Source organism: Aquabacterium sp. (assembly GCF_041915145.1).
Lineage (GTDB): Bacteria > Pseudomonadota > Gammaproteobacteria > Burkholderiales > Burkholderiaceae_C > Aquabacterium.
This window is the reverse complement of sequence record NZ_JAYSBZ010000012.1, coordinates 1-54,669: the sequence shown is the minus strand read 5'-3', so window position 1 is coordinate 54,669 and position 54,669 is coordinate 1. Positions and strand designations below refer to the sequence as shown.

The 54,669-nt window shown below is 68.2% G+C and carries 58 protein-coding genes; 24 read left to right on the top strand and 34 right to left on the bottom strand.

The window, feature by feature from the left end:
• The 6 genes from ACE3SS_RS04035 to ACE3SS_RS04010 all read left to right on the top strand — a co-directional run.
• The coding region (locus tag ACE3SS_RS04035; RefSeq protein WP_374591597.1) for an acyl-CoA dehydrogenase family protein at positions 1–301 on the top strand (301 nt) is incomplete at its 5' end.
• 45 nt (positions 302–346) lie between these two features.
• Positions 347–1,552: an acetyl-CoA C-acetyltransferase gene (locus tag ACE3SS_RS04030; protein WP_374591595.1), complete on the top strand. Its 1,206-nt coding sequence runs from the start codon at positions 347–349 to the stop codon at positions 1,550–1,552.
• A 29-nt stretch (positions 1,553–1,581) separates the two neighbouring features.
• Complete coding sequence (locus ACE3SS_RS04025) at positions 1,582–3,714, top strand: 3-hydroxyacyl-CoA dehydrogenase NAD-binding domain-containing protein (RefSeq protein ID WP_374591605.1); 2,133 nt, start codon at positions 1,582–1,584, stop codon at positions 3,712–3,714.
• Positions 3,715–3,845: 131 nt separating this feature from the next.
• A complete protein-coding gene (locus ACE3SS_RS04020) occupies positions 3,846–5,012 on the top strand; it encodes an acyl-CoA dehydrogenase family protein (RefSeq protein ID WP_374591593.1) in 1,167 nt (388 codons plus the stop codon).
• Positions 5,013–5,044: 32 nt separating this feature from the next.
• Complete coding sequence (locus ACE3SS_RS04015) at positions 5,045–6,052, top strand: CaiB/BaiF CoA transferase family protein (protein ID WP_374591591.1); 1,008 nt, start codon at positions 5,045–5,047, stop codon at positions 6,050–6,052.
• A 27-nt stretch (positions 6,053–6,079) separates the two neighbouring features.
• Positions 6,080–7,564, top strand: coding sequence for an aldehyde dehydrogenase family protein (locus tag ACE3SS_RS04010; protein ID WP_374591589.1), 1,485 nt, complete (start codon positions 6,080–6,082; stop codon positions 7,562–7,564).
• Between the two features lie 21 nt (positions 7,565–7,585).
• Here the strand turns inward: ACE3SS_RS04010 and ACE3SS_RS04005 are convergent, their stop codons facing one another.
• From ACE3SS_RS04005 to purN, 4 genes are all read right to left on the bottom strand, one after another.
• Positions 7,586–8,380 (bottom strand): BPSS1780 family membrane protein, encoded by a 795-nt coding sequence (locus ACE3SS_RS04005; RefSeq protein WP_374591587.1) that lies wholly within the window; start codon positions 8,378–8,380, stop codon positions 7,586–7,588.
• 134 nt (positions 8,381–8,514) lie between these two features.
• Positions 8,515–9,750, bottom strand: coding sequence for an acyl-CoA desaturase (locus tag ACE3SS_RS04000; protein WP_374591585.1), 1,236 nt, complete (start codon positions 9,748–9,750; stop codon positions 8,515–8,517).
• A 188-nt stretch (positions 9,751–9,938) separates the two neighbouring features.
• Complete coding sequence (locus tag ACE3SS_RS03995; RefSeq protein ID WP_374591583.1) at positions 9,939–11,195, bottom strand: RsmB/NOP family class I SAM-dependent RNA methyltransferase; 1,257 nt, start codon at positions 11,193–11,195, stop codon at positions 9,939–9,941.
• Between the two features lie 43 nt (positions 11,196–11,238).
• Positions 11,239–11,874, bottom strand: a complete 636-nt coding sequence (gene purN / locus ACE3SS_RS03990; protein ID WP_374591581.1) for a phosphoribosylglycinamide formyltransferase — start codon at positions 11,872–11,874, stop codon at positions 11,239–11,241.
• Positions 11,875–11,959: 85 nt separating this feature from the next.
• On the opposite strand from purN, the gene ACE3SS_RS03985 reads away from it, so the two are divergent.
• Both ACE3SS_RS03985 and ACE3SS_RS03980 read left to right on the top strand, forming a co-directional pair.
• Positions 11,960–13,288 carry a tryptophan--tRNA ligase gene (locus tag ACE3SS_RS03985; RefSeq protein WP_374591579.1) on the top strand — a complete coding sequence of 443 codons (1,329 nt, stop codon included), beginning with the start codon at positions 11,960–11,962 and terminating at the stop codon, positions 13,286–13,288.
• A 28-nt stretch (positions 13,289–13,316) separates the two neighbouring features.
• On the top strand, positions 13,317–13,784 hold the full coding sequence (locus ACE3SS_RS03980) for a DUF3717 domain-containing protein (RefSeq protein ID WP_374591603.1): 468 nt from the start codon (positions 13,317–13,319) through the stop codon (positions 13,782–13,784).
• Here ACE3SS_RS03980 and ACE3SS_RS03975 read toward each other — a convergent pair.
• The 15 genes from ACE3SS_RS03975 to ACE3SS_RS03905 are packed head-to-tail and all read right to left on the bottom strand — an operon-like array spanning position 13,781 to position 26,526.
• Positions 13,781–14,542, bottom strand: coding sequence for a glycosyltransferase family 2 protein (locus tag ACE3SS_RS03975; protein ID WP_374591577.1), 762 nt, complete (start codon positions 14,540–14,542; stop codon positions 13,781–13,783). The genes ACE3SS_RS03980 and ACE3SS_RS03975 overlap by 4 nt on opposite strands.
• Entirely contained in the window at positions 14,539–15,291 is a 753-nt protein-coding gene (locus ACE3SS_RS03970) for a lysophospholipid acyltransferase family protein (protein ID WP_374591575.1), read from the bottom strand. Before ACE3SS_RS03970 ends, ACE3SS_RS03975 begins: the two co-directional genes overlap by 4 nt.
• Positions 15,292–15,300: 9 nt before the next feature.
• Positions 15,301–16,026: a 3-oxoacyl-ACP reductase FabG gene (fabG, locus tag ACE3SS_RS03965; protein WP_374591573.1), complete on the bottom strand. Its 726-nt coding sequence runs from the start codon at positions 16,024–16,026 to the stop codon at positions 15,301–15,303.
• A gap of 16 nt (positions 16,027–16,042) precedes the next feature.
• Positions 16,043–16,483, bottom strand: coding sequence for a hydroxymyristoyl-ACP dehydratase (locus ACE3SS_RS03960; RefSeq protein WP_374591571.1), 441 nt, complete (start codon positions 16,481–16,483; stop codon positions 16,043–16,045).
• Positions 16,480–17,274 (bottom strand): beta-ketoacyl synthase chain length factor, encoded by a 795-nt coding sequence (locus ACE3SS_RS03955; RefSeq protein ID WP_374591569.1) that lies wholly within the window; start codon positions 17,272–17,274, stop codon positions 16,480–16,482. Before ACE3SS_RS03955 ends, ACE3SS_RS03960 begins: the two co-directional genes overlap by 4 nt.
• A complete protein-coding gene (locus ACE3SS_RS03950) occupies positions 17,271–18,470 on the bottom strand; it encodes a beta-ketoacyl-[acyl-carrier-protein] synthase family protein (protein WP_374591601.1) in 1,200 nt (399 codons plus the stop codon). Before ACE3SS_RS03950 ends, ACE3SS_RS03955 begins: the two co-directional genes overlap by 4 nt.
• Positions 18,471–18,526: 56 nt before the next feature.
• The gene (locus ACE3SS_RS03945) at positions 18,527–19,246 is read right to left on the bottom strand and encodes a methyltransferase domain-containing protein (protein WP_374591567.1); all 720 of its coding nucleotides are present in this window, start codon (positions 19,244–19,246) and stop codon (positions 18,527–18,529) included.
• Positions 19,231–20,043 (bottom strand): polysaccharide deacetylase family protein, encoded by an 813-nt coding sequence (locus ACE3SS_RS03940; protein ID WP_374591565.1) that lies wholly within the window; start codon positions 20,041–20,043, stop codon positions 19,231–19,233. The genes ACE3SS_RS03945 and ACE3SS_RS03940 overlap by 16 nt, the downstream gene beginning before the upstream one ends.
• Entirely contained in the window at positions 20,040–22,388 is a 2,349-nt protein-coding gene (locus tag ACE3SS_RS03935) for an MMPL family transporter (RefSeq protein WP_374591563.1), read from the bottom strand. The genes ACE3SS_RS03940 and ACE3SS_RS03935 overlap by 4 nt, the downstream gene beginning before the upstream one ends.
• Positions 22,385–22,981, bottom strand: coding sequence for an outer membrane lipoprotein carrier protein LolA (locus ACE3SS_RS03930; RefSeq protein ID WP_374591561.1), 597 nt, complete (start codon positions 22,979–22,981; stop codon positions 22,385–22,387). Before ACE3SS_RS03930 ends, ACE3SS_RS03935 begins: the two co-directional genes overlap by 4 nt.
• On the bottom strand, positions 22,968–23,894 hold the full coding sequence (locus ACE3SS_RS03925) for an acyl-CoA synthetase (protein WP_374591559.1): 927 nt from the start codon (positions 23,892–23,894) through the stop codon (positions 22,968–22,970). Before ACE3SS_RS03925 ends, ACE3SS_RS03930 begins: the two co-directional genes overlap by 14 nt.
• Positions 23,891–24,187, bottom strand: a complete 297-nt coding sequence (locus tag ACE3SS_RS03920) for a 3-hydroxyacyl-ACP dehydratase FabZ family protein (protein ID WP_374591557.1) — start codon at positions 24,185–24,187, stop codon at positions 23,891–23,893. Before ACE3SS_RS03920 ends, ACE3SS_RS03925 begins: the two co-directional genes overlap by 4 nt.
• Position 24,188: 1 nt before the next feature.
• Entirely contained in the window at positions 24,189–25,544 is a 1,356-nt protein-coding gene (locus ACE3SS_RS03915; RefSeq protein ID WP_374591555.1) for an AMP-binding protein, read from the bottom strand.
• A gap of 53 nt (positions 25,545–25,597) precedes the next feature.
• Positions 25,598–26,236, bottom strand: a complete 639-nt coding sequence (locus ACE3SS_RS03910; protein WP_374591553.1) for a hypothetical protein — start codon at positions 26,234–26,236, stop codon at positions 25,598–25,600.
• 8 nt (positions 26,237–26,244) lie between these two features.
• On the bottom strand, positions 26,245–26,526 hold the full coding sequence (locus ACE3SS_RS03905) for a phosphopantetheine-binding protein (protein WP_374591551.1): 282 nt from the start codon (positions 26,524–26,526) through the stop codon (positions 26,245–26,247).
• Positions 26,527–26,798: 272 nt separating this feature from the next.
• Here ACE3SS_RS03905 and ACE3SS_RS03900 point away from each other — a divergent pair, with 272 nt between their 5' ends.
• The 8 genes from ACE3SS_RS03900 to ACE3SS_RS03865 all read left to right on the top strand — a co-directional run bounded on the left by ACE3SS_RS03900 (position 26,799) and on the right by ACE3SS_RS03865 (position 34,010).
• Entirely contained in the window at positions 26,799–27,089 is a 291-nt protein-coding gene (locus ACE3SS_RS03900) for an acyl carrier protein (RefSeq protein ID WP_374591549.1), read from the top strand.
• Positions 27,089–28,351: a beta-ketoacyl synthase gene (locus ACE3SS_RS03895; protein ID WP_374591547.1), complete on the top strand. Its 1,263-nt coding sequence runs from the start codon at positions 27,089–27,091 to the stop codon at positions 28,349–28,351. Before ACE3SS_RS03900 ends, ACE3SS_RS03895 begins: the two co-directional genes overlap by 1 nt.
• Positions 28,348–28,986 carry a phosphatase PAP2 family protein gene (locus ACE3SS_RS03890; RefSeq protein WP_374591545.1) on the top strand — a complete coding sequence of 213 codons (639 nt, stop codon included), beginning with the start codon at positions 28,348–28,350 and terminating at the stop codon, positions 28,984–28,986. Before ACE3SS_RS03895 ends, ACE3SS_RS03890 begins: the two co-directional genes overlap by 4 nt.
• A gap of 62 nt (positions 28,987–29,048) precedes the next feature.
• The gene (locus ACE3SS_RS03885) at positions 29,049–29,579 is read left to right on the top strand and encodes a 3-hydroxyacyl-ACP dehydratase FabZ family protein (RefSeq protein ID WP_374591543.1); all 531 of its coding nucleotides are present in this window, start codon (positions 29,049–29,051) and stop codon (positions 29,577–29,579) included.
• Complete coding sequence (locus ACE3SS_RS03880) at positions 29,576–30,442, top strand: MipA/OmpV family protein (protein ID WP_374591541.1); 867 nt, start codon at positions 29,576–29,578, stop codon at positions 30,440–30,442. Before ACE3SS_RS03885 ends, ACE3SS_RS03880 begins: the two co-directional genes overlap by 4 nt.
• Before the next feature lie 16 nt (positions 30,443–30,458).
• Positions 30,459–31,349 (top strand): methyltransferase domain-containing protein, encoded by an 891-nt coding sequence (locus ACE3SS_RS03875; protein WP_374591539.1) that lies wholly within the window; start codon positions 30,459–30,461, stop codon positions 31,347–31,349.
• Between the two features lie 48 nt (positions 31,350–31,397).
• Positions 31,398–33,188: a glutamine--tRNA ligase/YqeY domain fusion protein gene (locus ACE3SS_RS03870; RefSeq protein WP_374591537.1), complete on the top strand. Its 1,791-nt coding sequence runs from the start codon at positions 31,398–31,400 to the stop codon at positions 33,186–33,188.
• Positions 33,189–33,221: 33 nt separating this feature from the next.
• Positions 33,222–34,010 (top strand): alpha/beta fold hydrolase, encoded by a 789-nt coding sequence (locus ACE3SS_RS03865; protein WP_374591535.1) that lies wholly within the window; start codon positions 33,222–33,224, stop codon positions 34,008–34,010.
• A gap of 7 nt (positions 34,011–34,017) precedes the next feature.
• Here ACE3SS_RS03865 and ACE3SS_RS03860 read toward each other — a convergent pair whose 3' ends face one another.
• From ACE3SS_RS03860 to ACE3SS_RS03850, 3 genes are read right to left on the bottom strand one after another with little or no spacing between them, the layout of a single operon-like run.
• The gene (locus ACE3SS_RS03860) at positions 34,018–35,208 is read right to left on the bottom strand and encodes an NYN domain-containing protein (protein WP_374591533.1); all 1,191 of its coding nucleotides are present in this window, start codon (positions 35,206–35,208) and stop codon (positions 34,018–34,020) included.
• A 52-nt stretch (positions 35,209–35,260) separates the two neighbouring features.
• On the bottom strand, positions 35,261–36,256 hold the full coding sequence (locus ACE3SS_RS03855; RefSeq protein ID WP_374591531.1) for a TerC family protein: 996 nt from the start codon (positions 36,254–36,256) through the stop codon (positions 35,261–35,263).
• Positions 36,257–36,284: 28 nt separating this feature from the next.
• Positions 36,285–37,010 (bottom strand): Bax inhibitor-1/YccA family protein, encoded by a 726-nt coding sequence (locus ACE3SS_RS03850; protein ID WP_374591529.1) that lies wholly within the window; start codon positions 37,008–37,010, stop codon positions 36,285–36,287.
• A gap of 153 nt (positions 37,011–37,163) precedes the next feature.
• Here ACE3SS_RS03850 and ACE3SS_RS03845 point away from each other — a divergent pair, with 153 nt between their 5' ends.
• Complete coding sequence (locus tag ACE3SS_RS03845) at positions 37,164–38,048, top strand: LysR family transcriptional regulator (protein ID WP_374591527.1); 885 nt, start codon at positions 37,164–37,166, stop codon at positions 38,046–38,048.
• Between the two features lie 16 nt (positions 38,049–38,064).
• On the opposite strand, the gene ogt is transcribed toward ACE3SS_RS03845, so the two are convergent.
• The gene (ogt, locus tag ACE3SS_RS03840; RefSeq protein WP_374591525.1) at positions 38,065–38,598 is read right to left on the bottom strand and encodes a methylated-DNA--[protein]-cysteine S-methyltransferase; all 534 of its coding nucleotides are present in this window, start codon (positions 38,596–38,598) and stop codon (positions 38,065–38,067) included.
• Between the two features lie 31 nt (positions 38,599–38,629).
• A complete protein-coding gene (ylqF, locus tag ACE3SS_RS03835) occupies positions 38,630–39,577 on the bottom strand; it encodes a ribosome biogenesis GTPase YlqF (RefSeq protein WP_374591523.1) in 948 nt (315 codons plus the stop codon).
• A gap of 154 nt (positions 39,578–39,731) precedes the next feature.
• Here ylqF and ACE3SS_RS03830 point away from each other — a divergent pair, with 154 nt between their 5' ends.
• Positions 39,732–40,145: a polyhydroxyalkanoate granule-associated phasin gene (locus ACE3SS_RS03830; RefSeq protein WP_374591521.1), complete on the top strand. Its 414-nt coding sequence runs from the start codon at positions 39,732–39,734 to the stop codon at positions 40,143–40,145.
• Between the two features lie 17 nt (positions 40,146–40,162).
• Here the strand turns inward: ACE3SS_RS03830 and ACE3SS_RS03825 are convergent, their stop codons facing one another.
• On the bottom strand, positions 40,163–40,672 hold the full coding sequence (locus ACE3SS_RS03825; RefSeq protein WP_374591519.1) for a M48 family metallopeptidase: 510 nt from the start codon (positions 40,670–40,672) through the stop codon (positions 40,163–40,165).
• A gap of 35 nt (positions 40,673–40,707) precedes the next feature.
• Here ACE3SS_RS03825 and ACE3SS_RS03820 point away from each other — a divergent pair, with 35 nt between their 5' ends.
• The gene (locus ACE3SS_RS03820; RefSeq protein WP_374591517.1) at positions 40,708–40,935 is read left to right on the top strand and encodes an RNA-binding S4 domain-containing protein; all 228 of its coding nucleotides are present in this window, start codon (positions 40,708–40,710) and stop codon (positions 40,933–40,935) included.
• Here the strand turns inward: ACE3SS_RS03820 and ACE3SS_RS03815 are convergent.
• Positions 40,916–42,220: an NTP/NDP exchange transporter gene (locus ACE3SS_RS03815; RefSeq protein WP_374591515.1), complete on the bottom strand. Its 1,305-nt coding sequence runs from the start codon at positions 42,218–42,220 to the stop codon at positions 40,916–40,918. The genes ACE3SS_RS03820 and ACE3SS_RS03815 overlap by 20 nt on opposite strands.
• Before the next feature lie 23 nt (positions 42,221–42,243).
• Positions 42,244–43,068, bottom strand: a complete 825-nt coding sequence (locus ACE3SS_RS03810) for a ParA family protein (protein WP_374591513.1) — start codon at positions 43,066–43,068, stop codon at positions 42,244–42,246.
• 204 nt (positions 43,069–43,272) lie between these two features.
• Here ACE3SS_RS03810 and ACE3SS_RS03805 point away from each other — a divergent pair, with 204 nt between their 5' ends.
• From ACE3SS_RS03805 to ACE3SS_RS03795, 3 genes are all read left to right on the top strand, one after another.
• Positions 43,273–44,457 (top strand): hypothetical protein, encoded by a 1,185-nt coding sequence (locus ACE3SS_RS03805; protein ID WP_374591511.1) that lies wholly within the window; start codon positions 43,273–43,275, stop codon positions 44,455–44,457.
• A gap of 105 nt (positions 44,458–44,562) precedes the next feature.
• Positions 44,563–45,156: a lysophospholipid acyltransferase family protein gene (locus ACE3SS_RS03800; RefSeq protein ID WP_374591509.1), complete on the top strand. Its 594-nt coding sequence runs from the start codon at positions 44,563–44,565 to the stop codon at positions 45,154–45,156.
• Positions 45,157–45,186: 30 nt separating this feature from the next.
• A complete protein-coding gene (locus ACE3SS_RS03795; protein ID WP_374591507.1) occupies positions 45,187–45,459 on the top strand; it encodes a hypothetical protein in 273 nt (90 codons plus the stop codon).
• Between the two features lie 56 nt (positions 45,460–45,515).
• Here ACE3SS_RS03795 and ACE3SS_RS03790 read toward each other — a convergent pair whose 3' ends face one another.
• The 4 genes from ACE3SS_RS03790 to minC form a co-directional block, all read right to left on the bottom strand.
• A complete protein-coding gene (locus tag ACE3SS_RS03790; RefSeq protein ID WP_374591599.1) occupies positions 45,516–47,813 on the bottom strand; it encodes a YgiQ family radical SAM protein in 2,298 nt (765 codons plus the stop codon).
• A gap of 226 nt (positions 47,814–48,039) precedes the next feature.
• A complete protein-coding gene (minE, locus tag ACE3SS_RS03785; RefSeq protein WP_374591505.1) occupies positions 48,040–48,303 on the bottom strand; it encodes a cell division topological specificity factor MinE in 264 nt (87 codons plus the stop codon).
• Positions 48,304–48,306: 3 nt separating this feature from the next.
• Positions 48,307–49,119 (bottom strand): septum site-determining protein MinD, encoded by an 813-nt coding sequence (gene minD / locus ACE3SS_RS03780; RefSeq protein WP_374591503.1) that lies wholly within the window; start codon positions 49,117–49,119, stop codon positions 48,307–48,309.
• Positions 49,120–49,143: 24 nt separating this feature from the next.
• Positions 49,144–49,908, bottom strand: a complete 765-nt coding sequence (gene minC, locus ACE3SS_RS03775; RefSeq protein ID WP_374591501.1) for a septum site-determining protein MinC — start codon at positions 49,906–49,908, stop codon at positions 49,144–49,146.
• 122 nt (positions 49,909–50,030) lie between these two features.
• Here minC and ACE3SS_RS03770 point away from each other — a divergent pair, with 122 nt between their 5' ends.
• Positions 50,031–50,789 (top strand): MASE3 domain-containing protein, encoded by a 759-nt coding sequence (locus tag ACE3SS_RS03770; protein WP_374591499.1) that lies wholly within the window; start codon positions 50,031–50,033, stop codon positions 50,787–50,789.
• Here the strand turns inward: ACE3SS_RS03770 and ACE3SS_RS03765 are convergent.
• The gene (locus ACE3SS_RS03765) at positions 50,780–52,621 is read right to left on the bottom strand and encodes an ABC transporter ATP-binding protein (protein ID WP_374591497.1); all 1,842 of its coding nucleotides are present in this window, start codon (positions 52,619–52,621) and stop codon (positions 50,780–50,782) included. The genes ACE3SS_RS03770 and ACE3SS_RS03765 overlap by 10 nt on opposite strands.
• Positions 52,622–52,759: 138 nt before the next feature.
• Here ACE3SS_RS03765 and ACE3SS_RS03760 point away from each other — a divergent pair, with 138 nt between their 5' ends.
• Entirely contained in the window at positions 52,760–53,602 is an 843-nt protein-coding gene (locus ACE3SS_RS03760; protein WP_374591495.1) for a 23S rRNA (adenine(2030)-N(6))-methyltransferase RlmJ, read from the top strand.
• Between the two features lie 24 nt (positions 53,603–53,626).
• On the opposite strand, the gene ACE3SS_RS03755 is transcribed toward ACE3SS_RS03760, so the two are convergent.
• Positions 53,627–53,890, bottom strand: coding sequence for a hypothetical protein (locus tag ACE3SS_RS03755; protein WP_374591493.1), 264 nt, complete (start codon positions 53,888–53,890; stop codon positions 53,627–53,629).
• 106 nt (positions 53,891–53,996) lie between these two features.
• The coding region (locus ACE3SS_RS03750) for an HD-GYP domain-containing protein (protein ID WP_374591491.1) at positions 53,997–54,669 on the bottom strand (673 nt) is incomplete at its 5' end.

Genomic DNA, 54,669 nt, shown 5'->3' with positions numbered 1-54,669 from the left:
CCAGAACACGCGCTTCAAGCTCGCCGAATGCCAGGCGCTGCTGATGGCCTCGCGCGCGCTGGTTGACGCCGCGATGGTGTCGCACCTGCAAGGCAAGCTGGGCGTGGATCGCGCCGCGCTCATCAAGTACTGGATCACCGACAACCAGTGCAAGCTGATCGACGAATGCCTGCAGCTCTTTGGCGGCTACGGCTACATGAAGGAATACCCGATCGCTCGCCTGTGGGCCGACTCGCGCGTGCAGCGCATCTACGGCGGCACCAACGAGATCATGAAGGAACTCGCTTCGCGTTTCCTGTGATCAGCGGCTTCGCATCCAAACCAACCATCTTCTGAGGAGCTTCACATGATCGAAGCCTACATTTTCGACGCCGTGCGTACGCCGCGCGGCAAGGGCAAGAAAGACGGCAGCCTGCACCAGGCCACGCCGGTGTGGCTGCTGCGCACGCTGCTGCAAGCCATGCAGCAACGCAATCGCCTCGACACCAGTCTGGTCGACGATGTGGTGCTGGGCTGCGTGACGCCGGTGGGCGAGCAGGGCGCCGACATCGCGCGCACGGCGGTGCTCGACGCCGGTTGGGCGCAAACCGTGGCGGGCGTGACGCTGTCGCGCTTTTGCGCCTCGGGCCTCGAGGCCGTGAATCTGGCCGCGGCCAAGATCATGTCGGGCATGGAAAGCATGGTCGTGGCGGGCGGCGTCGAGTCGATGAGCCGCTGGGCCATGGGCAGCGACGGCGGCGCCTGGGTGATGGACCCGCGCGTCAACAGCGGCACCGCCTTCGTGCCGCAGGGCATCAGCGCCGATCTGATCGCCACGCTCGAGGGATACAGCCGTGCTGATCTCGATGCCTTTGCCTCCGAATCGCACCGCCGCGCCGCCGCCGCGCAGGCCGCGGGCCACTTCGACAAATCGGTCGTGCCGGTGAAAGACCTCAACGGCCTGACCCTGCTGGCCAAGGATGAAACCGTTCGCCCGGGCACGTCGGTCGAGTCGCTCGCCAAGCTGAATCCGTCGTTCGAGATGATGGGCGTGATGGGCTTTGATGCCACCGCGCTCGACAAATACACCACCATCGAGAAGATCAACCACGTGCACCATGCCGGCAATTCGTCGGGCATCGTCGATGGCGCCGCGCTGGTGCTGCTGGGCAGCAAGGAAGCCGGCATCAAGGCCGGGCTCAAGCCGCGCGCCAAGGTGCGTATGGCCTCGGTGATCGGCTCCGAGCCCACCATCATGCTCACCGGCCCCACGCCGGCTTGCCAAAAGGCGCTGGGCAAGTTGGGCATGACACCCGCCGACATCGATCTGTGGGAGATCAACGAAGCCTTCGCCACCGTGCCGATGAAGACGGCGCGCGACCTCGGCGTGTCGCTCGACCGCGTGAACGTCAACGGCGGCGCCATCGCGATGGGTCACCCCCTGGGTGCCACGGGCGCGATCATCCTGGGCACGGCGCTCGACGAACTGGAGCGCACCGGCAAGGCCACCGCATTGGCCTCGCTGTGCATCGGTGCCGGCATGGGCATCGCCACCATCATCGAACGCGTCTGATAGGGAGTGCCGTCATGACTCAACACAACATCGTGAACATCGAGATCGATGCCAACGGCATCGCGCTGGCCACCCTCGACATGCCCGATCGGGCAATGAACGTGCTCAACCCCACGCTGGTCCAGCCCTTTGCGGCGCTGGTCGAGCGCCTCGAAACCGATGCGTCGATCAAGGGCCTGGTGATCACCTCGGCCAAGTCGACCTTCATCGTCGGCGCCGACATCGATCAGCTCTCGAAAATCACCTCGGCCGAAGAAGCCTACACGCTGTGCGAAGAACTCAAGGCCATGATGCGCCGCATGGAAAAGTGCGGCAAGCCGGTGGTGGCCGCGCTCAATGGCACGGCACTCGGCGGCGGGCTCGAACTCGCGCTGGCTTGCCACGCACGCATCGCGCTCAACGACCCCAAGCTCAAGCTCGGTCTGCCTGAAGTCAAGCTGGGCCTGCTGCCCGGTGGCGGCGGCACGCAGCGCCTGCCGCGCCTGATCGGCATCCAGAAGAGCTTCGAGCTCATCACCCAAGGCAAGGAGCTGACCGCAGCCAAGGCCAAGGAGATGGGCATCGTCGCCGAGCTGGCCGAGACGCGCGACGAACTGATCGCCAAGGCCAAGGCCTGGTGCGCAGCCAACCCGAAGGCCGCCGCGCCGTGGGACACCAAGGGCTTCCGCATTCCGGGTGGCGACAGCAAGAGCCCGGCCGTGGTGCAGGTGCTGGCGATCGCCCCGTCGATGGCCAACGCCAAGGCGCACGGCAACTACCCGGCCATCACGCACATCATGAGCTGCCTGTTCGAAGGCTGCCTGCTCGACTTCGATGCCGGCTCGCAAGTCGAGTCGCGCTACTTCGCGGCCTGCGTGGCTTCGCAAGTGTCGAAGAACATGATCGGCACGCTGTGGTATCAGCTCAACGCCATCAAGAAGGGGCAGTCGCGCCCGCAAGGCTTTGCCGAGGGCAAGGTCCGACGAGTCGGCATCCTGGGTGCCGGCATGATGGGCGCGGGCATTGCCTACGTGTCGGCCAAGGCTGGCATCGACGTCGTGCTGCTCGACACCAGCATCGACAACGCCAACAAGGGCAAGGCCTATTCGCAAGGCATTCTGGACAAGGCCATCTCGCGCGGACGCAGCACCGCTGAAAAGCGCGATGCATTGCTGGCTCGCATCCAGACGACCACCAGCTACGACGACCTCAAGGGCTGCGATCTGGTGATCGAGGCGGTGTTCGAGGACCGCGGCATCAAGGCCGAGTGCACCAAGAAGACCGAAGCCGTCATCGCCGCTGACGCGGTGTTCGCGTCCAACACGTCCACGCTGCCGATCACCGGCCTGGCCGCAGCCAGCTCGCGCCCGGCCAACTTCATCGGCCTGCACTTCTTCTCGCCGGTCGACAAGATGCCGCTGGTCGAGATCATCGTGGGCGAGAAGACGTCCGACGAAACCCTGGCGCGCGGCTTCGACTACGTGCTGCAGATCGGCAAGACGCCCATCGTCGTCAACGACAGCCGCGGCTTCTACACCTCGCGCGTGTTCGCCACCTACGTGATGGAAGGCCTGGCCATGTTGGGCGAAGGCGTGCACCCGCGCTCCATCGAAGTGGCGGGCCTCAAGGCCGGCATGCCGATGCCGCCGCTGGCGCTGCAAGACGAAGTCTCGCTGAGCCTGTCGCTGCATATCTCGGACCAGACGCGTCGCGACCTCGAAGCCGAAGGCAAGAGCTACCCGATGCACCCGGGCGAGGCGGTGCTGCGCGTGGTGGCCGAAAAGCACGGCCGCATCGGCAAGAAGAGCGGCAAGGGGCTGTACGACTACAACGGCAAGGAGAAGTCTTTGTGGCCCGAGCTGACCACCGTCTTCCCGACGCAGGCGCAGCAGCCCGCTCAGCAGGAGCTGGTCGATCGCCTGATGTTCATCCAGGCCAACGAGGCCGCGCGCTGCTACCAAGAAAAGGTGGTGCGCTCGGTGGCCGACACCAACATCGGCTCGATCTTCGGCTGGGGCTTCGCACCGCATCAAGGCGGCGCGCTGCAGTTCATCAACGCGATGGGCGCGAAGCAGTTTGTCGAGCGTTCGCGCGAGCTGGCCAAGCGCCACGGCGCCCGTTTCGAGCCGGCCGAGATCGTGGTGAAGCAAGCTGCTGAAGGCGGGCGTTTCGAGGACGCCTGAGTCTGGCTTGATTTGATTGGCTATTCCACTTTGGGCCGAGATGCCGAACCTGGCGTCTCGGCCCTTTTTTGATACCGCAGAACGCCGACTCGTTTTGCGAGGGGCGACAACCAGAGAACCCTGGAGACATCATGAGCAACACCCAACCCGCATCCAGCTACGTCGACTATTTCAATGAAACCCACAACATGGCGCGCCAGACGGCCAAGCGCTTCGTCGATCAGGCCGTGCTGCCGCATGTCGCCGAGTGGGAAGAGGCCGGCACCTTCCCGCGCGAGCTGTACAAGCAGGCAGCCGATCTGGGCTTGCTGGGCATCGGCCACCCTGAAGAGGTGGGCGGAGCGGGCGACAAGGACGTCTTTCTCAAGGTGGCCGCCAGCGAAGAATTCATGCGCTGCACATCCGGCGGCCTCGTGGCCAGCCTGGGCTCGCTCGACATCGGTCTGCCGCCCGTGTGGCGCGTGGGCTCCGAGGCCATCAAGAACAAGGTGATCCCCGGCGTGCTGGCCGGCGAGAAGATCATGGCGCTGGCCATCACCGAGCCCAGCGGCGGCTCCGACGTGGCCAACCTCAAGACGCGTGCCGTGCGCGATGGCGATCATTACGTGGTCAACGGCGCCAAGACCTTCATCACCTCGGGCACGCGGGCCGACTACTACACCGTGGCCGTGCGTACCGGCGAGCCCGGCTACATGGGTGTGTCGCTGCTGCTCGTCGAGCGTGGCACGCCGGGCTTCAGCGTCGGGCGCAATCTCAAGAAGATGGGCTGGTGGGCCAGCGACACCGCCGAGCTGTTCTTTGAAGGCTGCCGCGTGCCGGCGGCCAACCTGCTGGGCCCCGAGAATTCGGGCTTCTTCACCATCATGATGAACTTCCAGGCCGAGCGGCTCAGCCTGGCGATCATGGCTTACATGACCGCGCAGATCGCGCTCGAGCAGTGCCTCGATTACGTGAAGGTGCGCGAGACCTTCGGCAAGCCGCTGTCCAAGCACCAGGTGATCCGCCACAAGCTCGCCGAGATGGCCACGCGGGTGGATGTGGCGCGCGAGTACGCCTACCGCTGCGCGGCGCGCATGGCGGCGGGCAAGGAGTCGATCCGCGAGGTGTCGATGGCCAAGAACATGGCGACCAGCGCCTGCGATTACGTGACGCACGAGGCGGTGCAGATCTTCGGCGGCATGGGCTACATGCGCGAGTCGGTGGTCGAGCGCCTCTATCGCGACAGCCGCATCCTCTCGATCGGCGGCGGCACGCACGAGATCATGAACGAGATCATCGCCAAGCAGATTGGCCTGTGACGGTGAAGGCGACGGCAGTGACTGCGATACCGATGCTTCAAGGTCTGCGCGTGCTCGACCTCACCCGCAACCTGCCCGGCCCCTTTGCCACGCGCATGCTGGCCGACCTGGGCGCCGAGATCGTCAAGGTCGAGCCGCCGGAGGGCGACCCGGCGCGCGCGCTGGGCTCGCTGTTCGAGGCGCTCAACCGCGGCAAGGACTGCCGCAAGGTCGATTTCAAGACCGAAGACGGCCGCGCCACGCTGCGCGAATGGGCGCGCGAGGCCGACGTGGTGGTGGACAGCTTCCGCCCCGGCGTGCTCGACGCCATGGGCCTGGGCCACGCCGCGCTCAGTGCCGTGCAACCCAGGATCGTGCTGTGCTCGATCACCGGCTACGGCCAGACCGGCGAGTGGGCGCAGCGCGCGGGGCACGATCTGAACTTCATGGCCATGTCGGGGGCGCTCGACCAGATGCGCGCCCGCAATGGCGACGTGGCGATGTCCAACATCCAGTGGGGCGACCTGGCCGGCGGCAGCTCGATGGCCTGCATCGCCATCTTGGCGGCGGTGTTCGAGGCCCAGCGCACGGGGCGCGGCCGCTTTCTGGACGTGAGCATGGCGCATGGCCTGTTCGCCCACCAGGTGATGCCGCAGGCCACCGGCGCCCTGCTGGAGCCGATGCTGGGCCGCAAGCCGCGTGTTGGCGAGGACATGCTCAACGGCGCCTTGCCCTGCTACGGCCTGTATCGCACGCAGGACGATCGCTGGCTGGCCGTGGGCGCGCTGGAGCACAAGTTCTGGCGTGTGGCGTGCGAGGTGTTCGAGCGGCCGCAATGGGCCGCCCAGCACTGGCAGCGTGGGCTCATGCCCAACTCGCCCGAGTCGAATGCTTTGCGTGAGGCCGTTGACGCGCTGGTCGCCAGCCGGCCGCTGGCTGACTGGGCCGCGCGGTTTGGTGCCGCCGATGCCTGTGTCACACCCGTATTGACGCTCGACGAGGCGACGCGGCATCCTCTGTTTGCCGCACCGGCCCGCTTGCCGTGGGCCGCGGTCGAATAACCTCCAGCCGTTTTGAAGGACCCAGCCATGAGCCGACCGATGATGCATGTGGTGCCCGACGGCACCGCCCAGCAAGCCCCCGCCGCGCCAGCCGAGAGCGATGTGCACGAGATGCAGCGCGTGTTCGAGGCGCAAGGTGTGGTGGCGCTGCAGTGGCGTCGCTCGACGGCGAGCGAACGCATCGCCCGCATCCGGCGCCTGCGCGAGTCGATGCTGGCGCATCGCGAAGCCTTGTACGACGCCTTCGCGCAAGATTTTCGCAAGCCCCGCCTCGAGGTGGACGCCACCGAGATCATCCCGACGCTCGACGAAATGCGCCACACCATGGCGCACCTCAAGCGCTGGATGAAACCCACGAGGGTGCGCGCGACGATGCTCACGCTGGGCAACAGCGCCCGCGTCGAATATCAGCCGCGCGGCCGCTGCCTCATCATCGCGCCCTGGAACTACCCGCTCTATCTGCTGTTCGGGCCGCTGGTGTCGGCGCTGGCGGCGGGCAACCCGATCATCCTCAAGCCGTCCGAGCTGGCGCCGTCGGTGGCGGCGGTCATGTGCCGCATCATCCGGCAGGCCTTCGAGCCCGAGCACGTCGCCATCTTCGAGGGCGCGCTGCAGACCTCGCAGGAGCTGCTGGCCAAGCCCTTCGATCACATCTTCTTCACCGGCTCGCCCGCCGTGGGCAAGGTGGTGATGGCGGCGGCGGCCAAGAGCCTGGCCAGCGTCACGCTGGAGCTGGGCGGCAAGTCACCCACCATCGTCGACGCCTCGGCCGACCTGCGCAAGGCGGCCGAGACGATCATGTGGGGCAAGTTCCTCAACTGCGGCCAGACCTGCGTGGCGCCCGATCACGTGTACGTGCACGAGTCGGTGCGCAACGCCTTCGTGGCCATGTGCCGGCAGGTGGTGGCGCAACGATATGGCGCCACGCCCGAGGCGCAGCAGGCCAGCGCCGACCTCACGCACGTGATCAACGCCCGCCACACGCACCGCATCAGCACGCTGCTGTCCGACGCCGTCTCGCGCGGCGCCCAGGTGCTGATGGGCGGACAGGTGGACGCCTCGCGCAACTACATCGCGCCGACGCTGATCACCAACGTGCCGGCCGACGCGGCCATCATGAGCGAAGAGATCTTCGGCCCGGTGCTGCCGCTGATCGGCTTCACCGACATCGGTCAGGTCATCGCCGAGATCAACGCGCAGCCCAAGCCGCTGGCGTTGTACATGTGGAGCCGGCACCCCGGCGCCATTCGCCGCGTGCTCGATGAAACCAGCTCAGGCGGCGTGTGCGTGAACCACTGCATGGTGCACGTGGCGCACGGCAACCTGCCCTTTGGCGGCGTCAACAACTCGGGCATCGGCAACGCCCACGGCGTCTTCGGCTTCAAGGCCTTCTCGCACGAGCGGGGCGTGCTGCAGGCGGGCATGCTGAACACCATCAAGATGTTCTTCCCGCCCTACACGCCGCAGCGCGTGCGTCTGGTGGGTTGGCTGGCGAACTGGCTGGGGCGTTAACCCCGGCCAGCGGAGGGGGCGTCAGTCGAAATAGATTTCGCTGTAGGCCACGAACACCGTCAGGAAGAGCACCGGAAACAACACCAGCCAGCCGAGGAACAGCGGGATGCTGGCCACGATGGCCAGCACGATGTAGACCAGCAGCCCGACCAGAAAGGCCGGCACGTTCTTGAACGCGCCCTTCATGCTGGCCGCCATGGCTTGCGGGGCCGACAGCTGGGTTTCCTGAATGATGTAGGGCGCGAAGGTGATGGTGCTGCCAACGACCATGATCACCACGAAATACACCAGGAAGAACAAGCCGCCCATCGCGCCCATCGTGGCTGCCGCGGCGCCCTGGCCGCGCAGGCCGCCGGTGAACATCGAGAACATGCCCGTCGCACCGAACGCCACGGCCATCACGCCGATGCCCACCACCATGGCCAGCAGATACAGCAGCCCCGCCAGCAGCTGGGTGCCCAGCCGGGTGCGAAAGCCATCGAACACCTGCCCGAGCTCGAACCGGCCGGTTCGTTGCACGCTGCGCGCGCAGACGCCGAACCCGGCCACCACGGCTGGCGTGGCGACCATCGTCAGCAGGTTGACCAGCGGAATCATCGACACCACGGCGATCGCGATGAACATCACCACCAGCGCCACCCAGAACATCAAAGGCTGAGCCTTGAAGATCTGCCAGGCGGACTTGAACCAGGCCCAGCCTTGACCGGCTGGCACGCTGCGGCCTTCGGGGTTGAAGCGAAGGTTGTCGGCTGCCTCGGGGCGGCTGGGCGTGCCCACGGCGGCGCTGGGCGGAGAGTAGGGGTTGTGTCCATCCATGATTGAATCTTTCTGCTAGCTGGGTTGATGGGCGCAAGCCGGCCGACCGCCGACGCGCTCAGCCGCGAGGATACGGGCTTCGCGCGCCAAGCGGGTTCACACGGATTAGGGGGAGGGCGGGGCGCCCGTCCGGATCAGGCGTGTGCCGCGCGCAGCTTGCGCGAGAACTCCTGCAGCGAGGCAATGCCGCTTTCTTCGGCGCGCTTGCACCATGCTTGCAGGTCGGCCACCAACTGCTCGGCCGACACGTTGCGCCGCGTCCAGAGTTGGCGCAGCTCTTCGCGCATGGCCACCAGCATCTCGAGCATGGGGCTGGCGGCGCGCGCGGCGGCCACATGGGTCTTCATCTCTTGCGGGATGTGGTCATCGTCACGATGCAGCCAGCGCTTGGCCAGGCGCAGCTCTTTCCACTTGGCGGCGGACTGCTGCCCCTCGGCCGCCAGCCGCGACAGCTCGGCCGCGCAAGCCGTCTTCAGTCCGCGGGCGTAACCGGCCATGAGCTCGTAGCGGTTGTTGATGATGGCTTCGAGCGTCTGCTCGTCGGCCACCGGCTTGACCGAGCCCAGCTCCAGGCGCGGCGGGGTCTTGCGAACCTGAGCCAGGCCCAGCTTGGCCATGATGCTGATGTAGACCCAGCCGATGTCGAACTCGTACGGCTTGACCGACAGCCTGGCCGAGGTCGGGTAGGTGTGGTGGTTGTTGTGCAGCTCTTCGCCGCCGATGATGATGCCCCACGGGAAGACGTTGGTGCTGGCGTCGGCCGCCTCGAAGTTGCGATAGCCCCAGTAGTGGCCCACGCCGTTGATGATGGCGGTGGCGGTGACCGGGATCCAGGCCATCTGCACGGCCCACACGGTGAGGCCGATGGCGCCGAACAGCAGCAGGTCGAGGATCAGCATCAGGCCCACGCCTTGCCACGTGAAGCGGCTGTAGACGTTGCGCTCGACCCAGTCGTCGGGCGTGCCGTGGCCGTAGCGCGAGATGGTGTCGAGGTTCTTCGCCTCGGCGCGATACAGCTCGGCGCCTTGCGTGACGAGCTTTTTCAGGCCATAGATCTGCGGGCTGTGCGGGTCATCGACCGTGTCGCACTTGGCGTGGTGCTTGCGGTGGATGGCCACCCATTCCTTGACGACCATGCCCGTGGCGACCCAGCACCAGAAGCGAAAGAAATGCATCACGGCGGGGTGCAGGTCGAGCGCGCGGTGGGCCTGGCTGCGGTGCAGGAAGACGGTGACGGTGACGATGGTGATGTGCGTCGCGACCAGCGTGTAGATCACGATCTGCCACCAGGCGGCGTCGGTCAGGCCATGAGCCAACCACGAAACCAGGCCATCGTGCAGGTGGAGCCACAAGGGCGAAAGACCAGACATTCAAATACCTTTCGAGGCGTGAAGCAGACGAAGCCGGGCGGCACTCGGCATGCTTGCCCATCGGTTGGGCGACGCAGTCGATAGTATGCATCGACTTGATCTCGATCAAGTCGTGGAGGGCGTAATTCGGCTTGAACCGGCGGCCTTCGTGGTGCGCCGAGCGGGCGGGGCGGCCCCTTGATCGAGCCCTATTTGCGCGTCCAGACGGCAGCGAAGAAGCCGTCGGTGGCATGCCGATGCGGCCACAGGCGCAGCGTGTTGCCTTGCACCAGGTCGTCGGCGCGGGCCACGCCGGCGTGCTGCAGCACGTCCAGCGCCGGCAGGGGCACGAAATCAGGGTGCGACGCGCTGAAGGCGTCGGCAATGGCTTCGTTTTCGTCGCGCAACAGGCTGCAGGTGGCGTAGACCAGCCGTCCGCCCGACTTCACGAGCCGCGCGGCGCTGTTGAGGATGGCGGTCTGCTTGTCTTGCAACTCGGCGACGGCCTTGGGCGTCTGGCGCCATTTGAGGTCGGGGTTGCGGCGCAGCGTGCCCAGGCCCGAGCAGGGGGCATCGACCAGCACGCGGTCGATCTTGCCGGTCAGGCGCTTGACGCGGTCGTCGCGCTCGTGGGCGATCTGCGTGGGGTAGTAGTTCGACAGGCCGCTGCGCGCCATGCGCGGCTTGAGGGCGTCGAGCCGGTGGCCGGACACGTCGAAGGCGTAGAGCCGCCCGGTGTTGCGCATCATCGCGCCCAGGGCCAGCGTCTTGCCGCCCGCGCCGGCGCAAAAGTCCACCACCATCTCGCCGCGCTTGGCTTCGGTCAGCAGGGCCAGCAACTGGCTGCCCTCGTCTTGCACCTCCACGTCGCCGCGGGTGAACACGTCGAGCTTGTTGACGGCCGGCTTGCCCACCAGGCGCAGGCCCCAGGGCGAGTAGGGCGTGGGGGCCGACTCGATGCCGGCGGCTTGCAAGGCGGCTTGCACCGCTTCGCGGTTGGTCTTGAGCGTGTTGACGCGCAGGTCGAGCGGGGCGCTCTGGTTCAGGCTGCCCGCCAGCGCCCAGAACTCGTCGCCCAGGGTGGCTTGCAGCGGTTGTGCCAGCCACTCGGGCAGGTTGTGGCGCTGGGCCTCGGGCAGCGAGTGGCGGTCGATCGCCTGCGTGCTGTCGAGCCACGCTTGTTCAGCCTCGCTGAGTGCGCCGCGCAAGAAACCGGCGTTGCCGCCCCAGGCCAGGATGGCCAGACGGCGCTCCAGCGGGCCGGAGCCGCTCTGCGCGAGGTTTTGCAGCAGGGTGCGCTCACGCAGCACCGCGTAGGCGGTTTCAGCCAGCGTGGCGCGCTCGCGCGGGCCGAGGGCTTTGTTTTTGCGGAAGAAGCTCGACACCACCATGTCGGCGGGCGTATCGAGCTTGAGCACCTCGCGCAGCAGCGTGGCGGCGAGGTCGAGAAGGGCCTTGGGATGCATGGGCCGGATTATCCCAGCCCGGGCCAAATGGCGGCGCGCGAGCTTAATCGGCGGCGTACGCCAATTGGCTTTCGCCCTCGGTTTGCGTGACGATGCCGCGCTCCACATGCAGGGTGCCTTCGACCAGCCAGCGCACGGCGCGGGGGTAGATCTGGTGCTCTTGCCTGAGCACGCGCGCGGCCAGCTCGCCCTCGCTGTCGCCGGGGCGCACCGGCACGGCGGCTTGCAGGATGATGGGGCCGTGGTCGAGCTCGGGCGTGACGAAGTGCACCGTGGCGCCCGCCAGCTTGCAGCCGGCGTCGATGGCGCGCTGGTGGGTGTGCAGACCCGGGAAGGCCGGCAGCAGCGACGGGTGGATGTTGACGAGCCGCCCCGCGTAGTGCTGCACGAAGCCGGCGGTGAGGATGCGCATGAAGCCGGCCAGCACCACCACGTCGGGCGCGAAGCCGTCGATCACGCGGGCCAGCTCGGCGTCGAACGCCTCGCGGGTGGCGAACTGCTTGTGCTCCACCGTGGCCGTGGCGATGCCGTGCTCGGCGGCAAAGGCCAGGCCCGAGGCATCGGGCTTGTTGCTGATCACGGCGGCAATGCGGGCCGGCCAGCCTTGCGCGGCGCAGGCCCGCACGATGGCTTCCATGTTGGAGCCGCGCCCCGAGATCAGGATGACGATGTTCTTCATGGGGCGCAAAGTGTAGCGGCGGCGATAATTCGGGCCCTTGATCCAGCAGCGCCCCTCTTCGTTTTCGTCCGACTCCGAGCCCACCATGACCGAACGCGTCCTCACCGGCATCACCACCACCGGCACGCCCCATCTGGGCAACTACGTCGGCGCCATCCGGCCCGCCATTGCCGCCAGCCGCGAGCCGGGGGTCGAGAGCTTTTTCTTCCTGGCCGACTACCACGCGCTCATCAAGTGCGACGACCCGGCGCGCATCGCTCGCTCGCGTCTGGAGATCGCCGCCACCTGGCTGGCCGCCGGGCTCGACACCGAGCGCGTCACCTTCTACCGCCAGAGCGACATTCCCGAGACCACCGAGCTCAATTGGCTGCTCACCTGCGTCACCGCCAAGGGCCAGATGAACCGCGCGCATGCCTACAAGGCCTCGGTGGACGTGAACGTGGCCGCGGGCGAAGACCCCGACGCCGGCGTGACGATGGGGCTCTACTGCTACCCCATCCTGATGGCGGCCGATATTTTGCTGTTCAACGCCCACCGCGTGCCCGTGGGCCGCGACCAAGTGCAGCACATCGAGATGGCGCGCGACGTGGCGCAGCGCTTCAACCACCTCTACGGCCAGGGCCGCGAGCTGTTCGTGCTGCCCAATGCCGAGATCGAAGAAAGCGTGGCGACGCTGCCGGGGCTCGACGGCCGCAAGATGAGCAAGAGCTACGACAACACCGTGCCGCTGTTCGAGGGGGGCGCCAAGGCGCTCAAGGAGGCCATCGCCCGCATCGTGACCGACTCCAAGCTGCCCGGCGAGCCGAAAGACCCCGACAGCGCGCACCTCGTCACCATCCACGATGCCTTTGCCAATGAGGCGCAGCGCGCGGCCTTCCGCGCCGACCTGATCGCCGGCCTGGGCTGGGGCGAGGCCAAGCAGCGCGTGGTGGACTTGATCGAAGCCCACGTCGGCCCGATGCGCGAGCGCTACGCCCAGCTGATGGCGCACCCCGAGCAGATCGAGGCCGTGCTGCAAGAGGGCGCCCGCAAGGCCCGCGCCATCGCCACGCCGCTGCTGGCCGAGCTGCGTCAGGCCGTGGGCTTGCGCACGATGGTGGCGGTGCAGCCGGCGCAGTCGGCCAAGGCGGCGCACAAGTCGGAGGCGCCGCTGTTCAAGCAATATCGCGAGGCCGATGGGCAGTTCTACTTCAAGCTCACGGCGGCAGACGGCAGCCTGCTGCTGCAAAGCGCGGCGTTTGCCGAGGGGCGCGAGGCGGGCAACTGGGTGAAGCGTTTCAAGACCGAAGGCGCGGCTGCCTTGGCTGGTGCGCCAGTGATGCTCGAAGCCGAGTCGGCCCAGGTCGAAGCGGCGTTGATGGCCCTGGTGGCGCACGAAGCCGAGCTCGCCGCCGCGAAGGCCGCCAAGGCTTGAGCCCGGCTTGAGCGCAGTCCACACCGCCGTGGCCGGCATCCACATCACCGATATCGAAGCCGCCATCAACTGGTGGCGCAACCAGCAGCCGTCGCCCGACGGCATCAGCGCCTGCCCGCCGGTGCGCGCGCTGGCCGAGGTGTACGCCTTGATGGTCTATGGCCGCGAATCGCTGTGCGACGAGGCCACCATGCCCGAGAGGGCCAAGCAGGCGTGGCTCGACTGGTATGCATCCACCCCCGACACGCCCTGCATCGCGATCTGCTCGACCAGTCAGGGCGACGACGTGTGCAAGGGCTGCGGTCGCACCTTCGACGAGGTGCAGCTCTGGCCCGAGATGACGCCCGGCGAGAAGCGCGCCACGTGGCGCCGCATCATCATGGAAGACAGCGCCTGGCGCTTCAACCGCTATGCCGAGCGGGCGCTGGGTGACGAGATCGGCGCCGGGCCCGATGCCGAGGCACAGCGCAGCGATCAGCCGCCCCGGGCGCGTTAACCCCGCCGCGTCAGGCGTTGCAGCAGCAGGCCGGGCAGACGCAGCCCGAAGCCCACCATCAGGCGAACGTGCATCCAGGTGAGCAGGCGGTTGTCGCGGAAGTAGTTGAAGTGCGACACGCCCCCCTCGGCCTGACTCAGATACTTCACCGGGGCGGGCACGTTCACCGGTCGCACGCCGGCCCAGGCGAGGCGCACGACGGCCTCGGGGTCGAAGTCGAAGCGGCGCATCCAGCGCTGGCGGCGCATGATGGCGCGCAGCGGCTCGATGGGGTAGACGCGAAAACCGTAGAGCGAGTCGCCAATGCCCACCCACAGCGTTTCGAGGTTGGCCCACCAGTTCGAGATCTTGCGACCCTTGACGCGCAGCGCGGGCGCCGAGGCATCGAACACCGGCACGCCCAGCACCATGGCGTCGGGGCGGGCCCGCGAGGTGGTCATGAAGCGCTCGATCAAGTCAGCCGGGTGCTGGCCGTCGGAGTCCATGCACAGCGCGTGCGTGAAGCCGGCACGCCGGGCCTCGGTGATGCCGAGCAGCACGGCCGCGCCCTTGCCCTGATTGGGCGTCTGGACGATCACGCGCAGTTGCGCATCCTGCTCGGCCAGGGCTTGCAGGCCCTCGGCGGTGCCGTCGGTGCTGCCGTCAACCACCACCCACACGGGCGCCCAGCGCGCGCGGGCGGCACGCACGGTCTCGTAAACCTGGGTGCCGGGGTTGTAGCTGGGGATGAGTACGAGGTGGGTCGTCGAAGGCGTCATGAATCGTGCGGGTGGCGAAGCGCGTAGGGGCCGTCGGGCAATTCGCTCAGCCACACCTGTTGCAAATCCTGCATCGTGCGTTGCACCGATCCGCCGGGCGGGAGGCGGGTGCTCAGGCGAGCGCGGTAGACCATCGGGAACTCAGGCGGACGCCAGATCGGCCAGCCCTTGCACAGATAGCGCGAGTTGGTTTCAAGCACGATCACCTGCAGCGGGGCGTGAGCACGCTGCGCGATCAGGGCCGCGCCCGACTTGAGCTCGTTGAGCGGCGGGGTGACGGTGCGCGTGCCCTCGGGGAAGATCACCAGCGCCTGCCCTCGCGCCACCGCGTCGGCGGCCTCGCGCACCAGCAACTCGGGTTGCCGGTTGGGGATGTAGCCCGCGAGGTGGGCGCCCGCCGCCAGAAAAACGTTGTTGCTCAGGCTGGACTTCATCAGGCAGACCGCCCCGCGCAAGCGCGACACCACCAGAAAGACGTCGATCATGCTCGGGTGGTTGGCCACCATCACCAGGCCGCGTTCGCCCGACAGCGCGTCGAGCGCGCCGAGGTCGAGCCGCATGATGCCGCCCAGCGCGCAGCCGTTCAGGAACAAGCGGAAGGTGCCGCTGATCATGCGCTGCAAGAAGGGCTGGCGCCACGCGCGCGGGGCCAGCACCAGCGGCAGGCACAGCACATTGCCCACCAGCAGCATCAGCCCCAGCCACAGCAGCACGCCGTAGAACACCAGCAGCAAGACAAGGCGCCGCATCGTTCGTGCTCAGATCATGCCGCCGTTGACCGAGATCACCTGACCCGTGATGTAGCTGGCCGCTTCGGAGGCCAGAAACGCCACCAGGGCGGCCACTTCGGCGGGCTGCCCGGCGCGCTTCATGGGCACCAGGCGGGCGATGGTGTCGGCGTCGAAGGCCTCGACGCTCATGTCGGACGCGATCACGCCCGGCGCGACGGCGTTGACGGTGATGCCGCGGCTGCACAGTTCGAGCGACAGACTCTTGGTGGCGGCATGCAGCGCGCCCTTGGCGGCGGCGTAGTTCACTTGCCCGCGGTTGCCCACCAGCCCCGCCACGGACGAGACCGTGATGATGCGGCCCCAGCGCGCGCGCACCATCGGCATCGTCACGGGCTGGGTGACATGAAAGAAGCCGTTGAGCGAGACGTCGATCACGCGGTGCCATTGCTCGGCCGACATGCCCGGGAAGACCGCGTCGTCATGCACGCCGGCGTTGTTCACGAGCACCTGGATCGGGCCGGTTTCAAGCAGGGCGGCCAGCGCGGCGGCGGTGGCGTCGGCATCGGTCACGTCGAACTGCACGGCTTGCGCGAGCCAGCCCTCGGCGGTCAGCGCGTCGGCCAGCGCCCGGGCCTTGGCCAGGCCCTGGTTGGCGTGGATGATGACGTGAAAGCCATCTTGGGCAAGCTGGCGGCTGATGGCGGCACCGATGGCGCCGCTGCCGCCGGTGATGAGTGCGCGTCGGGCAGACATGGGCTTACTGCTGAAATCAGAAGGCGTGATTGTCGGCGTTGAGGATGACGGTTGTGCGTCCGGTCATCAGGACCCGCTCGCCGGCGTGCAGGCTGAAGGCGTAGAGCACGGTGTTGTCGTCGCCCGATTGCCGCTGCGCCCGCACGGTGAGCGGCCCGGCGATGTCGTGCAGATGCGGCACCTGCCAGGCCACGTCGCGCGCGCTGGTGAGGTAGCCGCTGCGCCCCGGCGCGTTGGGGTGGAGCGAGGCGCCGTGCGCGGCCATGGCCTGCGCCGCGTATTCGATGCCGTTGGTGATTCCGAGGGTGCCGGCGCGCCGCAAGGGGTTGGCCGGATCGCGGTGGCTGGTGGCGGTGCAGACGATGTGGTCGGCATCGCAGGCCAGCACGCCGTCGAGCAGGCACATCGAGCCCTGGTGCGGAATGCGCGCGGCGATCCAGTTGCGGTCGTGGATCATGGCTGCACGGCCACCGCGAGTTGCAGATCACCCAGGTGGTCGATCACCAGCTGGCGGGCTTCGCGCCGTGCCAGCGCCTGCAGCAGCGGCAGGCTGCGCACCGCCGGCACGCCGACCCGCAGCGCTTCGAGGGCCGCGTCGTCGAGCGGCGTGGCGGGGGCGCGGCTCCAGCGCAGGTCGAGCGTGGCGAGCGTGCGCTCGGTGCGCTCGGGCGTGATCACGAGGCCCACGCCGAGCGCATGGGCAATCGGGCGCAGGGCATACAGCGGCTCGGGGTAGGACGTGTCGAACGCCACCAGCAAGGTCGCTCGCCGCGCGCAGCGCGCCTGCGTGGCCGCCTCGATCAGGCCGGCGGCGAAGGTGGCGTCAAAGGCGCACAAGCTGGTGGACGCGGCCATGCAGCCCGTGGCGATGCTCCAGTAGCCGGCGGGCATGTTGTGCACCGAGTTGTGAAACCGGGTGGGCGACACCGCGCGGTCGTCGCTGGCCAGCGTGGTGAGGATCTGGTGGCAGTTGTCGCAGTCGCTGCCGGTTGACGAGAACACCGTGGGCAGGCTGGCCGGGTCGCGCTGGGCATGGCGCACGGCGTCGAAGCCGGTGGCCAAGGCGAGCTTGAGCGCCAGGCCCACGCGGCGGCGTTCGGCAGGCGGCAAGGCTTCGGGTGCGGGCAGCGCGAGGGCGGCGAGCTCGAAGGGCTGCTCGCCGCGTAGCCGGGGCGCGGCGTCGTCCCAGCCCTGCAGGCCGGGCCCGTACAGGCCCACGCCCTCGATGTGCACGCGCACGGCGCTCATGCGGCCCCCTGTTTCGACAGCACGAGGCTGCAGTTGTTGCCACCGAAGCCGAAGGCGTTGCTCAGCACGTGGCGCAACGGGCGGTCGAGGGTTTCGATCAGGTAGTGGCAGGGCAGGGCCGGGTCGACCTCGCGGGTGCCGGCGCCGGCCGGGGCCAGGTCGTGCCGCAAGGCCAGCGCGGCCACCACCGCGTTGATGGCGCCCGCCGCGCCCAGCGTGTGTCCGGTGTGGCCCTTGATCGAGCTGCAGGGCACGTGCTGGCCGAAGAGTGCCTCAACCGCCTGCGACTCGGCCGCGTCGTTGCTGGGTGTCGAGGTGCCGTGCAAGGCGATGTAGCCGATGTCGGCCGGTTGCAGGCCCGCCATGTTCAGCGCGGCCTGCATGGCCAGCCGCGCGCCCAGGCCTTGCGGGTGCGGCGCCGACATGTGATGGGCATCGCTCGACTCGCCCACGCCGGTGAGCAGGATGTCGCCCGCCTGCGCTTGCGGGGCGGGTTCGAGCAAGGCGAACGCGCCCGCCTCGCCGATGTTGATGCCCTGCCGGTTCACGTCGAAGGGCATGCAGGGCTGGGGCGACAGCAGCTGCAGCGATTGAAAGCCATACAGCGTGGTCAGGCACAAGGAGTCGACCCCACCGACGATGGCGGCGTCCACCAGGCCGCAGGCCACCATGCGCTGCGCCATGCCGAACACCTTGGCGCTCGACGAGCAGGCGGTCGAGATCACGCAGGCCGTGCCGCTCAGGCCGAAGCGGTGGCGCACGTAGTCGGCCAGCGAATAGCTGTTGTGCGTGTGGCGGTAGTCGAGCGAGGTGGGCAGCGCGCCGGTTGCGGGGTCGCGGTGCCGGTAGGCCTGCTCGGAGGTGTGGATGCCCGAGGTGCTGGTGCCCACGAACACCCCCACGCGGTCGGCGCCGACGCGGGCGATCACGTCGCGCACGGCTGCGTCGAAGCCGTCTTGCCGCAGCGCCAGTTCGGCCAGGCGGTTGTTGCGGCAGTCGAAGTGCGCCAGCTCGGCGGGCAGTTCAACGGCGTCGATGCCATCGACTTCGCCGATGCAGGTGTCGAGATCGGTGACGGTTTCCCAGTGGCGGCGCTGCACCCCGCTGCGGCGGGTGCGCAAGGCTTGCAGCGTCGGGGCCAGGCCGGCGCCGAGGGCGCTGGTGAGAGTCATGGCGCGCAAGCGCAGCGGCGGCAGCGAGGACAGGCTCGGCGCCTGATCGAAGGCGTCAGGGTGGGTCATGGCACCAGGTGTCATGGCACTCGCGCAACCAGCATCACATTGGCAAGCGGCGGGCCTTCGGTCATGGGCGTGGCTTGCACGATGAAGCCCCGGGCTTCCAGGGCCTCGACCCACTGGGCCAGGGGGCGGCACCACATGCGAGCGAGCCGGTGCCCCTGGATGAACGAGATGCAGCGATCGACGACTTGGCTGTAGCGGAATCGCTGCCCTGCATGTGCATCACCCACTCGTGTGATGAAAACCCCACCGCTTTCAAGCGATGCGCGGATGCGATCGAGCAGCCGATCTTGGTCTGCAAAGGGCACGTAGTGTAACACGTCGAGCATCGCCACCACCTGGGCTGGAGGCAGCGACGCCTCGCGCATGTCGCCCCCCGACAGCTGCACCCGGCTGCCGAAACGGGCCTGCAGCGCGCGGTTGCCGCAGTCGGCCTCGCGGGCCATCAGCTCGACGCCGGCAAAGCGGGTGCGCAGCGGTGGCGGCACGGGGGCCGACCACCGGTTGCTCGCCGCCAGCTGCTCGGCCGCGAGCACCCAGGCCGCCAGCAGGCCTCGGCCGCAGCCGATGTCCATCACCTGGGCGTCGTCGGGGATCAATCCGCGGTCGAGGATGGTCGCGAAGATCGGGTCGTAGCGCAGCTTGCCGCGTGCCCATTGGAGGTCGATGAAGCCGGTGGCGCGGTAGGGCGCGGTGGCTTCGGCGAGCAGTTGGCGTTTCAGTTCGGCGCGCATGCGTGAGACAGGGTGACGGGGCGCAGGCCCCGGGCGTGGAGTTCGTCGATCAGGCGCGGCAGCACGGCCACGATCACCGGTCGGCCGTCAGGTGCGCGGGCCGCGTGGCCGTCGTGCAGCAAGAGCACGTCGCCCGCCGCCGCGTTGCGCAGCAGCCGTTTCAGCACCGTGTCGGGGGCGCCGGTGCGGGTGTCGAAGCCGCGTCGCGTCCAGCTCGCCAGGCGCAGGCCGAGCTGGTGCAGCACGGGGTCGAGGAACGGGTTGCGCAGCCCGGCCACCGCGCGGTAGAAGGTGGGGCGGCGCCCGGTGATCGCGGCCAGCGTGCGGGCCCCGTCTTCGATTTCGCGTCGCCAGCCGACGGGCCCCATCAGCGCGGCCAGCGTGGGGTGGCGCTGGCCGTGGTTTTGCAGATCGTGCCCGGCCGACACGATGGCGCGGCACACGTCGGGGTGCGCCTGCGCCTGCTGGCCGATGCAGAAGAAGGTGGCATGCACGCCTTTGGCCGCCAGCACGGCCAGCACCGCCGGGGTGACGTCGGGGTGCGGACCATCGTCGATCGTGATGGCCACCTCGTGGCGCGCCACGGCCGCGGCGGGCAGGCGCACGAGGTTCGGGCCGAGCCCGGTGCTGCGCGGCCACAGGCCCACCACCATCAGCAACAGGTGGTCGAGCAGCACGATGGTCAGCGCGCCGGGCCACCAGGCGGGGTGCCACGCCACGGCCGGCAGGGTGAGCGCGTGCACGGCCAGGCTCAGGGCGAGCAAGGGCGTGGGGCGCCAGCGGCGTGGCCCGCTCATGCCCGGGCCTTGCCCGGCGTGCCCGCTAGCGCCGCCGACAGGATCAGCGCCAGGAAGGTGCCCAGCGCCACGGTGGAGCCCAGCGCCGACAGCACCGGGATGCTCGACAGCCCCAGCAGCCCGTAGGTGCCGACGGTGGCGAGGTTGGCCAGCAGCAGCGAGGCGTGGGTCTGGTGGCGTTCGACATCGGTGAGCGCGTCGAGGCTGCCGTCGAAGAACAGGGCGTAGTTCGAGCCCACCGCCACCACCAGCAGCAGGCCCACCAGATGCAGGATGGTGAGCGGGTGCCCCAGCGCCACCAGCGTGGCCGCGACGCAGCACACGGTGCATGCCAGCGGCAGCACGACGCGCAGGGTGCGCCGCCACGAGCGCAGGCTCGCGAGCAGCAGCACGACGATGACCAGGCTGCCGGCCATCGACATCGTCAGCGTCTCATTCAGGTAGTTGCTGAAGATGCCGCTGGTCTCGGCGAGGATGTCGATCACCGTGGCTTGCGGCAGGCCGGCCGCGCGCAGGCGCCGGGACAGCGCCTCGGTGTCGATCTCGGCGGGGTGCGGCCCGTGATCGGACGCTTGCAGCGGCAGCAGCACCAGCACGTCGTGCGCGCGTTGCACCAGCAGCGAGTCGACCAGCATGGCGGCCGAGCTGCCCGCCAGGTCGCGTCGGGTCAGCAAGGCGCCGCGCCGCGCCGCGGCCAGGTCGTCGATGAACGGCTGCAGCCGTTCGGCGCGCACCGGCAGGCCCGCCATGGCCTGGTCGAGCCGGCGGCGGGCTTCGTCGGGCTCGGGCAGGGCGGCTTGGCGCTGGCGTTGCGTGGCCAGGCTGGGCAGCACCATCGTGGGCGACTTGAACCCCGCCAGCTCGCCCGCTTGCACGGCTTGCCGCAGCACCACGCTCGCGCGTTCGGCGGCTTCGAGGGCGGCCTGCTCGTCGGGGGCGGCGAGGCTGGCGATGAAGCGCATGTCGGGCGCGCCGAGGTCGTTGCGCAGCGAGACGTCCAGGTCTTGCGCGGCCTTGGGCACCGGGTTGAGCGCGGTGAGTTGCCGGCTCCAGATCGTGTGCCCGGGCCAGGCCACCACGGCCACAGCCGCCAGCGTGGCGCCGAGCAGCGCGCCGCGCTGGCGGCGCACGGCGGCAAAGGCTCGGTCGAGCCGGGCGCTGAGGGCGCTGAGGTCGCGCAGCGGCAAGTGGGCGGGCATCATGCCCGGCAGGCCGAAGCGGGTGACGAGCGCGGCCGCCACCAGGCCGAACACGGCGTAGACGCCCAGTTGCGCCAGACCCGGAAAGCCCGAGGTGGTGAGCGCCAGAAAGCCGGCCAGCGACGTGAGCACGCCGAGCCGGATCGTGCGCCAGAAGCGGTCGGGCGGCTGCCCCGTGGCGCGCTGCAGGAACAGGTAGATGGCGTAGTCGACCGCCTCGCCGACCAGCGTGGTGCCGAACGCCAGCGTGAGCCCGTGCACCTGACCGAAGATCAGGCCGACCGCGGCCACGCCGACCGCCGCCGCCGACACCACCGGCACCAGGCCCAGCAGCAGCAGGCCGATCGAGCGGTAGACGAGCAGCAGCATGGTCACCACCAGCACGGTGCTCGCGGAGGCCAGCACGGCGACCTCGCGCTCGATGGTGGCGCGCGACGACACCGAGAACACGCCGGTGCCGCTCATCACGAGCCGGGTGCCGCTGGCGCGTTGCGGGATGGCGTTGAACGCGTCGTGGATGCGCGCGATGGCGCGGGCCTGCGCGTCGGTGTCGGAGCCCGCGGCGCGCGTTTGCAGCAGCAGCAGGGCGCGTTGGCCGTCTCGCGAGGTCCAGGCGCCGTTGGAGGCGGGGGGCTGGCTGTCGCCGTTGAACTGCTCGATCAGGCTCAGCGTTTCGCCGGTGGGGTCGCGCAGGAACAGGCGCTTGAGCAGCATGCCGGCGCTGCCGCCGAGGTTGTTCAGCGACGCCTGGATGGCCGCGTGCAGGCCGTCCGCGCTGAAGCGCTGCGCCTGCACGCCGGGGCTCAGCAGGTAGCGGTGCTCGAAGAAGTAGGCGCGGTCCTTGTCGTCGGTGGCGGCGTCGCCGTTCTGCACCGACAGGAATGCGGGATCGCGCCGCAGCGTCTGCCCGAGCGCGAGCGACAGCCGGGCCCGCTCGGCCGGATCGGCGCCCTCGATGCCGACCATGATGAGGCGCGCGATGATGCCGTCGCGAAACTGGTCCATCAGCAGCTGCTGGCGGGCGGTGGGCATCTTGGGCATGAAGGCCGAGAGGTCGGCGACCACCGGTGTGCGCGCGATCACCAGGGCGCAGGCGAGCAGCGACAGCAGCCACGCCGCCACGGTCAACCCGGTGCGCCGGCTCATGGCTCGGCGACGCGCGTGATACGCATCTCGGAGCGGTCGCCGTCGGCCTGGTCGAACGCGATCATCGATACCGTGGCCTGCCGGCCCTCCATGCGGACGCGGGTGATGATCTTGCGCATGCCGTCCTGGCGCGGCGTGAGCGTGAGCCGCCATGCGTTGACCGAGCCTTGCAGATCGAGCGCGTAGTACTGCTCGAGCGCGCGCTGGTCGCCGGCCAGCGTGGCGCGGATGCTCTCGACGAACGCGGCCGCGTCGGGCTGGCGGCGCAGGTCGACCGTGAGGCGACGCTTGCCGGCTTGTTCGACGGTCAGGCGCTCGCCGTCGAGCACGAGCACCTCGGTCTGCGGCTGCAGCGTGCGCTTTTCAAGGTGGTCGGGCGCCACGAAGGCGAGTTCGCCCGATGCCTCGACGGGCTGGTCGATGAAGCCGATGAATTTCTTTTCGGTGAAGCGGGCCTTGGCCGACTTGGTCTGGGCCAGGCTCTGCATGAGCTCGGGCAGCCCCCAGGCTTCGGCCCACGAGACTTGCGAGAGCGCGGCGAGCCACAGCGCGATGCCGGCACGCCGCCAGGCGGCGATGTCAGACAGGATCATGTGGCGCGGGCTCCCAGAAATCGTAGAAATTGAACCAGTTGTAGGGCGCCTGCCGGCATTGGGCTTCGAGGGCGCGGGCGTATTTTTGCATCAAGGCCCGCACGGCCTGTTCGCGGTCGCGCCCCGGGTGCGCGCCGTCGCTGAGTCGCTCGAAATGCAACTCGTAGCGCCCGCTGCCGCGGTAGACGCCGGCCATGAAATACACCGGCTTGCGCATGGCCACGGCGAGCTTGAACGGCCCGCTCGGAAAGCTCGCCATCTGGCCCAGAAAGGGCAGCGACACCATGCGCTCGGCCTGCATGCCGCGATCGGCCAGGATGCCGACCATCGCGCCGCGCTCGATCCGCTCATGGATGTTCAGGATCGAATCGAGCTGCCCGAGCGCGATGATGTCGTGCACGGCGCGGGGGTTGATCGCCGCCAGCGCCTGGTTGATCTGGCGCGCGTTCTCGGGGTACATGGCCACGGCCACCAGGCCTTGCGCGTCGCGGCGGGCGAAGGTGCGCAGCACCTCGAAACTGCCCAGGTGGCCGCCGAACAGGAACGCTCCGGTGGTGGTGTCGGGCGAGGCATCGAGCGGTGGCAGGTCGCCGTGGCGTTGCACGTCGAACAGATCGAAGCGGTCGTTGAGCAGGTAGATGCGGTCGTGGATGGTGCTGGCAAAGGTCAGCACGTGGCGATACAGGTCGAGCCAGCGTGCCGGCTGGCCGAGGCAGCGGGTGAGGTAGTCGCGCGAGGCCCGCCGCGCAGCCGGGGCCGCGAGCACGAAATACAGCGCGATCAGGTGGACGATGGGCCTGGTGGCGCGCCGCCCGGCGAGCAGCGACAGGCGGGTCATGACCCACAGCAGCTTCATGCTGCCGCGCTCCTTGCGCTGCAGCCAGGCGGGCGATGAGGATGCGGTGGAGCTCACGGCTGGGCGCGGACGAGATCGAAGCGGCCCGTGGCCACGGCGTGGTCGCCGGCGTGCACGCTGAACTTCACGCAGCCGGCGCCGGGCTCGAAGCGCAGTTCGAGCGCCTCGCCGGGCGTCACGACGCGCAGGAATTTGGCCTGGGCCAGCCCGCCCAGCGTCTGCCCGGTGGTCAGCTCGATGGCGGCTTGCGCGTGGTCCAGCAGCACCACGCCCGGCACGATCGGGTGGCCCGGAAAGTGGCCCGCGAAAGCGGGGTGGTCGGCCGGTATTGAAAGCGGGCAGGCGGGCATGTCAGGGCTTGGCGGCGAGGTGCTGCGTCATCAGCGCGTCGAGCGCGGCGGCGGGCAGCTTGGCGTTGGCGTCGCGCGGCAGCGCGGGCAGCATGATGATCGGGCGCGGCAGGAAGACGGGGTCGACGTGCGCGCGCAAGCCGGCCGCGATGTCGGGCGGGGTCAGCCCGGGCGCGACCACGAAGGCGGCCAGCCGCGCGACATCGTGATGTGTCGAGCCCGGCGGCACGCAGAACACGCCGTCCACCACGCCCGGAAGGCCTTGCAGCACCTGGTTCAAGAAGCCCAGCGAGCTGCGCTTGCCGACCACGTTGATCAGGTTGCTGCTGCGATCGATCAGGCGAAAGCGGGTGGCGTCAAGCGGCTCGATCAGATCGTGCAGCTGTTGCGGCTGGGCCAGCGCGGGGCCGCTGGCCTCGAAACCGGACTCGGTCGAGCGCAGCGCGAAGCCGTCGAGCAGTTGCCAGTGGCTGTCCTGACTGGCGCGGCGCGTGGCCATCATGCCCAGCTCGGTCGAACCGTAGATTTCGAGCAGCGGGGCCTGAAAGCGCGCCTCGGCTTGCGCGGCCAGGGCGGGCGACAGCGGCGCGGTGGCCGACAGCAGTCCGGCGCAGCGCGGGAAGGCGATGTCGGCCTCGAGCATCTTGCGCAAGTGGTAGGGCGTGGTCACGAGCAGCGCCGGCGCGGGCAGATCGGCCAGCGCCTGCGCCACGTCGGCCGGGAAGAACGGGGTGTCCGGGCTCAGGCTGCCGCCGCCCCACAGCGGCAGCGTCACGGTGGCCTCGAAGCCGAACATGTGCCGAAAGCTCGAGGTGCCGACCACCGGGCAGGGCCCGCCGGTGAGCGCGTGGATGCGCGCCACGGCGGCGTGGTGCCCGGCCAGCAGATGGCCGAGTGTCTTGTCGCAGGCCTTGGGTTCGCCCGTGGAGCCCGAGGTGTAGAAGCGGGCGATCGTCTGCCCGGCGGGCCGCGAGGCGAGGGGCGTCGGGGTGGGCGCGCCGGCCCGGGCCGCTCCGGCTTCGTCCACCCGGACCCAGGGGCTGCACGACAACAGCGGCTCGGCCTGGTCGCCCAGCGCGATGGCTCCGGGGTGGCGCTGGCACAAGTCGGCCAGATGCAGCGGCGCGTTGGAGTTGGGCAGCAGCGTCAGGATGCCGCGCTGGATGCAGGCCAGCAAGCCGACGGCGAACCAGTGGCGGTCGAGGCACAGGTTGATGGCGGCGTCGGTGTCGGGCAGGGTCCGCGCCACGGCCTCGACCTGGCGCACCAGTGCCGCGCGGCTCACGGGGCGGCCGTGGCAGCGGCTCACCGGAGCGTCGTCCGGCAGATCGGGCAACAGGGGCAGCAGACGGCTCATGGCGTGGACTTCGGGAGGCAAGGGGCGGAGGCTTTCAGGGGCGGGTGGCGACGCTAGCGCCGGCCCTGCTTGAAGCGCTGATAGGCCATCACGGTGCCGGCGATGGTCAGGTGCGGGCGGTCGGGCAGCACGCGCACGCGCACCAGATATTCAACGACGAACATGGCGCCGGTGAGCACGGGTGTCAGCACGTTGGCGAACAGCGACCACCAGGTGACCGGCGCCCACGCGAACAAGCCGGCCGACACGAGGGCGCTGCACAGGAAGAACGCCGTCCAGGCCGCGGTGACCTGCCATGTGTAGCGCTGGTGGCGGGCGTCAAGCGGCTCGGGCGACATGAGCGCGGCGATCTGCGAGCACAAGGCCTGCTCGTGCCCGTTGCCCAGCGTGACCCCGAAGGTCAGGCCCAGTGCCAGCATGGCCCCGATGTGCTGCACGAGATAGAGCCAGGCCACGTGCTGACGCAGCAGATCGAGGCTGGCCACGATGCCCGCGCTCAGCGCCAGGCTCACGGCCAGCGCCAGGCCGCGCGGCTGCACGCGCAGCGCCTGCGACAGCATCAGGGCCAGCATCGGCAGCAGCCCGATCAGCACGGCCAATGCCGGCGGTCGCTCGCTGGCGGCCACGAAATAGCTGAATCCGAGGTAAGCGGCACCCACGACGAGTCCGCCGGCCACGGCCAGCCATTTCAAGCCCGGCTTCATTTGCTGCGGTGGGCGGCAATGTGCGCGGTCAGGTTGCGCAGCGAGGCGAAGATTCGCACGTTGTCCTTGCTGTCGGCCTTGATCTGCAGGCCATATTGCTTCGAGAGCACCAGCGCGATTTCGAGGATGTCGATGGAGTCCAGCCCCAGGCCTTCGCCATAAAGGGGCGCCGTCGGCTCAATGTCGGCTGCAGTGATTTCCAGGTTGAGCGTGGAAACGATCAGGTTCGCCACCTCGGCTTCGAGGGCAGCGTCAGGACAGACTTGAGGGGCAGTCATGGGTGGTCAGCGTGTGTGGTGCAGGTCAGGAGTCGTTCGGGCCGGGCGTGCCGGCACGCGGCGTTTGTCTCGCGCAAGACGAGATTGCCGCCAAAAAGCGGTGGCGTATTGTAGGGATGTGTCGTCGCCCCGAGGCACCGTCCAATGGTGGAGCAAGGCTCAGCGCCGGATGTCGCTGGTGATAAAATTTCAAGCTTTGTGCTGCGGGTTGACGTTGCGTAATGAACGACGCTGGAACGACGGCGGCCGAGCATCAGGGCAGGGCTAGGGACATGCTGAATACCCTCATCAAGAACTATCTGATCGACAACGCCAAGGTTGAGGCGAACGTGTTCGATCGACCCGACCTCATGGTTGCCGACTTGGCGCTCGACTCGCTGGGCATGGTCGAAATGCTGTTTGAAATCGAAGACCGCTTCGGCTTCCAGATCGACGAACCCATGCGGTTTCGCGACATGCGTTTCGACGACATGGTCAAGGCCATCGAAGACGAGGTTCGCTCACACCATGGTGGCGAACTGCCCGACCTTGAAGCGTTGGGCGCGTCCGCTGGTCGGCCATGATGCGGAAGGTCCTCGTCACCGGCCTCGGCATGATCTCGCCGCTCGGGGCGGACAAGGACAGCAGTTTCGAGGGCACGCTGGCGGCGCGCAGCGCCGTCGCCCCCGCGCCGGCCGCCATCTGCGCCGGTCTGCCCAACCTGCTGGTCGCGCAGGTGGCGGGCGACCCGGCCGCGCGGCTCGACCGCCAATTCGCCGGTCACGACCGCGCCACGCTGCTGGCGCTGGTGGCCGCGCAAGAGGCCATGCAGCAAGCGGGCCTCCCGCCCCGGCAGCTGCCGCAGGCCGAGCGCTTCGGGGCCTACGTCGGCGTGGGCTTCGCGGGCGCGAACACGCTCGATGCACTCTACGGCCGCTACTTTCAGGCCGTGAGCGCGGGGGCAGGCTCGGGTCGCGCGGCGGTCGTGCACCCGCTCTCGGTGCCGCGCATGATGGCCAATGCCTCCGCAGCGATGCTGTCGATGCATTACGGCCTGCGCGGCGTCACCAACACCTACGCCGTGGCGTGCGCGTCGTCCGCCGTGGCGGTGGGCGAGGCCATGCGCGCCATCGCGCACGGCTACCTGGACGCCGTGCTGGTGGTGGGCGCCGAATCGATGCTGACCGCCGGCTGCATGGTGGCCTGGAACGCGCTGCGCGTGATGGCCAAGCCCGACGCCGACAACCCCGCCGCGAGTTGCAAGCCTTTCTCGGCGCGTCGCAGCGGCTTCGTGCTCGGTGAAGGCGCTGCCGCGCTCGTGCTCGAAAGCGCCGAGCATGCCCAGGCGCGCGGCGCGCGGGCCCTTGCCGAGGTGGCCGGCTATGGCTGCAGCAGCGACGCGCAGCACCTCACCGCCCCGTCGGTCGATGGCCAGGTCGCGGCCATGCGGCAGGCTCTCGCGCAGGCGGGCCTGCAACCGGCCGACATCCACTACCTCAACGCCCACGGCACGGCCACCGACGCAGGCGACGTGATCGAGACGCAATCCATTCATGCCGTGTTCGGCGAGCACGCGGCGCGGTTGCCCGTCAGCTCGACCAAGGCCGTGCATGGTCACCTGATCGGCGCGGGCGGCGCGGCCGAGCTGGTGATCAGCATCCTGGCCATGAACCGAGGCGCGATCCCGCCCACCGCCAACCTGACCGACCCCGACCCGCGCTGCGATCTCGACTACGTGCCCTTGCAGGCACGGCGCGGCTGCGACATCCAGGCCGTCATGTCGAACTCGTTCGCCTTTGGGGGCAGCAACGCCTGTCTTGTGGCCCGGCGCGTGGCCGCGCCATGACGCCACTGCGGGGCTGGCGCCGCGTCTGGCCGCTGTTCTGGCTGAAGGCGGTGGGCACGTCGGCGTTCATGACGCTGTTTTTCACGGCCTACATCCACCTGCTCAAGAACCCGCGAGGCGAGGTCATCACCATGCCGCTGACCCGGCTCGATGCCTGGATCCCGTTCCAATGGTGGGCCGTGTTGATCTATCTGTCGCTGTGGTTCTACGTGTCGATGCCCGTGGCCTTGATGGTCCGCTGGCGCGACGTGGCGAGCTACGGCTGGCGCATCGCGTTGCTGTGCCTGGTCGGGCTCGCCTGCTTCTGGCTGTGGCCCACGGCGGTGCCGCCGTCGAACATCGACTGGGCGGTCTACCCCGGTTTGTCGGTGCTCAAGGGCGTGGACACCGCGGGCAACGCCTGCCCGTCGCTGCACGTGGCCACGGCGGTGTTTTCGGCCTGCTGGTTGCGCTGGATGGCGCCCTACGTCGGCGTGGGGCGCCGGTGGCGGGTGGCAACTGCGCTGTGGTGCGTGGGCATTGCCTACTCGACGGTGGCGATACGGCAGCACGTGGTGCTCGATGTATGCTCGGGCGCGCTGCTGGGCGCCGGCATGGCGCGGCTGTTGCGGCCATCGGCATTGCTCAGGGCTTGACCAGGGCGCGTGCCGAGCGGCGCGCCCTCCATTTGCGCAAGGCACATGAGATGTCGGCAGACTTGACCTATCCCATCGAACTCGATCAGGCGGCCATCGAGGCGGTGCTGCCTCATCGCGGCGAAGCCTTGTTTGCGCACGCCGTCACCATCCTGACGCACAACCACTATCGCGGTCGGGTGCGTTGGAGCAGCCGCTCGGGCGCCATGCAGGGGCACTTTCCGGGCATGCCCGTGGTGCCGGGCGTCTTGCTGATCGAGGGCGCGGCGCAGGTCGCCGGGGTCGGCATCCTGGTGGGCGACGCCTATGCCCGCAGCCTGGGGGCCGACCAGATCGGCTTGCTGGCCGGCGTGCGCAAGTGCGCCTTCAAGCAGCCGGTGCGGCCCGATGAATGGGTGGACGTCGAGGTGCACACGCGCCAGATGTCGCCCACGGCGGCGTCAGTGAGCGCGGTGCTGAGCGGCGCCGGAGTCGAGGTGGCGACCGTCGAGATCCTGGTGGTCAACATGCCTCGGCACGAGGTGCTGGCGCACCTGCAAGGCGCGGCGGATGCCTCCGCGGCGCCGGGCCCCATCGACGAGAGCGGACGATGACAAGCTTGAAGCGTATTTCGAGCGTGGCGGTGTGCCTGCTGGCTGCCGTCACCGCGCAGGCCTTTGAAGGCGATGGCGACAACGAACGCGACCTGCCGCTGTGGGAGTGGGGCGCGGGCGGCGGCGTGCTGTGGGGTCCGGCCTACCTGGGCTCATCGGTCACGCGGGTGCACGCCGCGCCGCTGCCCTACGGCGTGTACCGGGGCGACCGGCTGAAGGCCAACCGCGAGGGCGTGGGGCTGGCGCTGATCAATGACGGCTCGCTGCGGCTCGATCTCTCGCTCAACGGTGCCCTGCCGGTGCGTTCGAGCGGCACGGCGCGAGAAGGCATGCGCGACCTGCCGCCGGTGGTCGAGCTGGGCCCGGTGCTGAAGCTGCGATTCATCAGCGACGGGCCGCGCTACTGGGCCTTCCACTGGCCGGTGCGTTACGCCGCCGGGCTCGAGCGGGGCGCCGAACATGTCGGCTGGATCAGCGACCCCACCTTGCGCATCATCGAGCCGGTGCGCCTTTGGGGGCTGCCGCTCGATTTCGGGCTCGACGTGAGCGCCAAGTTCCAGAGCGGCGACTTCAACAACTACTACTACGGCGTGACGCGCGCCGACGCCCGCCCGGCGCGCCCCGTTTACCGCGCCAGCGGAGGCTACAGCGGCGTCACCGTCAACACCGGGCTGTTGTGGCGGGGCGAGCAGATGGTGGTCGGCACCTTCGTGGGCGCCACCGATCTGCGCGGCGCGCGCTTCGAGGCGTCGCCGCTGGTCGAGCAGCGGCACAACGTGTTCGGCGGCCTGGCCGTGTTCTGGGTGCTGCAGAAGTCCGAGACGATGGCGCCGCGCCGGCCGGTGAACGTGCTGAGCCGTTGAAAGAGGCGCGGTCGCCATGTCGATCTGGTCCACGCTGATGATGATGAGCCACATGGCGCGCGAGCCCTTTCATCGGCATGCGCTGCCTCGCGTGCCCGAGCCCGATCTGGTCATGGACGCGCCAGCCCAGGTGCAGGCCTATGCCGCGTCGGGCGATCTCGAAGGCCCGCTCGCTCCGATCCACCTGCTGTTGGCGGTGCATGCCAGCGTGGCGATGCCGCCCGGGGGCGTGGTGCTCGACATGGCCTGCGGCCCGTGTAACCAGCTCGCGCGGATCGCCCGTCTGCACCCCGGCACCCGTTTCATCGGGCTGGACGCCTCGCCCGGCATGCTGAGCCAGGCCGAAGCGAGCCTGCGCGAGGCCGCGCTGGGCAACGTCACGCTGCGCCAGGGCGACATGCGCGCGCTGGCCGGACTGGCCGACGCGAGCGTGGATGCCGTGATGTGCACGATGTCGCTGCATCACCTGGCCGACACCCGCGCGCTGCAACAGGCCATGCGCTCGGCGGCGCGCGTGCTCAAGCCGGGCGGAGGCGTCTATCTGGCCGACTTCGGGCGGCTGCGGCGGCTGGCCACCATTCGCTTCCTGGTGCAAGACCGGCAGGCCGAGCAGTCCCCCCAGTTCACGGCCGATTTCTTCAACTCGATGCGCGCCGCCTTCAGCGTGGACGAGCTCGCGGATGCCGCCCAGGCTCTGGGCTCGTCATGGCAAATCGTGCAGACCGCGCTGGCGCCGTTCATGGTGTTGCTGCGTCGCCCGCTGCACGGCCAGCCCGACGCCGCCGCGATGGCACGAGCGCGCGAGCAGTTCAGGGCGTTGTCGGCCAGCCATCGGGGCGACTTCAAGGCCCTGGCGAACTGGTTTGCCGCCTCGGGTCTGCCCTTGCCGGCGGGCGTCCTGCCCTGAGCGCTGACGCATCAAGAGTCGCGCGATCGGCCTCGATAGAATTCGCGCATGAATGCTCCGACTGACGACAACAGCACTGGCAAGTCCAGCAACTTTCTGCGCGGCATCATCGAGCGCGACCTGGAGCAGGGCGCCTACGCCGGTCGCCACTGGGCGGGCACGCCGGGCGATGCGCCGCACCACGCGGCCGGTCAGCCCGACCCGGCCAAGATCCGCACGCGCTTTCCGCCCGAGCCCAACGGCTATCTGCACGTGGGGCACGCCAAAAGCATCTGCCTGAACTTCGGTCTGGCGCGCGACTACGGTGGCGTCTGCCACATGCGTTTCGACGACACCAACCCCGAGAAGGAAGAGCAGGAATACGTCGACTCCATCCTCGACGCCGTCAAGTGGCTGGGCTTCGGCTGGGAGGCCAACGGGGCCTCGCACCTGTTCTACGCCAGCAACTATTTCGACTTCATGTACCGCGCCGCCGAGTACCTGATCGAAGCCGGCCTGGCCTACGTGGACGAGCAGACGCCCGAAGAGATGCGCGTCAACCGGGGCGACTTTTCCAAGCCCGGGGTGGACAGCCCCTTCCGCTCGCGCACGCCCGAGCAGAACCTGGCGCGCTTTCGCGAGATGCGCGACGGCCAGCACCCGGACGGCAGCATGGTGCTGCGCGCCAAGATCGACATGGCCGCGCCCAACATCAACATGCGCGACCCGGCCATCTACCGCATCCGCCGCGCCACGCACCACAACACCGGCGACAAGTGGTGCATCTACCCGATGTACACCTTCGCGCACCCGATCGAAGACGCGCTGGAGCAGATCACCCATTCGATCTGCACGCTCGAATTCGAAGACCAGCGCCCGTTCTACGACTGGCTGCTGGAGCGCCTCGCCGAGGGTGGCCTGCTCAAGCAACCCGTGCCGCGCCAGTACGAATTCGCGCGTCTCAACCTGACCTACGTGATCACGTCCAAGCGCAAGCTGAAAGCTTTGGTGGACGAGGGCGTGGTCGAAGGCTGGGACGACCCCCGCATGCCCACCATCGTCGGCCTGCGTCGCCGCGGCTACACACCCGAAGCCATCCAGCTCTTTTGCGAGCGCATCGGCGTGAGCAAGGCCGACAGCTGGATCGACTACAGCACGCTCGACATCGCCCTGCGCGACGACCTCGAAAGCAAGGCGCACCGCGGCATGGTGGTGCTCGACCCGCTCAAGCTCACGCTCACCAACTGGGACGAGGTGATGGGCGCGGGCCACCAGGAGCCGTGCTCGCTGCCGGCGCTGCCGCACCCTCCTGAGGGCACCGAATCGCCGCTGCGCCACTTCAAGCTCGGCCGCGATGTGTGGATCGAGCGCGAAGACTTTGAAGAGGTGCCGCCCAAGGGCTACAAGCGGCTCTTCCCGGGCAACAAGGTGCGGCTCAAGGGCGGCTACGTGATCGAGTGCACCGGCTGCGTCAAGGATGCCGACGGCCGGGTCGTCGAGGTGCTGGCCACGGTCGTGCCCGACACCAAGAGCGGCACGCCGGGTGCTGACAGCGTCAAGGTCAAGGCGGCGATCACCTGGGTGGGCGCGGCCGATGGCGTCGAAGCCGAAGTGCGCCTGTACGACCGCCTGTTCACCGAGGCGCAACCCGACGCCGGAGGCAAGGACTTCAAGGCCAGCTTGAATCCCGACAGCAAGAGGATCGTCACGGCTTACGTCGAACCGTCACTGGCGCAGGCGCAGCCCGATCAGAAGTTCCAGTTCGAGCGTTTCGGCTACTTCGTGGCCGACCGCAAGGACCACGTGACGGGCAAGCCGGTGTTCAACAAGATCACCGGGTTGAAAGACGGCTGGAAGTAAGCCCAAGCAAGCAGTTTTGCGGAGCGCCCAGTCATGTCCGAAGTTGCCCTGTTCATCCACTCCACCGCTACCGGGCCGTTCATGTGGCGCCCGCTGCTGGCCGAATTGCCTCCCGGGGTGACACCACTCACGCCGGTCAACCGGGGCTATGCGCCCGACGATCTGCTGCCGGCGGGCAGCGCGTTTTCGGTGCAGGACGAGGTGCTGCACTTGCTCGCGCAGATTCCGCCCGGCACCACCGGCGTCCACCTCGGCGGGCATTCGTATGGTGGGTTCGCCGCGCTCGTGCTGGCGCAGGAGCTCGCCCGGCAAGGCCGCGTGGCGGTGCGCTCGCTGTGGCTCTACGAGCCGGTGCTGTTCGGCGCGCTGCGTGCCGAGCCCGAGCGCTTGAGCCCGGCCATGGTGGCAGACATCGAGGCGCTCTATGGCCGCGAACACTCGATGCTCGACGAGGCCACGGGCGGCAGCGAAGCCTGGATCGAGCGCTTCATCGACTACTGGAACCACCCCGGCATGTGGGCCAGCATGCCCGACAAGGCCAAGAACTTGACGCGCACGGTCGGCTGGAAGATGTTCCGCGAGGTGTGGAGCGTGTCGACCGAGCCCAAGCCCTTCGGGCACTACCGCGTCGACGCGCCGATGACGCTGGTGCGCGGCGAGCACACCACGCCGCCGGCACGCGCGATGGTCGAGCGGCTGGCGGAGGTCAACCCGCAGGCCAGCGTGGAGACACTGCCCGGCATCGGCCACATGGGCATCGTGGCGGCGCCGCAGGCGGTGCTGCCCAGCCTGCAGCGGCATTGGGCCGCGGTGATGCGCTGAGCGAGCGTTACTCGGCCGCCGTCTTGGCGGCAGGCTTGCGGGGGCGTCGGCCGCGCGAGCTGCTTTTCTTGGCGGCCGGTGGGGCGCCAGCAGGTTCGGCCGGCTCGGGGGCGGACGCTACGCGAGCCGGGGCGTCGTCCGTTGGAGCCGACGGCGTCGAGCCGGGTGCGGGCGCTTCAGTGCGTTTGGCGGTCGTCTTGCGCGGGCTGCGGCCACGTCGGCGGGCGGCCCCGGGCTCGGAGGCTTCGGGCGTGGCGACTGGCGCTTCTGCAGATTCTTCGGGCAGCGCCACCATGCTGATCGGTTCGGGCGGGGCTTCGGCACGAGGAGCCGGCAGCGCCTCGGTCGTGGAAACGACCGGTTCGGCCAGCACGCTGGGGGTGCCGCTGCCCCGCGTGACGTAGGCGCCCGATTTGTCGTCGCGACCGAACTCGAGCAGCCCGCGCGCCTGCGCCTCTTCGAGCAGGTTGCCGAAGGCGCGGAAGCCGTAGTACGACTCGCTGAAACCCGGGTTGCGACGCTTGAGCGCCTCTTTGAGCACGGATGCCCAGATGCGTCCGCCCTCGTCGCGGTCGGTGACCAGCGCCTCGTAGGTCTCGACGGCCATCGTCACACCCTTGGTGCGGCGGGCATCGAGCTCGGCGCGGCGGCGTTGTTCTTCTTCGGGGCTGCGACGCGGCTGTTGCTGGTCGCGGTTGTCGCGCCGGGCCTGACGCTGGCTCTCGCGCACCAGGTCGTCGTAGAAGATGAATTCGTCGCAGTTGGCGATCAGCAGGTCGGAGGTGGACTGCTTGACGCCCACGCCGATCACGTACTTGGCGTTCTCGCGCAGCTTCGAGACCAGCGGCGAAAAATCGGAGTCGCCCGAGATGATGACGAAGGTGTTGACGTGGCTCTTGGTGTAGCAGAGGTCGAGCGCGTCGACCACCAGCCGGATGTCGGCCGAGTTCTTGCCCGACTGCCGCACGTGCGGGATCTCGATCAGCTCGAAGTTGGCCTCGTGCATCGCGGCCTTGAAGCCCTTGTAGCGCTCCCAGTCGCAATAGGCCTTCTTGACGACGATGCTGCCCTTGAGCAGCAGGCGCTCCAGCACGCGCTTGATGTCGAACTTGTCGTAGTTGGCATCGCGCACGCCGAGGGCGACGTTCTCGAAGTCGCAGAAGAGCGCCATGCTGATGTGGTCGGGGGATGATGCCAATGCGGTCTCCGTTCAAGTGCGTGAGCGCGCATCATGCATCATCCGCGCCGCCTCACGCGGGTTGCACGTCGGCGCCGGGCGGGTGGCGCGTCTTGATGAGCGACACGATCACGCCGCCGGCAATCAGCGCGAGCGTCACGCCCAGCGAGATCGAGGCCGGGATCTTGCCGATCAACTCGCTCGCGAAGATCTTGCCGCCGATGAACACCAGCACCAGAGCCAGCGCGTATTTGAGATAGCTGAAGCGGTGGATCATGGCCGCCAGCGCAAAGTAGAGCGCCCGCAAGCCCAGGATGGCGAAGATGTTGCTGGTGTAGACGATGAACGGGTCGCTGGTGACCGAGAAGATCGCCGGCACCGAGTCGACCGCGAACACCAGGTCGATGAACTCGACCATGCACAGCGCCAGGAACAGCGGCGTCGCCCACACCACCAACCGGCCCGACGCGCCGGCGGGCTTCCTGACGAAGAAGGCGTTGCCCTCCAGCTGCGGCGTGATGCGCAGGTGGCGGCGAATGAACTTGAGCAGCGCGTTGTTCTCGAGGTCGGGCGCGTGGTCGGTGGCAAACCACATTTTGATGCCCGTGAACACCAGGAAGGCGCCGAACACATACAGCACCCAGCTGAATTGATGGATCAGCGCCGCACCCAGTCCGATCATGATCGCGCGCAGCACGATCACGCCCAGGATGCCCCAGAACAAGACCCGGTGCTGGTAGGCGCGGGGCACGGCGAAGAAGCCGAAGACCATCGCGATGACGAACACGTTGTCCATCGACAGCGATTTCTCGACGAGGAAGCCGGTGAAGAAGTCGAGGCCGCTCTGCGACCCCAACTGCCACCACACCCAGGCGCCGAAAGCCGACGAGGCGGCGATGTAGCCGGCCGACAGCACGAGGCTTTCGCGCACGCCGATCTCGCGGTCGCCCTTGTGCAGCACGCCGAGGTCCAGCGCGAGCAGCGTCAGCACGACGCCGGCGAACACGAGCCACAGCCAGGCGGCCGTGCCGAACACCGGGCTGTGCAGCAGTTGGAGTGCGGTTTCCATCATCGGGTCTCCGTCAGGGCGTCAACGCTTACTCGTCCGACCCGCCCAGGCCAAAGAGGCTCAGCAGGCTGGTAAACAGGTTGAACAGCGAGACGAACAGGCTGACCGTGGCCATCACGTAGTTGGTTTCGCCGCCGCGCACGATGTTGCTGGTCTCGAACAGGATCATCCCGGCCGACAGCAGGGCGACCATCGCCGATACCGCCAGACCCAAGGCTGGCAGCTTGAAGAACATGGCGCCCAGACCGGCCAGCAGCGCGATCACCATGCCGGCAAACAAGAAGCCGCCCAGGAAGGTGAAATCGCGACGCGTGGCCAGCACCCAGGCCGACAGCGCCAGGAAGGTCACGCCCGTGGCGCCCAGCGCCAGGGTGATGGTTTGCGCGCCACCCGGCAGCGCCAGGGTGTGCGACAGCACCGGGCCCAGCGTGTAGCCCATGAAGCCGGTGAGGCCGAACACCGCCAGAACGCCCCAGCCGCTGTTGCGCAAGCGGGTGACGGCGAACAGCAGCCCGAAGTAGCCCACCAGGGTCAGCAGGATGCCCGGGGCAGGCAGGGCCAGCGCGGTGCTGGCGGCCGCCACGCCAGCGCTGAACAAGAGCGTCATGGCCAGCAGGGCATAGGTGTTGCGCAGCACGCGCTGGCTGCCGACGACGTGGGCGTCTTCAATCGAGGCCGCCGTGCCACGGGGCAGGGCTTGGTCCCAACGGGCCGCCTGGGCGACGACGGGGGTGGGGCGATTCGGTGTGTTCATGAGGGACTCCAGCAGCAGTTGAGCAAGATCCCCGCGTCGTTGAGCGGAGGTGGACGTCAGCTTAGAGATTCAGGTAGTCTTTAAAAAGCAGACATTCAATGAATTTCATTCAGATAAAAACTGAATATTTGGCGTTGTGCCCGTGGAGGCTGGATGAATCAGAGCTTCAACTACCGTCACCTGTACTACTTCTGGGTCGTGGCGCACGAGGGCGGGATCGCCCGTGGCGCCGAGCGGCTGGGCATGGCGGTGCAGACGGTGAGCGCGCAGGTGCGCGAGCTGGAGCGCGCGCTCGGTTGCGCTTTGCTCAAGCCGGCCGGGCGCGGGGTGGTGCTGACCGAGGCGGGGCAGGCCGCCTTGCGGCAGGCCGACCAGATCTTTCAGCTGGGCGAGCAGTTGCCCGGCCTGGTGCGCGACGCGGGGCAGCGACCCGGCGTGCGCTTGGCCGTGGGCGTGTTTGACGGCCTGCCCAAGCTGGCGGTGCAGCGTCTGCTGGAGCCGGTGCTGGCCGAGCCGCAGCTGCGGCTGCTGTGCCACGTGGACGAGTACGAGCGCCTGATGGCCGACCTCGTGTTGCACCGGCTCGATGTCGTGCTGGCCGATCGGGCGGCGCCGGCGCAGCCGACGATGAAGGTCTACAGCCACCGCCTGGGCGAATCGGTGCTGGCCTGGTGGGCGCCTCCGGTCTGGGCCGAGGCGGCGGAGCGGGGGTTCCCGCAATCGTTGGCGAGCGTGCCGGTGTTGTTGCCCACCGCGCATGCGGCCGTGCGGGCGCGCATCGATCAGTGGTTCGACAAGATCGGCGTGCGCCCGATGGTGGTCGGCGAGTTTGAAGACAGCGCCCTGCTCAAGACGTTTGGCGCCGGCGGCATGGGGGTGTTTCCGGCGGCAGAGCTGGTGAGCGATCTGCTGACGTCGCGCTATGGGGTGCGGCAAGTCGGGCGCAGCGACGAGGTGGCCGAGCATTTCTACGCCATCGCGGCCGAGAAGAAGGTGGCGCACCCGCTGGTGCAGCGCCTGCTGCCGGCGGCCCGTTGACGCCGATGGTGGGGGCCTAGAAGATCAGGCGACGCTGGGGGGCATCGCTCGTGTGGCGGCTTTCGTGTTCGAGCAGCCAGCGCTTGCGCGGCAGGCCACCGCCGTAGCCCGTGAGCGCACCTTGTTTGCCGATCACGCGGTGGCAGGGCACGACGATCGAGACCGGGTTGGCGTTGTTGGCCAGGCCCACCGCGCGGCTGGCACCGGGGCGCCCGAGTTGCGCGGCCAGCTCGCCGTAGCCCAGGGTGCGGCCCGCCGGGATGGCGCGCAGCGCGGCCCACACCTCTCGTTGAAACGGCGTTCCGCCGGTGGCCACGGGCAGGGCGTCGATGGCCGCCAGATCACCGGCAAAGTAGGCGTCGAGCGCATGCAGCGTGGCGCGGGGTGTTTCACCAGGGGGGAGCGTGACGGCGCCGTAGTGCAGTCGCAGCCATTTCCGCATGTCGGCTTCGCGGTCATCGAAGTCGAGTGCGCGCAGCTGCGCTTGATCGTCGGTGACGATCAGCAGGGTGCCGATGGGCGAGGGGTGTGGCGCGATCCGCAGGTGCATGGGGGCATGCTGGGCGCAGAGCGGGCGGGGGTTAACGCGGCGCGCGGTTCGGCGCCCCTCGGCGCTGCTTGTTGCGCTCAGCCCGTTCACGCGCGCGCTCGGCCTCGACGACCTTGGCGGCGGCCAGCCAGGCGGCGAATTCGCTGGGCGATTCGAGCGTGATGGGGCCCATCGCGGCGCTGCGAAAGTCGTTGATGACGATCTCGGCGGCCTTGGCCAGGTTGACGCGTCCACCGCTCATCACCGCGCCGCGCTTGCGGCCGATCTCGGCGAGCAGCTCGTCGTCGTGCCGGGTGGCGATGGTGTCGACCTCGTCGAGCTTGTAGCGGGCGGCCAGCAAGTCGGCGTAGTGCCCCTTGACGCTGTTGATCAGCTCCAGCGCCACTTCTTCGTCGTCGTAGGCGTTGCGGCCCACGGCGCCGCTGGCGGCGAGGTGGTAGCCGCCTTTCTCGACGATGATCTTCGGCCACAGCATGCCGGGTGTGTCGTAGAGGTAGCAGTCGCTGGCGAGGTTGATGCGCTGCTCGACGCGCGTCACGCCCGCTTCGTCGCCCGTCTTGGCGGCCTTGCGGCCGGCCAGGGTGTTCATCAGCGTGGACTTGCCCACGTTCGGGATGCCGCAGATCAGCAAACGCAAGGGCTTGTCCATGCCGCCCCGGTTGGGGGCGAGCTGGCGGCAGGCGGCGACCAGGCGCAAGGCCGGGGTCTTTTCGCTGGCGTCGAGGCCTATGGCCTGGGTGGCGGGCTGGGCGTTGTACCAGGCCAGCCACTCGGCGGTGCGCGCCGGGTCGGCCAGGTCTTGCTTGTTGAGCACTTTGAGCTTGGGCCGCTTGCCGGTGAGTTGCGCCAGCATCGGGTTGGCGCTGGAGCCGGGCAGGCGGGCGTCGAGCAGCTCGATCACCACGTCAATCGCTTTGATGCGTTCGGTGATGGCGTTCTTGGTCACTTTCATGTGACCGGGGAACCATTGAATGGCCATCGGTGGCGTCTTTCTTGTGCGAAGACCCACAGTGTGCCGGACAACTCGGCAAGCGTGACCATTTGGGCAGTTGACGCGGTTGCGCGACGGGCGGGCACGATTGATGCGTGAGTCGGCAGAGCACTCGCAACGTTCACCCCTCACAATCGCCCTCATGACCCGCACCCTGCACAAAAAGGCCGCTCGCGTCGGCACCAAAGCGTCTGAACTCTCGTTGGCTGCGCCGCAGGTGGTGGCCCACCGCGTGGCGCGTCTGCTGTCAGCCGGGGCGGTGCCCAGCGCCAACGACCAGCGCGAATTCCTGCGCATGGGCACCGAGAAGGTCGAAGCGTTTGCCGAGTCCTGGTTGGCGATGTCGACGCAGGCCCTGCAGGCGCAGCAGCAGTTGATGACGTCGGTGCTGCAAACCTGGTGCAACCCGTGGGCCTGGGCGGCCGGGCCGGTCGAACCCTTGCAGCAGTTGCAGACGCAGGCGCAGCACTCGATGCTGAGCGTGATCGAGCAGGGGGTGGACCCGCTCCACCGCCGCGCCGTGGCCAACGCCAAGCGGCTGAGTCGGGGCAAGTAAGGTCGACCCGGGGCCGATCAGGCCGACGCCGAGTCGGGCTGGTCGAGCAGCGTCAGGTACAGGCGCAGGTCGAATTCGAGCTGGTGGTAGTCCGGCTCCATATGGGCGCACAGCTGGTAGAAGGCCTTGTTGTGCTCGCGCTCCTTGAGGTGCGCCAGCTCGTGCACCACGATCATCTTCAAGAACTCGGCGGGCGCTTCCTTGAACAGGCTGGCCACGCGGATCTCGCGTTTGGCTTTCAGCTTGCCGCCTTGCACGCGCGACACGGCCGTGTGCGTGCCCAGCGCGTGCGAGATCACCTTCAGCTTGTTGTCGTACAGCACCTTGCTCAGCGGCTCGGCGTTGCGCAGATGGCGGGCTTTCAGCTCGGCGGTGTAGTCGAACAGCGCCTTGTCGGTACGCACGTCGTGGCGCTCGGGGTAGCGCTTGGCCAGCATCGCGCCGAGGCGGTTGTCGGCAATCAGCTGTTGCACCTGGGCCAGCAGGTGCTCGGGGTAGCCTTGCAGGTACTTCAATGACGTGGGCATGGGGCGGGTGACGGGGCGAGTAGAGTAGCGGCCCCATGAGCTCTCAACAAACCCTCGATTTTGAACTGCGCGGCGAATTCATCCCGCTCGACTCCCTGCTCAAGGCCGCCGGCGTGGCCGACAGCGGCGGCGCGGCCAAGGCCCTGGTGGCCGCTGGCGAGGTGCAGGTGGACGGCCAGACCGAGCTGCGCAAGACCTGCAAGATCCGCGGGGGTCAGGTGGTGCAGCTCGCCGGTGTGACGATCACGGTGCGTTCGGCTTGAGCTCGCCCTGCAGCGCCTGCGCCTGACGGCCCAGCCGCAGCGAGACCACCAGCCAGGCGGCCGCCACCGGCACCGCCACCCACGAGATCTGCGCGCTGCCCAGGCCCAGCGCACGCAGGCTGCTGTACACCCAGGCCGAGGCGGTGTCACCCGTGCGGTGCACCAGGGTGTCGATCACGTTCTTGGCCTTGTACTTCTGGTCGGGCGGCAGCACGTTGAACAGCGTCTCGCGGCCCGGTTTGCTCAAGGCGTATTCGCCAGCGCGGCGCAACACGCCGAAGCCAACCAGCACCGGGATGACCGGGTGCACGGCCAGCAAGGCATAGCCCACCAGCGACACCGCCGGCATGGCAGCCAGCGTGAAGCGAATGCCCAGCCGCTCGATCACGCGGTTGAAGGCCAGCAGCTGAAACAGCAACGCGATCAGGTTGACCAGCCAGTCCACCTGCGCCAGCAGCCGGGTGCGCTCGCCGCTGCCACTCACGTGCTTGGGCAGCAGGTCGGCTGATTGAAAGTACAAGAAGGTCGACAGCAGCGCGTAGCTCAGCAAGAACCAGCAGATGCCGCGCAGGTAGGGCGAGCGGGCCACGTCGATCAGGCCGCTCCAGATGCTGCCGCGCAGCACTTCGGTTTCGCCTTTGCCCTTGCTTTCGTCTCGCACCACATGGTGCTGCACGCTCCACCGCAGCGCCCAGGCCCGCAGGCGAAAGATCGCCAGGATGACCACGCCCAGCAAACCCGCCGACACCAGCACCAGATGCTTGGGCCCCAGCAGCGTGACCAGGCCGGCGGTGATGAGCGGGCCAGTCAGCGCGCCCAGCGTGCCGCCTGCCGCGATGAAGCCGTAGAGCCGCTTGGCCTGCTCGGTGGTGAACAGGTCGGCCATGAAGCTCCAGAACACCGAGATGGCGAACAGGTTGAACACGCTGACCCAGACGAAGAAGGCGCGCGCCACCAGCGGGCCTTGTTCGCCCCGGGCTTCCAGCACGGTGTAGAAGCCCAGCAGGTTGACGATGAAGAAGCCATACAGCCAGGGCAGCAGCGTGCGCCGCGCCACGCGCTGGTTGAGCCAGCCGAACAGCGGCGCCACGGCCAGCATGGTCAGGAACACGCCGGTGAAGCTCTCTTGCAGCTTGGCGGCGCCGATCTGCATGCCCATTTCATCGCGCAGCGGGCGCAGCACGTAGTAGCCGGCCAGCAGCGCGAAGAAGTAGACGAAGGCCCACAGCACCGCGCCCAGCTCATGAGGCTGGGCGCGGGTTTTCTTGAGCAGCAGCGACTGCATCCGGGCGTGATCGGGGCGGGGGCTCAGACCCGGCCGCGCTGCTTGCGGGCCTTGCTGGCCGAGGCCTGGCTTGTCTGACTCAACGCGCCCAGCGCCTCGTGCAGGGCCACGAATTCGCTGGTCACCTTGTGGCGCGGCTCCATGTGCACCATGGGCTTGGCCTGCTGGTGCGATTCCTTGATCTTCACCGAGGCGCTCAGGTAGGGCTGCAGCACCGGCAGGCCTTCGTCGATCAGCTCCTGCACCAGCTTTTGCGGCAGGTTGGCGCGCGGCTGGAACTGGTTGACCACGATGCCCTTCACTTCGAGCTGGTCGTTGTGGTCGGCCTGGATCTCCTGCACGTTTTCGAGCAAGGCGTAGAGCGCGCGGCGCGAGAAGTCGTCGCAATCGAACGGGATCAGGCAGCCGTTGGCGGCGATCAGCGCCGAGCGCGTGTAGAAGTTCAGCGCGGGCGGGGTGTCGATGTAGATGCGGTCGTAGTCGGCGGCCAGCTCATCGAGCGCCTCGCGCAGCTTGTAGATCTTGTAGCGCGATTCCAGCTTGGCGTGCAGATCGTCGAGCGCCGGCGACGAGGGCAGCACATGCAGGTTCTCGAACGGCGTGGCCTGGGCGAACTCGCTGGTTGCCTTGGGGCGGGCGGTGAACTTGAGCGTCTGCTCGAAGAACTCGGCGAGGTTGGGGGCCGACTCGTCGGCGCTGTCGCCCAGCAGGTAGTGCGTGGAGTTGCCCTGCGGGTCGAGATCGACCACCAGGGTACGCAGGCCTTGCGCGGCGCTGATGGCCGCCAGGTTGCAGGTGATGGTGGACTTGCCGACGCCACCCTTTTGATTGAAAACGACGTAGCGCATGGTTGAGCTCTCCGAGTTGTCGCGCGGGGCTGGGCCGCGTATGGTCAAGAGCATACGTGCTCCGTGACGTTTGCCACGTGACAGCGCGATTTGTGGCTCAGGCTGGTCGCGCGTCTCCCATGGGTGTGGGATGTGGCCGTCACACTGCGCTGCTAGCATCTTGAAACAACTTGGCGCAGGGCCAGGGCAAACCAGGGAATCGCGATGCAGCCCACCGACCGTTCTCAAGAGCCGGCTGACCCGTGGTCCGAGGCCACCCAACTGGCCACCGAGATCATGGATCACAGCGCCAGCGAGGCCAGCGAAGGCCGCGACCTGGGCAAGAAGGTGTCCGAGCATGTGCGCGAGCTGTTTGTCGTGTGCGACCCGGCCGAGGCGCTGCGGCAGCACTTCGAGCTGGGCGTGACGCCGTTTCTCGCGCTGCACGACTTGGGCACCGGCAAATCGCGCGACTATCTGGCCGCGCTGTCTCAGGCGTCAGGCTGGCCCTTGCGACGCCTGCACATTCGCCGGCAAGGCTTCGGCACCACGCTGGCCTCGCTGCACTACATCGACTGCCCCGCGCAGAACCAGCGCGCCTTGCGCATCTACGCGTCCGACGCCGAAGCCGAGTCCGGCGTGCGGATCGCCATCCGCCGTCAGTTGCTCGCCTCGGCCATGTCCAACGCCCTGCTGGCCGAGGAGCTGCCCGAGCAGGTCGCCACGCTGGCCTACGCCTGTCTGCGCGACGACCTGCTGAGCCGCCACGGTGCCGGGGTCTCGATGCTGGTGCTGCCGCAGGCGCGCTCGCCGCGTCTGCAGCAGGACGTGCAGGCCCTGCAGCATGTGGGCGGCGCGCACATCGAGGTCGCGCCGGCCACCAACGCGATCACGGCGGGCTGGGCCTTGCTGGCCTCGTACTGGAACCGCGAAGCCGCGCAAATGAGCATGCCGCAGGTGCCGATGATCGCGCGCATCAACCTGGGGCCGACGCCGATGCCGGTGGTGTCGCGCCCAGCGGCACCCGCGCGGCCTGTGGCGGCGCCAGCGCAACCTCAGCCTTTGAGCGCGGCCGAATACTTGACGCTCGTGGCCGGGCGCACCGAGGCGCTCGGCGCCTGCATCTTCAACGTCGCCACGCGCGCCATCGAGGCGCATGGCGGCAGCGTGCCGGCCAACGATCTGGCACAGCAGGCGCATGCCTTGCTCATGGCCGTGGCACGGGCAGGCGACGCGTTGGCGCTCGGCCGCATGGTCAGCGAAACCACCGCCACGGTGGGCGACGCGCAACTGGTGATCCGCCCGATCCGCGTGCGGCCTGGTTGCGCCCTGGTGCTGCTGCTGCCGCGCACGGCCGGCGCCGACGCCTGGCGCCGCGAGCTCGAACAGATCGACGCGGCCATGACCTGAGCGCGGTCTGAAATAATCCAGCCCTGTTGTCACTTCGGCCGAACACGCGGCTCAGGTGCTCATTGCCGGCACCCCGGACCCTTGTTTTCTGCTGAAAGCTGCTCGATGCACCACACTCTTTTCGACACGCCTGTCGTCAACACCTGCTTGCGGGCGGCGTCGAAACTCTTCTTGAAATTGAATGGCTGGAAGGTCGAGGGTGCCTTGCCGCCCAACACGCCCAAGTGCGTGATGATCGCCGCGCCCCACACCAGCAACTGGGACCTGCCGTACACGCTGATGGCGGCCTTCGTGCTGGGGCTCAAGCCCTACTGGATGGGCAAGCAATCGATCTTCAAGCCGCCCTTCGGCCCGCTGATGCGCTGGATGGGCGGCATCGCCGTCAACCGCGAAAAATCGACCAACATGGTGGCCGCCTCGGCCGAGGCGCTGGTGGCTGCCGAAGGCACCTTGCAACTCATCGTGCCGCCCGAAGGCACGCGCAGCAAGGTGCGCTACTGGAAGACCGGCTTCTACTACATCGCCCTCACCGCCAAGGTGCCCATCGTGCTGGCCTACATGGACTACTCGCGCAAGGTCACGGGCCTGGGGCCGGTGATCCACCCCACGGGCGACATCGAGAAAGACATGCAGGCCATCAAGGCCTTCTACGCGCCTTTCAAGGGCAAGAACGCCGACCAGTTCGACGCGCAGCACTGATCCATTCACCGACCCGTTCAGCGAACCATCATGAGCCTGAAAAGAGAAGACCTCGCCCGCCAGATGCAACTCAAGATCGACGGCCAGCGCAAAGGCGCGGCGGTGCCCGGCCGCTTCGCGCAAGGCGCGGGTGAGGTGGTGGACCGCAAGGAGCAGCGTCGCCGCGACGCCGCAGCCGGCCTGGTGCCGTTTGCCTGCAAGCTGCCGACCGAGCTGGCGCAAAAACTGCGCGAGCGCGCCGAGTCCCAGGGCGGTGACCTCAACGCGCTCGTGGCCGAGTTGCTGACCCAGGCGCTGGGCTGAGCGAGCCACGCCACAGCGGTGCGCGCTCAGGCGGCGCTACGGCGCCGATCGGCCTGTTATTTCTTGCGAGTCGCCGGTCGGCCCGTGCCGCGTGGCTGGGCCGTTGATCGGCCGGTCGATGACGCGGTCTTGCCGGACTTGTTGGCCGAGGGGCGGCTGCCCGTTTCGCGCGGCGGCAAGCCGGTGTGCTGCGTCAGGATCCGGCCTTTGGCGACGCCTGCCGTAGGGCTGGATTTGCGCGAGCAAGAAGAGGGCGTCGAGTTCTTGCGCCGCGCGCTCTCGTAGCTGCCGTCGGTGGCGGGCTGGAAGGTCGGGATCAGGTGCTGCTTGCCGTTGCCGATCAGGTCGGCGCGGCCCATTTCTTTCAGCGCCTCGCGCAGCAGCGGCCAGTTGTTGGGGTCGTGGTAGCGCAGGAAGGCCTTGTGCAGGCGACGGCGGCGGTCGCCCTTGACCACGTCCACCGGTTCGCTGATCTTGTGGCTGCGCGACACGCGGCTCAGCGGGTTGCGGCCCGAGTGGTACATCGCCGTCGCCGAGGCCATCGGGCTTGGATAGAAGGTCTGCACCTGATCGGCCCGGAAGCCGTTGCGCTTGAGCCAGATCGCGAGGTTCATCATGTCTTCGTCGCTGGTGCCCGGGTGGGCCGCGATGAAGTACGGGATGAGGAACTGCTTCTTGCCCGCCTGCTCGCTGTAGAGCTCGAAGAGCTGCTTGAAGCGGTCGTAGGTGCCGATGCCGGGCTTCATCATCTTTGAGAGCGGCCCTTCCTCGGTGTGCTCGGGCGCGATCTTCAAATAGCCGCCCACGTGGTGCGTCACCAGCTCGCGGATGTACTCGGGCGATTGCACGGCCAGGTCGTAGCGTAGGCCCGAGCCGATGAGGATCTTCTTGATGCCCTTGAGCCCGCGCGCGCGGCGATAGAGCTGGATCAGGTGCGTGTGGTCGGTCCCCATGTTCTGGCAGATGGTGGGGTAGACGCAGCTGGGCTTGCGGCACGCAGCCTCGATCTCGCGGCTCTTGCAGGCCAGGCGGTACATGTTGGCCGTGGGGCCGCCGAGGTCGCTGATGATGCCGGTGAAGCCCTTGACCTTGTCGCGGATCTCCTCGATCTCGTGGATCACCGAGTCTTCGCTGCGGCTCTGGATGATGCGGCCCTCGTGCTCGGTGATCGAGCAGAAGGTGCAGCCGCCAAAGCAGCCGCGCATGATGTTCACGCTGAAGCGGATCATCTCCCAGGCCGGGATCTTGGTGGCGCCGTCATGGCTGCCGTTCTCGTCGGCGTAGCGCGGGTGCGGCGAGCGGGCGTAGGGCAGGTCGAACACCGCGTCCATCTCGGGCGTGGTGAGCGGGACGGGCGGCGGGTTGATCCAGACGTCGCGCTCGCCGTGCGCCTGCACCATGGCGCGAGCGTTGCCGGGGTTGGTTTCGAGGTGCAGCACGCGGTTGGCGTGGGCGTAGAGCACCGGGTCGCGTTGCACGGCCTCGAAGCTCGGCAGGCGCACGACCGTGCGCTCGCGTGGCGGCATCACGATCTTGCCCAGCGGCTTGGGCGGCGGCACGAAGGTGATGGTCTGGTAGGGCGCGTCGGGCGTGGCGGCACCCGGGGCGGCGTCGGCCGCGGGGTTGTTCGTCGCCTCGTCCTTGGCGCAGGTGCTGCCTTGCGCCTTGGCCTGCTCGGAGGTGGTCTGGTAAGGGTTGATGTGCTCGTCGATACGGCCGGGCAGGTCGACCTCGGTCGAGTCGATCTCGAACCAGCCTTGCGCCGACTCGTCGCCGTCGCGGCGCATGAAGGCGGTGCCGCGCACGTCGGTGATCTTCTCGACGGGCTCGCGAGCCGCCAAGCGGTGCGCCACCTCGACGATGGCGCGCTCGGCGTTGCCGTAGAGCAGCAGGTCGGCCTTGGCGTCGGCCAGGAGGGAGCGGCGCACCTTGTCTTGCCAGTAGTCGTAGTGCGCGATGCGGCGCAGCGAGGCCTCGATGCCGCCCAGGAGGATGGGCACGCCCGGGTACGCCTCGCGGCAGCGCTGCGCGTAGACCAGCGAGGCGCGGTCGGGGCGCTTGCCGGCTTCGCCGCCGGGCGTGTAGGCGTCGTCGCTGCGGATCTTGCGATCAGCCGTGTAGCGGTTGATCATCGAGTCCATGTTGCCGGCCGCCACGCCGAAGAACAGGTTGGGCTTGCCCAGCACCTTGAACGGGTCGGCGCTGTGCCAGTCGGGCTGCGCGATGATGCCCACGCGAAAGCCTTGTGCTTCGAGCGTGCGGCCGATCACGGCCATGCCGAAGCTGGGGTGGTCCACGTAGGCGTCGCCCGTCACGATGATGATGTCGCAGCTGTCCCAGCCCAGCGCGTCCATCTCTGCGCGGCTCATGGGCAGGAAGGGCGCGGGGCCGAAGCGCTTGGCCCAGAACGGGCGATAGCTGGTCAGCGGCTTGGCGCGGGGCGGGGTGAAGGCGGGGTGGGCGGACACGGCAAGGGGGGTGGGCAAACAACCCGCTATTGTCCCCGCACCCGGCCCAAACCCCCACCGCAGCCAGGGTTGGCCGTCACCCGGGGTGACGACTCATGCACGAATCGCTGGGTCAGCGAGCGGCTTCGGGCAGCTCGATCTTCACTTCGAGCACTTCAAGGTCGTCCTGGCGCTCCAGGTTGACTTTGATGTCCTCGGGGTTGATCGACACGTACTTCGAGATCACCGCGACCAGCTCGCGCTGCAGGTCGGGCAGGTAGGACGGACTGGCCGCCGAGCGCCCGGCGCGCTCGTGCGCCAGGATGATCTGCAGCCGCTCCTTGGCCACACTGGCCGTGCTCTTCTTTTCGCCCAGAAAGAACGACAGGAAACCCATGGCTTACCTCCCGAACAGACGCTTGAAGAAACCGGGCTTCTCGGCGTCGATGAAGCGCAGGGGCTTGTCTTCGCCCAGGAAGCGGTCGATCACGTCGCGATAGGCCTCGGACACGTCCGTGCCCTGCAGGTGGATGGCCGGTACGCCCTGGTTCGACGCATTGAGCACCGACTCGGACTCGGGGATCACGCCGATCAGCTTGACGCGCAGGATCTCGTGGATGTCATCGAGCGACAGCATCTGCCCGCCTTCGACGCGATTCGGGTTGTAGCGCGTGATGAGCAGGTGCTCCTTGATGGGCTCCAGGCCCTCGATGGCGCGCTTGGTCTTGCTGTTGAGCATGCCCAGGATGCGGTCGGAGTCGCGCACCGACGAGACCTCGGGGTTGGTCACCACCAGCGCCTCGTCGGCGAAGTGCATGGCCAGCAGCGCGCCGGTTTCGATGCCGGCGGGCGAGTCGCACACGATGTATTCGAAGCCCTGGTCAGCCAGCTCGTTGAGGATGCGCTCGACGCCTTCTTTGGTGAGGGCGTCCTTGTCGCGCGTTTGCGAGGCGGCCAGCACGTAGAGGTTGTCGCACTGCTTGTCCTTGATCAGCGCCTGGCTGAGCTTGGCTTCGTCGTGGATGACGTTGATGAGGTCGTACACCACGCGGCGCTCGCAGCCCATGATGAGGTCGAGGTTGCGCAGGCCGACGTCGAAGTCGATCACCACGGTCTTGTGGCCGCGCAGCGCGAGGCCCGACGAGAAACTGGCGCTGGTGGTGGTTTTGCCCACGCCACCTTTGCCCGAAGTCACCACGACGATTTTTGCCATTGGTTGCAGTCCTTCAGTTCAGATTCAGAGTTTGATGGCCTCGAAAACCAGGCGCTCGCCATCGAGGCGAACTTGCGCGGCACGGCCCACGACTTCGGGCGGCAGCGGGTTTTCGGTGGTTCGGTAGGTGCCGGCGATGGCCACGAGCTCGGGCTCCAGGCACTGCGCGAAGATGCGCGCGGCGGTGTTGCCCTTGGCCCCGGCGATGGCCTTGCCGCGCAGCGGGGCGTAGACGTGGATGTTGCCGTCGGCGATCACCTCGGCGCCGGGGTTCACGGCGGCCAGCATGACGAGGTCGCCGCCCTTGGCGTAGACCTGCTGGCCCGAGCGCACGGGCTTGTCGATGATGAGCGTGGTGGTGGACACGGGTACTTCGACGCGCACCTCCACCGGCACTTCGACCTGCACCTCGCGCACCACTTCCTTGATCACTTCTTTGACCTCGCCGCGTGGCGCGGCACCGGCCTCGGCTTCGGTCAGTCCGGCTTCTTGCGCGGCCAGGGTCTGCTCGGCGTTGCCGCCACGCACGGCGATGGGCAGCATGCGGTGGCGACGCAGCAGCGCCACCAGCGCGGCGAAGTCGACCGGGGTGGCGTCGGCCGCCACGTGTGCCAAATCGATCACGACCGGCTCCTGGTCGAACACGTCGGGCGTGGCGCCCAGGCGCTGCTGCAGCTCGTCGGCCAGGGCCGCGAGGTCGGTGGTCTTGAGCACCACGGCGACCAGGGTCAGCGAGGCACTTTTGATGTCGAAAAAACCGGGGTGTTGCCCGGTGGAGCCAGCAGCCATGAAAGATTCAACTTCGGTCGCCAAAACAAGGGCCGGAGTTTAATGCCTGGGGTGTGATGGCACGGTTTCAGCCGGGCGAGCGCAAGAGCCCGGGGCGGGGGCGGCCCCAGATTCAATACGCCATGCCGTCCATCGAAGCGTCCCGCACGCCATCTTCGCCGCAACATGCGTCTGTCGCTGCGCGCGCCATGGGGCGGATGCCTGGCCGAATCATCGTCGCGCTGTGCATGGTGCTGGTGGTGGTTCGCGTGTTGCTGGCCTTCGGCTGGCTCGACGCATCGCATGCCGCGTGGTTCCCGCAGTGGTGGCCGCGCACCTTCATCGAAGGGGCGGGCCTGACGCCGTTCAAGCTGGCCGCCGAATATGGCGTGATCGCCATCACCGCCGGCGCGGCGTGGATCACGATCTTGTCCGAGCTGTGTCTCACCTTGTACGGCAACGTTTTCGATCTCTACTCGCTACTCGGGCATGCCTACGAGATCGTTGCCTGCTTCTTCATCCACAAGGCCGCGTTCGTGACCAGCGTGCGCGACTCCTATGCGCGCCTGCGCGTGGAGGTGGAAGAGCGCCGCAACACCTATCGATTCTTCGACGACCGCATGAACCGCGAGTCCATCGAGCGGCTGAGCGCGCTCAAGGCCTTGGGCGCGAAGCTGTCGATCGACGACTTCGGCACCGTGCGCGCCATCATCCAGATGGCAGCCAGCATGGGTCTCAAGACGATTGCCGAAGGCGTGGAGACGGAGTCGTCCGCCGCGTTGCTGGCCGATCTCGGGTGCGACGAAGCGCAGGGCTATCTGTTTGCCCGACCCATGCCGGCCGACGAGCTGGCCGCGTGGCTGCGTGCCCGCGCCGACGCGGCCCCCGGCGCTCAGGTCTGATCGTCGGCCTCGGTGCCGAGAAACCCGCCGCTCTGGTGGGCCCACAACCGGGCATAGAGGCCGCCGCGCGTCAGCAACTCGGCGTGCGTGCCTTGTTCGACGATACGACCGTGGTCGAGCACGATGAGCCGGTCCATCGCTGCGATGGTCGACAGCCGGTGCGCGATCGCCACCACCGTCTTGCCTTGCATCAGCCGGTACAGGCTGGCCTGGATGGCCGCTTCGACCTCGCTGTCGAGCGCGCTGGTGGCTTCGTCGAGCAACAAGATGGGCGCGTCTTTCAGCATCACGCGGGCGATGGCGATGCGCTGGCGCTGGCCGCCCGAGAGCTTCACGCCACGCTCACCCACGTGCGCTTCGTAGCCGCTGCGGCCCTTGGGGTCGGTGAGCGTGCTGATGAACTCGTGCGCCTCGGCGCGGGTGGCGGCGGCGATCATGTCGGCCTCCGTCGCGTCGGGGCGGCCGTAGAGGATGTTGTCGCGCACCGAGCGGTGCAGCAGCGAGGTGTCTTGCGTGACCATGCCGATCTGCGCGCGCAGGCTGTCTTGTGTCACACCGGCGATGTCCTGCCCGTCGATCAGGATGCGACCGCCGTCGAGGTCGTAAAAGCGCAGCAGCAGGTTGACGATGGTCGACTTGCCCGCGCCCGAGCGGCCGACTAGGCCGATCTTTTCGCCGGGCTGGATGTGCAGCGAGAGCCCGTCGATCACGGCGCGCTCGCCGCCGTAGCTGAAGCGCACGTTGTCGAAGCGGATGTCGCCCTGCTGCACGGTCAACGCGCCGGCTTGCGGGGCGTCGAGCACGGCATGCGGCTTGGTGAGGGTGGTGATGCCGTCCTGCACGGTGCCGATGTGCTCGAAGAGGTTGGCCATCTCCCACATGATCCAGTGCGAGATGCCGTTCAGGCGCAGCGCCATGGCCGTGGCGGCGGCCACCGCGCCTACACCCACCTCGTTGCGCGCCCACAGCCACAGCGCCACGCCGGCGGTGCTCAGTACCAGCAGCATGCTCAAGGTGTGGTTGACGACTTCGATGCCGCTCACCAGCCGCATCATCTGGTGCACGTTGCCCAAGAAGTCCTGCATCGCGCTGCGGGCGTAGCTGGCCTCGCGCTGCCCGTGCGAGAACAGCTTGACGGTGCTGATGTTGGTGTAGGCATCGGTGATGCGGCCGACCATCAGCGAGCGCGCGTCGGCCTGATGCTTGGCCACACGGCTCAGGCGCGGCACGAAGAACCACAGCGACGTGATGTAGGCGGCCACCCAGGCGGCGAAGGGCAGCACCAGCCAGAAGTGGAAGTGCACCACCACCGCGCTCATCGTCACGAAATAGATCGTGACGAACACCAGGATGTCGGTGACGATCATCACCGCGTCGCGCACCGCCAGAGCGGTCTGCATGACCTTGGTGGCGATGCGGCCGGCGAATTCGTCCTGAAAGAAATGCATGCTCTGGCGCAGCAGCAGGCGGTGAAAGCGCCAGCGCAGCAGCATCGGGAAGTTGCCCGCCAGCGTCTGGTGCTTGAACACCGTGTGCAGGGCCACGACGAGCGAGCTGGCCAGCAGCACGCCGGCCAGCAACAGCAGGCGGTGGCCGTCTTCCGCCCACAGTCGGTCAGCCTGTTTGTGGCCGAGTTCGTCAACGATGCGCCCCAGTGCGCTGAACAGCAGGGCCTCGAAGGCGCCCACGCAGGCGGTGAGCAGCGTCATTGCCGCGATGTAGGGCCGCACGCCCTGAGTGGCTCGCCACACGAAAGCCATGAAACCGCGTGGCGGGATGGTGGGGGGCGCGTCTTCGAAGGGGTGGACGCGACGTTCGAACCAGGCGAGCAAAGGCAGACTCCATCAGGGCGGGGCGCCGGGTGGCCCCGGCGCAGCCGTCAACGGTAGCACCTTGGTGTGACCGGGCGGCAGGCCGGCGCGGCGACAATGCAGGCTCACGGCTCACGCCGGCTCGTTGATCGCCCCCACATGCTCGCTTATCGCCACGCCTTTCATGCCGGCAACCACGCCGATGTTCTCAAGCACCTCGTGCTGGTGCAGGTGCTGCGCTACATGGGGCAGAAAGACAAACCGTATCGGTTGATCGACACCCACGCTGGCGCCGGCGGTTATTCGCTGCGCAGCCCGGAGTCGCAAAAGCGCGGCGAATACGAGCGCGGCATCGCCCGCCTGTGGGACCGCAAGGATCTGCCCCCGGCCGTGGCCGACTACGTGAAGATCGTGCGCGGCTTCAATGTGGGGGGCGAGTTGCAGCACTACCCCGGCTCGCCCGAGTTCGAACACATGCTGCTGCGTCCGCAAGACGAATTGCGGCTGTTCGAGCTGCACCCGACCGACTTCCGCATCCTGTCGAGCCACTTCGGGCAAGACAAGCACACCCAGGTCACGCAAGCCGACGGCTTTGCCTCGCTCAAGGGGCAGGTGCCGCCGGTGAGCCGCCGCGCCGCGGTGCTGATGGATCCGTCTTACGAATTGGCGAGCGACTACGACCACACCGTGAAGGCGGTGCGCGACGCCCTCAAGCGCTTCGCCGAGGGGGTCTACATGGTGTGGTATCCGCAGGTGTCGCGGCGGGAGTCGCTGCAGCTGCCGCGACAGCTCAAGGCGTGCGCGCCCAAGAGCTGGCTGCATGTGAGCATGACCGTGCAACAGCCCGACTCCGAAGGCTTCGGGCTCACGGGCAGCGGCATGTTCGTCTACAACCCGCCCTATACCTTGGCGGGCACGTTGCGCGAGGTGATGCCCTGGCTCACGCAGACGCTGGCGCAGTTCGACGGCGCCAGCTTCGTGGTGGAGCAGCACGCCGTTTGAGCGGCTGAGCGGCTCCGGCCGGTATCAGGCGCCGCGACGCCCGGCGGTGCCGAGTCGGTAGCCCACCCAGGTGCAGGCGGCCACGACCACCGCGCTGGCCGCGTGGGCCCCGATGTCGGGCACGCCGGCGGCGACCAGATGCGGGCTGACGGTGCCGGCGGCGACCAGCATGCCCACCACGAACCCGCTCATCACGCCCAGCTTTTCGCGCTGCAGCGCCTGACGTTCGGTGGGTTGACCGAACAGATTGCCATGGGAAGCAAACGGTTTCAGTGCCGGATTGGCCATGAGGAACCCCTTCAAGATTGCGATGGCGGCAGTGTAAGGGTTAACGATTGATCTTGGGTGGAAACCCTTGGTGACAAATTGGCAGGAGCGGGCGCTCAACCGCCACTCAACCGTATAGGTGTTCGACGGCGAAACGCGCCACCAGCGCCGGGTTGGCGGCCGCGCACTTCACCGTGCGCTGGTGAGACGGGCCGGTGGGGCAGCGGTGCGGCTCGGCCAGCATCTGGCCTTCGTCGGTGGTCAGCAGGGCGACATCCGGGCACAGCGGGTCGGCAGTGCGGCGCAGCACCATGGCGGTCTCGCCGGTCGAGAGCTGCACCAGGCAGCCGGGCGGATACAAGCCCAGCTCGCGAATGATGGTGGCGCCGAAGTAGCTGGCGCTGCTGTGCTTGAAGATCTCGGCCGCCGCGCGCGGCGAGGGCATGCCGCTGCGGCCGATGCGCGGGCTGAGCTTGGCGGCGAACACGTCGGCGGTGTGGATGGCGTCGGCCAGCACGCCCACATGCGTCGCCCCATAGGGGTAGCCGCGTCCGTCGGCCTGTTCGTGGTGCTGGGCGACGGCGTCGAGCCAATCGGGGTCGTTCACGCCGAGCTGCATCAGCAGCTTGCGGCTGGCCAGCGGGTGCTGGTTGACGAGCTGACGCTGCTCGGTCGACAGCGGTGCCGACTGCTGGGCCAGTTCGTCCTGAATGTGCGTCATCGAGATGTTCATCGACAGCGCCGCCTGGATGCCGCGCAGCTCGGTCGCGGCGGGCCAGTCCTTGCGGCGGGCGATCACG

Bases quoted from the DNA above. Each gene is read 5' to 3' on its own strand.
- ACE3SS_RS03905 (WP_374591551.1), bottom strand. From the start codon at position 26,526: ATGACTGCCCCTCAAGTCTGTCCTGACGCTGCCCTCGAAGCCGAGGTG.
- ACE3SS_RS04030 (WP_374591595.1), top strand. From the start codon at position 347: ATGATCGAAGCCTACATTTTCGACGCCGTGCGTACGCCGCGCGGCAAG.
- ACE3SS_RS03830 (WP_374591521.1), top strand. From the start codon at position 39,732: ATGACCCGCACCCTGCACAAAAAGGCCGCTCGCGTCGGCACCAAAGCG.
- ACE3SS_RS03805 (WP_374591511.1), top strand. From the start codon at position 43,273: ATGCAGCCCACCGACCGTTCTCAAGAGCCGGCTGACCCGTGGTCCGAG.
- ACE3SS_RS03875 (WP_374591539.1), top strand. From the start codon at position 30,459: ATGTCGATCTGGTCCACGCTGATGATGATGAGCCACATGGCGCGCGAG.
- ACE3SS_RS03930 (WP_374591561.1), bottom strand. From the start codon at position 22,981: ATGATCCTGTCTGACATCGCCGCCTGGCGGCGTGCCGGCATCGCGCTG.
- ACE3SS_RS03920 (WP_374591557.1), bottom strand. From the start codon at position 24,187: ATGCCCGCCTGCCCGCTTTCAATACCGGCCGACCACCCCGCTTTCGCG.
- ACE3SS_RS04010 (WP_374591589.1), top strand. From the start codon at position 6,080: ATGAGCCGACCGATGATGCATGTGGTGCCCGACGGCACCGCCCAGCAA.
- ACE3SS_RS03890 (WP_374591545.1), top strand. From the start codon at position 28,348: ATGACGCCACTGCGGGGCTGGCGCCGCGTCTGGCCGCTGTTCTGGCTG.
- ACE3SS_RS03755 (WP_374591493.1), bottom strand. From the start codon at position 53,890: ATGGCCAATCCGGCACTGAAACCGTTTGCTTCCCATGGCAATCTGTTC.
- ACE3SS_RS03770 (WP_374591499.1), top strand. From the start codon at position 50,031: ATGCCGTCCATCGAAGCGTCCCGCACGCCATCTTCGCCGCAACATGCG.
- ACE3SS_RS03800 (WP_374591509.1), top strand. From the start codon at position 44,563: ATGCACCACACTCTTTTCGACACGCCTGTCGTCAACACCTGCTTGCGG.
- ACE3SS_RS04005 (WP_374591587.1), bottom strand. From the start codon at position 8,380: ATGGATGGACACAACCCCTACTCTCCGCCCAGCGCCGCCGTGGGCACG.
- ACE3SS_RS03865 (WP_374591535.1), top strand. From the start codon at position 33,222: ATGTCCGAAGTTGCCCTGTTCATCCACTCCACCGCTACCGGGCCGTTC.
- ACE3SS_RS03900 (WP_374591549.1), top strand. From the start codon at position 26,799: ATGCTGAATACCCTCATCAAGAACTATCTGATCGACAACGCCAAGGTT.
- ACE3SS_RS03970 (WP_374591575.1), bottom strand. From the start codon at position 15,291: ATGCGGCGCCTTGTCTTGCTGCTGGTGTTCTACGGCGTGCTGCTGTGG.
- ACE3SS_RS03895 (WP_374591547.1), top strand. From the start codon at position 27,089: ATGCGGAAGGTCCTCGTCACCGGCCTCGGCATGATCTCGCCGCTCGGG.
- ACE3SS_RS03945 (WP_374591567.1), bottom strand. From the start codon at position 19,246: ATGCGCGCCGAACTGAAACGCCAACTGCTCGCCGAAGCCACCGCGCCC.
- ACE3SS_RS03940 (WP_374591565.1), bottom strand. From the start codon at position 20,043: ATGAGCGGGCCACGCCGCTGGCGCCCCACGCCCTTGCTCGCCCTGAGC.
- minC (WP_374591501.1), bottom strand. From the start codon at position 49,908: ATGGCTGCTGGCTCCACCGGGCAACACCCCGGTTTTTTCGACATCAAA.
- ACE3SS_RS03820 (WP_374591517.1), top strand. From the start codon at position 40,708: ATGAGCTCTCAACAAACCCTCGATTTTGAACTGCGCGGCGAATTCATC.
- ACE3SS_RS03850 (WP_374591529.1), bottom strand. From the start codon at position 37,010: ATGAACACACCGAATCGCCCCACCCCCGTCGTCGCCCAGGCGGCCCGT.
- ylqF (WP_374591523.1), bottom strand. From the start codon at position 39,577: ATGGCCATTCAATGGTTCCCCGGTCACATGAAAGTGACCAAGAACGCC.
- ACE3SS_RS03855 (WP_374591531.1), bottom strand. From the start codon at position 36,256: ATGGAAACCGCACTCCAACTGCTGCACAGCCCGGTGTTCGGCACGGCC.
- ACE3SS_RS03795 (WP_374591507.1), top strand. From the start codon at position 45,187: ATGAGCCTGAAAAGAGAAGACCTCGCCCGCCAGATGCAACTCAAGATC.
- ACE3SS_RS03915 (WP_374591555.1), bottom strand. From the start codon at position 25,544: ATGAGCCGTCTGCTGCCCCTGTTGCCCGATCTGCCGGACGACGCTCCG.
- minE (WP_374591505.1), bottom strand. From the start codon at position 48,303: ATGGGTTTCCTGTCGTTCTTTCTGGGCGAAAAGAAGAGCACGGCCAGT.
- ACE3SS_RS03935 (WP_374591563.1), bottom strand. From the start codon at position 22,388: ATGAGCCGGCGCACCGGGTTGACCGTGGCGGCGTGGCTGCTGTCGCTG.
- ACE3SS_RS03955 (WP_374591569.1), bottom strand. From the start codon at position 17,274: ATGAGCGCCGTGCGCGTGCACATCGAGGGCGTGGGCCTGTACGGGCCC.
- ACE3SS_RS03870 (WP_374591537.1), top strand. From the start codon at position 31,398: ATGAATGCTCCGACTGACGACAACAGCACTGGCAAGTCCAGCAACTTT.
- purN (WP_374591581.1), bottom strand. From the start codon at position 11,874: ATGAAGAACATCGTCATCCTGATCTCGGGGCGCGGCTCCAACATGGAA.
- ogt (WP_374591525.1), bottom strand. From the start codon at position 38,598: ATGCACCTGCGGATCGCGCCACACCCCTCGCCCATCGGCACCCTGCTG.
- ACE3SS_RS03960 (WP_374591571.1), bottom strand. From the start codon at position 16,483: ATGATCCACGACCGCAACTGGATCGCCGCGCGCATTCCGCACCAGGGC.
- fabG (WP_374591573.1), bottom strand. From the start codon at position 16,026: ATGTCTGCCCGACGCGCACTCATCACCGGCGGCAGCGGCGCCATCGGT.
- ACE3SS_RS04000 (WP_374591585.1), bottom strand. From the start codon at position 9,750: ATGTCTGGTCTTTCGCCCTTGTGGCTCCACCTGCACGATGGCCTGGTT.
- ACE3SS_RS03880 (WP_374591541.1), top strand. From the start codon at position 29,576: ATGACAAGCTTGAAGCGTATTTCGAGCGTGGCGGTGTGCCTGCTGGCT.
- ACE3SS_RS04015 (WP_374591591.1), top strand. From the start codon at position 5,045: ATGCTTCAAGGTCTGCGCGTGCTCGACCTCACCCGCAACCTGCCCGGC.
- ACE3SS_RS03825 (WP_374591519.1), bottom strand. From the start codon at position 40,672: ATGCCCACGTCATTGAAGTACCTGCAAGGCTACCCCGAGCACCTGCTG.
- ACE3SS_RS04020 (WP_374591593.1), top strand. From the start codon at position 3,846: ATGAGCAACACCCAACCCGCATCCAGCTACGTCGACTATTTCAATGAA.
- ACE3SS_RS03810 (WP_374591513.1), bottom strand. From the start codon at position 43,068: ATGCGCTACGTCGTTTTCAATCAAAAGGGTGGCGTCGGCAAGTCCACC.
- minD (WP_374591503.1), bottom strand. From the start codon at position 49,119: ATGGCAAAAATCGTCGTGGTGACTTCGGGCAAAGGTGGCGTGGGCAAA.
- ACE3SS_RS03975 (WP_374591577.1), bottom strand. From the start codon at position 14,542: ATGACGCCTTCGACGACCCACCTCGTACTCATCCCCAGCTACAACCCC.
- ACE3SS_RS03995 (WP_374591583.1), bottom strand. From the start codon at position 11,195: ATGCATCCCAAGGCCCTTCTCGACCTCGCCGCCACGCTGCTGCGCGAG.
- ACE3SS_RS03760 (WP_374591495.1), top strand. From the start codon at position 52,760: ATGCTCGCTTATCGCCACGCCTTTCATGCCGGCAACCACGCCGATGTT.
- ACE3SS_RS03815 (WP_374591515.1), bottom strand. From the start codon at position 42,220: ATGCAGTCGCTGCTGCTCAAGAAAACCCGCGCCCAGCCTCATGAGCTG.
- ACE3SS_RS03985 (WP_374591579.1), top strand. From the start codon at position 11,960: ATGACCGAACGCGTCCTCACCGGCATCACCACCACCGGCACGCCCCAT.
- ACE3SS_RS03790 (WP_374591599.1), bottom strand. From the start codon at position 47,813: ATGGACGCGCTGGGCTGGGACAGCTGCGACATCATCATCGTGACGGGC.
- ACE3SS_RS03845 (WP_374591527.1), top strand. From the start codon at position 37,164: ATGAATCAGAGCTTCAACTACCGTCACCTGTACTACTTCTGGGTCGTG.